Below are 55,974 nucleotides of genomic sequence, written 5' to 3'. Positions count from 1 at the left end.
CCGACCTTGGCAAGGTCGTGCTCTACCAACTGAGCTATTCCCGCATCGTCTTGGTGACGGGCGCCATTCTATAGCATCGCGGCGCCGTGTCAACTCCTTGATTCAAAAAAGTTTATTTCTCTTTCGGGGTGGTCGACAGATGCGGCCACGCGGCCAGCAGGTAGTGCACCATGGACCACAGGGTCAGCGCCGCAGAGATGATCAGCAGCACGTAGCCGAGAATCACCCAGAAGGTCATCAGCGGCGGATTCGCCAGGAGAATGACCAGCGCCAGCATCTGCGCCGCGGTCTTCCACTTGCCCAGGTTGGACACCGCCACCTGAGCCCTCGCCCCCAGTTCGGCCATCCACTCGCGCAAGGCGGAAACCACGATCTCGCGGCCGATGATGATCACCGCCGGCAGGGTCAGCCACAGGTTGGCGTGCTCTTCCACCAGCAGGACCAGCGCAACCGCCACCATCAGCTTGTCCGCGACCGGGTCGAGGAAGGCGCCGAACGGCGTGCTCTGGCCGAGGCGCCGGGCGAGGTAGCCGTCCAGCCAGTCGGTGGCGGCGGCCAGGGCGAACACGGCACTGGCGGTCAGGTAGCTCCAGGACGTCGGCAGATAGAACAGCAGAATGAAGATCGGAATGAGCAGGACGCGCAGTAACGTGAGCAGATTGGGGATATTCATCGGACCATCTAGGCTGCGAGGTGAGCCGGCATTCTACTCGCTGTGCAGGACGGCATAAATCTGCTCGGCAAGCTTTTTACTGATACCGGGGGCTTTGGCCAGTTCATCGATACTCGCCCGCGACAATTCCTGCAACCCGCCGAAATACTTGAGCAGGTCGCGCCGACGTTTCGGGCCGACGCCAGGGACGTCCTCCAGCGTCGACGTCCGCCGTGCCTTGCCGCGCCGCGCACGGTGGCCGGTGATGGCGAAACGGTGCGCTTCGTCACGTATCTGCTGGATCAGGTGCAGCGCCGGCGAATCGGCCGGCAGGGTGAACTCGTGGGAGGCATCGTTCAGGTAGAGGGTTTCCAGCCCCGGCTTGCGGGTCACGCCCTTGGCCACGCCGAGCAGGATCAGACCGGCGACCGCCAGTTCCTGGAGCACCTCCTGGGCCATGGCCAATTGCCCCTTGCCGCCATCCACCAGGAGAATGTCGGGCATCTTCCCCTCGCCGTCCTTCAGGCGACTGAAGCGGCGGGTCAGCGCCTGGTGCATGGCCGCGTAGTCGTCGCCGGCCGTGACGCCTTCGATGTTGTAGCGGCGATAGTCCGACTTCAGCGGCCCTTCCGGGCCGAACACCACGCAGGAAGCCACGGTGGCCTCGCCGCTGGAGTGACTGATATCGAAGCACTCCAGGCGTTGCGGCGGCTCCGCCAGGTCGAGCGCCTCGGCAAGGGCTTCGAAGCGTGCCGCCACATGCTGGCGGTTGGCCAGGCGTGCGCCCAGAGCCTGTTCGGCGTTGGTCACCGCCAGTTGCTGCCAGCGGGCGCGGGTACCACGCACCCGGTAGCTGATCTCCAGTTCGCGGCCTCGCGCTTCGGCGATCGCCGAAACCAGCACCGGGAAATCCTCGTGCGTCACGTTGACGATCAACTCCGCCGGCAGGTCGCGCTCCTGGTGGCTGAGATAGTACTGGCCAAGGAACGCCAGCAGCACTTCGCCCACCTCCTCCTCGATCGCGACCTGCGGGAAGAAGTTCTTGCTGCCCAGCACCCGCCCGCCGCGTACGCTGATCAGGTGTACGCAAGCGCCGCCAGGGGTGACGATGGCGGCGACGATGTCGACGTCGCCGTTGCCACCTTCCATGCTCTGCTGGTCCTGGACCCGCCGCAGGATCGCCACCTGGTCGCGCAACTCCGCCGCCTTCTCGAAGTCCAGGCGCATCGCCGCCTGCTCCATGCCGACGTTCAGCTCGTCGGCCAGCGCGTTGCTCCTTCCTTCGAGGAACATCACCGAGTGGCGCACGTCCTCGGCGTACTCCTCAGGACTGACCAGTCCCACGCAGGGCCCCTTGCAGCGCTTGATCTGGTATTGCAGGCAGGGCCGCGTACGGTTGCGGAAATAGCTGTCCTCGCACTGACGGACGAGAAACGCCTTCTGCAGCAGGTTGAGGCTCTCGCGGATCGCTCCCGCGCTCGGATAAGGACCGAAGTAACGCCCCTTGCGCTTCTTCGCGCCGCGGTGCAGGGACAGCCGCGGATACTCATCCTCGCTGGAGAGGAACACGAAGGGATAGGACTTGTCGTCCCGCAGCAGGATGTTGTAGGGCGGCCGCCACTCCTTGATCAGCGTCTGCTCCAGCAGCAACGCCTCGGTTTCATTGGCGGTGATGGTGGTTTCCACCTGGGCGATGCGCGCCACCAGCGCAGCGGTCTTCGGCGCCAGGCCGGACTTGCGGAAATAGCTGGCCAGGCGCTTCTTCAGGCTCTTCGCCTTGCCCACGTAGAGAAGCTTGGCGTCCGCATCGAACATGCGGTAGACGCCCGGACGATTGCTGCAGGTAGCGAGGAAAGCGCTCGCGTCGAAAACGGCGCTCATCTAGCTGGCGGCATCGACCATGCCGTGGCGGACGGCGAGCAGCGCCAGTTCCACGTCGCTGGTGATCGAGAGCTTCTCGAAGATGCGGTAGCGATAGGTATTCACGGTCTTCGGCGACAGGCACAGCTTGTCGGAGATGCTCTGCACCTTGTGGCAGTTGGCGATCATCAGGGCGATCTGGATCTCGCGCTCGGACAGCGAATCGAAGGGGGAATCGTGCTGCTGCGGCTGGAAGGACTTCAGCGCCAGTTGCTGGGCGATCTGCGGGCTGATATAGCGCTGGCCGGCGAAGACCTGGCGAATCGCCTGGACCATTTCCTCCAGCCCCGCGCCCTTGGTCATGTAGCCGGCGGCGCCGGCCTGCATGAGGCGGGTGGGGAACGGATCCTCTTCGCAGACGGTGACTACCACGACCTTGATGTCGGGCTGGCTGCGCAGCAGCTTGCGGGTCGCCTCCAGGCCGCCGATACCGGGCATCTTCACGTCCATCAGGACGACATCCGGCTTCAGCTCGCGGGCCAGTTTCAGACAGTCTTCACCGCAGTCGGCCTGGCCGACCACTTGCAAGCCTTCGATGTCGGCCAGCATGCGGGTAATACCGGTGCGTACCAGATCGTGGTCGTCGACCACCAGCACCTTAATCACGCTGCACCTCGTCGCGCATTAGCAGACAACCGCCCACACGGGCCCCCAGGAGATTTCGGCAACCTTAACAGAAAGCCATCCCATGACCTAGCTTGGCGCAAAGGCGTCATAAATCAAGCGTCATGGAAACATCATTCGACGACATCGAACGGGCGCTGCGAAGTATACCGCCAGCCCCCTGCGAGCGGCAGACCGGATCGCAGCAAAAACCGGCGAACCTGTGGAGAGCCCAGCGACGCCGGGCCTGGTAAAGCGCAAGCGCCCTGGTCGCCCGGGACGTCTCCATAGCGACCATCGCCGAAGTCGAAAACAGGCGACCAAGACGCCACTGGCACCGGCGGCTACTGCGCGGCCATCTCACCGACACCGGTGAAAAGACGCTGGTGGAGGCGCCTGCGACTGGCATTCGGCACCAGGCGAACGAGGGTATTCCTCAGCCAGACGCTCCAAGGCGATTCCCATTGACCAAGGCGGCCGACGATCCAGGATTGCTTCCTGATGAACTCGATCCGCGCCTCGCGTTGCTGCTGGAACAGGATCAGCGTCTCGGCGCGCGGCGCCAGGCACCACAGGCGCGCCAGCAAGAAGGCGTCCTCCAGGGCCATGGCCGCGCCCTGCCCCAGGTTCGGCGTCATGGCGTGTGCGGCGTCGCCGATCAGCACTACCCGTCCGCGGCACCAGGAGGCGCCGGCCAACTCCTCGAGGTCGTTGTGCACCAGCGTGGTGGCGCTCGGTATGAGCCGGGCGATGCTCGCGCCGATGCCGTCGAAGTCCGCGTAGTGGGCGGCCAGCCGTTGCGGGGTGACGAAGCCCTCCTCGTCCTCGGGCTCCTCCCGGCGCACCTTCAGGGTCGCGTAGACATACATCTCGCGCGGGCTGATCTGGATGAAGCCGAGGCGCTTGCCGTGCCCCCAGACCTCTCCCGCCAGCTCGGCGTCCTCCAGCCGATGGGGAACGACCAGGCGCCAGCAGGTTTCGCCGGAATGACGCAAGGTCGCCTCCGGCCAGACATAACGTCGCACGCTCGAACGAATGCCATCCGCACCGACCACCAGCGAACAGTCGTGGACAGTGCCGTCGCTCAGGGTCACGCGTTCGTGGTCGAGTCCGTCGAGGATCTGCACGATGGAGACCCCGACCCGAATGCGCGACTCATCCAGCCCCTCCAGTAGCGCCGCATGCAGCTCGTGGCGCTGCAACGCCAGGCCGCCGCGGGAACTCCCACCCAGACTGGAAGGCATCGACATCAGCATCGAACCGTCGTGGGCGTATACGTTGATGCCGGCCAACGGCATGCCACGGCGGAACAGCCGGTCGAGATCCAGGGTGCTGGACAACGCCGTCAACGCATTGCTCGCCAGGGTGATACCGGTACCGATGGGCCTGATCTCGCTGGCCCGCTCGACCAGCAGCCAGTCGATGCCTGCCTTGGTGAATTCGCGCGCCAGCGCCAGGCCGGCGATCCCGGCCCCCTGGATAAGAACGGTCATCCGTTGCTCCTTAGCAGCGGCATCCGTCGCGACTTCGCGCGGTCGCGACAGGCCTGCCCGAGACGATGAAAATGTCCATCCTAGCCGCCCCGGACAGCCCACCGACCCTATCAGAAGATCGAGTTGACCCTGCTCGCCGACACCTCGCCGCTCGCTTTTCCTGTCCTCCAGGCCACCGGAAGTCCGGCGCGCCGGGAAGGCAAGCGTGGCCCGGGCACGGCACGCGTGGCCGGAAATCCCCGCTAGCAGCCGCCCGCCGCGGCGCTACGGTTTTCCTTGGCCAGCAGCCTCCCGAGCGCCGGCAAACGGCGATGGCGCTTGAAGCTCACGGCGATCGGCCCGCGCCACCATCGCCCACGACGATCATCCAGGCGCAGCCACCCCGGCGAGAGTGGCCGGGACGGCAGCGTTCGGCCGGGCCACGGCGAGCATGCACGACCGATCGGCACGGCGTCGCGGAGGCGCGGCTATACGCAGACCCCGCTCCTGTCAACCCCTTACGCAAGGTAGTGATTGCCGGAAGCCCAGCGTACGAAAATCAACCGAAACGACATCCGCATGGAATAACGAAGCCCTGACGCCTTCAGGGCGATAGCATCGCGTGCAAGAGGTAACCGATGAGCCCGTCCGAAAACATCCAGTACGATTTCGAGTGGCGACCACTCAACAACTACCTCGCCGTGCAACGCATCACGCCTCCGGACATGCGCCAGGGTTCGGCTGCCGAGCCGCGCCTGCCCAGCGAAGCGCTCTACGAGTGGATCGTGCTGAACGGGCGCTCCCCCCTGGAAGGCCTGAGCCTGGGGGAGCACTACCGCCTTTCCGACTATGGCGTCGCCGGGCTGGCGCTGCAGAGTGCCGGCACCGTGGGCGAAGCCTTGCAACTGATCAAGACCAACATGCTGCTGTTCCGCAAGGACATCCGCGGGATCGCGGTGAGACGTTCCAGTTGCGACACCGTGGATGTGGATATCGACCTGCAGGACAAGCCGGACTGGCCGCAGTCGGCCCGGTTGTACCACGCCAACGTCCTGGCGTCGGCCGCCTACGCGGTGTTCCGCGACCTGCTGCTGGGCGATCTGGAACTGGTCCGCCTGCGCCTCCCGGAAAGGAACGGCGACGTGCGGGCATACGAGGAGTATTTCCGGGTGCCGGTGTATTTCGCCGGCGAAGGCATCACCTTCACCCTCCCCGAGGAATTGCTCGAGGCCGAGATCGCCACTGCCAACTCCGCCGTGTTCCAGGCCTCGCTGGCGCTCGGCAGCAAGGCTTTCAACACCCGCGTCACCCGCGAGATGGGCGGCTACCGCCAACGCATCGTGGCACTGCTGGAGGTGCTGCAGGACCGCTACCCGAGCATCGCCTGGGTCGCCCGGCAGTTGAAGGTCACCGAGCGGACGCTGCGCCGACGGCTCGCCGACGAGGGCACCAACTACCGGGAAGTGCTCGACCTGGTCCGCCACGACAGGGCGCGCCAACTGCTGCGGGACGAGCGACTGCGCATCGAGGAAGTCGCCGAGAGGCTGGGCTACATGGATACCTCCAGTTTTCGCCACGCCTTCCGCCGCTGGACGGGACAGTGCGCCAACGACTATCGCCAGGCCCGCCTCGCCGGCAAGACCGCGCGGCGCCAGGGCGAACGCTAGCCGGCATGATTCCCCTCAGGGCAATTTCTGCGGATAGGGGCGAAAGGCGAACAGGCTGCACGCAGCCAGGGAAAAAGCCGCGAGCAGCACCCATTCGGCCGTCCCGTAGCCTTCGGCGCGGTCGTACAGCCAGCCCAGCAGGTAAGCGCCGAGACTGATCGACAGGGCGAAGGTGAACGGCTGGATCGAACCGTAGATCACACCGAAGCTGCGCAGGCCGAAGTAGCGCATCAACAGGTACTTGGTGGTGCCGCTTTCCCCTCCTCCGCCCAGGCCGACCAGGAACACCGCCAGCCATAGACCGCTCGGTGTGTCGCCCACCAGGAACCAGGCCATGCCGAGCACCGCCGCCAGGGCGAAGGGCAACGCCACCCGCGGCGTCGCCACGCGGTCGAGAAGCCAGCCCATCAGCGGCTGCGACAGCATCATGCCGACCCACAACGCCGACAGCGCGGTGCCCGCCTCGCCCCGGGACAAACCGCGCTCCACCAGCATCGGCACACCATGGGTCATGATCCCGGACATCACGAACACCGCCAGCACCTGGTTGCCCAGCACCAGCCAGAAACTGGCGCTGCGCCAGGCCTGGGGCGCCGTCGATCCGCTCAGCGCGGTTTCCGCTACGGCCGTGCCGGCGGCCACGCCAGCGCCCGGCGCTGGCTCGCGGAACAGCCAGGCCAGCAGCGGCAGCGCCAGGCCCAGTTCGAGCACGCCGTAGACCAGGAAAGCGCCGCGCCAGCCCCACGCTTCGAGGCTCTGGTGGCCGACCAGCAGGCCCAGCGGCCCGCCCACCCCGAAGCCCAGGCCGAGCAGGCCGTAGGCCACGCCCAGGCGGTGGCGGAACCAGAGTCCGAGGATACGTCCGTAAGGCAGGTTGCCTGGCGCCAGCAGGCCGATCAGCAGGAACAGCGCGTAGAGTTGCCAGACGGCATTCACCGCCGCCAGGCCGAGCAGCGGCAGCGACAGGGCCGCGGTCAGCCCGAGCATTGTCCGCCGCGCGCCCCAACGGTCGATCAGCCAGCCCTTGAGCGGGCTAGTGATGGCGACCGCCAGTCCGAACAGCGTCACCAGCAACGACACCTCGGCGCGGTCCCAGGCGTACTCGGCGCTCATCGGTGCGATGAACAGACTGAAGGTGTTCAGCAGGATGCCGGTGGGCCCGAGCATGATCGCCACCACCGACGCCAGCAACACGCCGCCGCTGGTCGCGGAAAATTCTCGTTGCGCCACGCCTGGCCCTCTAGAAGCGGTAGGCCGCGCGCAGGTAGTAGAAGGCGCCGTTGAAGCCGATCTGCGAGGCATAGGTGTCGTAGCGCAGCACGTCGCCATAGGTGGTGTTCTGCGCGGGCAGCTTGTCCGGACGGACGTCGAACAGGTTGTCGGCGCCGGCGGTCAGCGTCAGGTCGGCGCTGAGCCGGTAGCGCGCGGCGATGTCGGTGATGTACTTCGGGTCGTTGACGAAATGGTTGAATTTCTCCGTCGACCAGGCGTCCGGCCCTACCGTGTAGTCGAGTTCCGAGCTGGTCCGGCCGTAGCGCGTCAGGCGCAGGCTGACCTCCCAGTCCTGGCGGCTCCAGGTGCCGCCGAGGGAAACCTGGCTGCGCGGGGTGGAGCTGGTGATCCAGGCGACCTGCTGGGCATTGAGCAGCGGCTCGCCGTTGGCGCCTCGATGGTTCTTGCGCAAGGTGGTGCGGTTGAAGTTGGCCGACAGTTCCCAGTCGACCTGCCCGTACTCGCCAAGCGCGACGAGGTAGTGACCGGTGATGTCGACACCGCGGGTGCGGGTGTCGGCACCGTTGGCCAGGTAATGGGTACTGACCGTACTGGCGCTGGCCGGCAACGAGATCCCCGCCGCAGCTAGGGCATCGATGGCTTCCTGGCCGGAATAGGTGGCGCTGTCGACAATGCGGTCGCGGATGCTGATCTGGTAGGCGTCGATGTTCAGCCCGACGTTTTCCCAAGGGTTGAGTACCAGGCCAAGGTTGAAGCTGGTCGACTTCTCCGGTTGCAGTTCGTCGGCGCCGAGCATCTTCGCTGCCGGCGAGTTGGCCGCCAGCAGGCCGAGGGCGATGGTCGGACCGACGCTGAGGCCGGTGTAGTGCTCCTGGACCAGGGACGGCGCGCGGAACCCGCTGCTTACGCTGGCGCGCAGCGCCACCCGCGGATCGAACTGGTAACGGGTGGCGAACTTGCCGTTGGTGGTGCTGCCGAAGTCGCTGAATTTCTCGTGGCGCACCGCCAAGTCGACCTCCCAGGCTGGGGTCAGGGAGGTACCCAGGTCCAGGTAGGACGCCCAGGCGTGCCGCGACCATTGCCCCTCGCTGAGCGGCGAGAGGCCAGCCAGGGATTCCGCCCCGCCGCTGTAGTAGGACGCCGGGTCGCCGGCGTCGATGCGGTAGCTTTCCCGCCGGTATTCCGCACCCAGCGACAACGCCAGCGGAGCAGCGAGGAAATCCAGTTGGAATTCCCGCCCCAGGTCCAGGTTGCTGGTCCATTGGCTGTTGCGGTAGCGCGCCAGGTCGAAGCTTCTCGGGCTGTTGCCGGTTTCACGATAGATCGCCGCGTTCACCGACTGGGTCATGCCGATATCGGGACGGTCGGCGCCGTAGCCACTGCTCAGGTCCCAGTGCCAGGCATCCAGCAGACGCTCGCCGCGCACCCCGGCGAGGAACGCATAGTCGTCCTCGTCGCTGTTCGGGCGCGGCGTGAAGCCGTCCGGATACAGCGTCGGCGCCACCGAAGCCAGGCGATAGTTGGCCGCCGAGGAGGCCTTGCGCCGAGTATAGGTGCCGAAGCCGTACACCTCGATATCGTCGCCCAACCCGAAACCGGAGTTGAGCGCCAACGATTGCCGGTGGAACGCGGGATCGCCCATGGAAATGTTGTCGCGCCGACCGGTGCGCTCATCGATGCCGCTGCGCATCGTGCGCTCCTGCTCGCGATATTCGGCGGTGAGGTTGACGAAGCCGCTATCGCCGAAGGCCAGTCCGATGTTCCCCCCGCCGCCATGGGTGAAGCCGTCGCCGTCGCCGGTCTGCCCGACGTCAGCGGCCGCCGACCCGCCGTGGTCGGCGGACTTGAGGATGACGTTGATCACCCCGGCGATGGCGTCCGAACCATACTGTGCCGAAGCACCGTCGCGCAGCACCTCGACCCGCTCGATGGCGTTGATCGGGATGGTGTCCAGATCGACGCCGGTGGAGCCCTTCTCCAGCCCCCCGCTGATATTGAGATTGGCCGTTTCGTGGCGACGCTTGCCGTTCACCAGCACCAGCACATGGTTGGGGCTCAGCCCGCGCAGCGACTGCGTGTGGGTCAACGCCGAGGCGTTGAACGGCTGGGCCTGGCGGGTCAGCGAGGGCAGCAGTTTGACCAGTGCATCGCGCAGGTCGACCGCGCCGCTGCTACGTAGCTGGGTAGCGCTGACCACGTCGATCGGGCTCAGGCTGTCCTGCGCCTTCACATCGCTCTTGCGCGTGCCGGTGACCACCACGGTGGACAAGGTCGGTGCCGCCGCCGCACCTCGCGTCTCCTGCACAGGCGCCTGTCCGCCGCGCAGGACGAAGGCACCGCTTTCGTCCTGCGCGTATGCCAGCCCGCTGCCGGCCAGGGCACGCCGCAAGGCGTCCTCGACACTGAGCCGGCCGCGGATATCCGGTCCGCGCAACCCCGCCACCAGGCGCTGGTCGAAGGCGATAGGCACGTGTCCCTGGCGCACGATGTTCAACAACACCTCGGCCAGTTCGCCGGGCGCTATGTCGAATACCCGAGGCGCCGTGGCCGCGTCGCGCGGCCCACCGTCGGCGGCCTGCACCTCGCCCTGCAGCGCGCAGGCGAGCCCCACCGCACAGAGCACGGGGGTCAACGAACGAGAGGAAAGACGTACATCGGGCATGGTCGAATCGTCCTGGATGGAATTCGCCCATGAGTGCAATCCGACGCCGGCTTTTTCAGCGTCGGGCAATATGAATTTCGCATAACCTTATGCGCCCGGGTTCCTCCGCAGGCGGCGCACTAGCGTGCGTCGGCGAGCCGCGGCGCGGGCGGGTTGATCAACAGCGCGAATATCTCGGAGTGGGACTTCACGTTCAGCTTCGCGTAGATGTGCCGGCGATGCACCTTGATGGTGGCGATCGACAGCGTCAGCCGATCCGCTATTTCCTTGTTCGAGTATCCATCCAGCATCAGCCGGATGACATCCGACTCCCGCGCGGTCAGCGGCGATATCAACCCTCTCCAGGGCTGGACTTCCACCTCCGCCGCTGCGATCGGTTTCGCCTCCTCCCTGACCGCATCCTCGAAGTGGATGCGTTTTTTCATCAGCGCGATGACCCACGGGCGAAGCAGCTCGAACAGCGCGATCTGCTCGGCACCGAAGCGGCTCTCGCTGCCCAACGACAGGCATAGGGTTCTTTCACCATCCAGCGGGACGTTATATTGAACTTCGTCCGTCACCACATAATGCGCAAAGTACGCATTGTAATACTCGGTCGTTTCGAAATCTTCGGAGACGATATCCGCAAGATGAAAAAGCCCGCCGCGCCGACAGTTTCTGGATACCTGGTAGAAAGGATCTTGCAGATAGAGTCCGGTTATATATCGACTGATCAGCGGGTCCGGCTCGATTTCTTCTATCTCCTCTTCCATGAAGGAAAGAATCAAGGGGCTGGAGTCGCTGAATATCAGGGCCGCCCAGTTGTCGACGGGGGCGAACTGGCCGAGGGTCTGCGCCAGGATCCGCCAGAAGAACGGCCGGTCCAGCGCTTCGAGCAACTTTCCCAGTGACTCGTGCCAGGCGCCGCCGTGCAATGCGATATCCACACAACTACTCCTCTGGGATTAGTCACTCGGCGTTATGTCATGAAGAGTTCCAATGTGCATAATATCGATGCCTTCGAAGATAGCCACAGGTCAGAACTACCAGTTCTGGTAGGTGCAAAATCCAACTTGTTTCGTTTCGGAAAGGAAATCCAATGAAAAAAGTTTGTGCACTGGCGTTATCGATCCTGACGACGATCGGTGCGACAGCGGCGGACAGTGCATGGGCTGCGCAAACCAGCGTCCATCTTTACAACTGGTATGACTTCATCGCCCCGGAAACGCCCAAGGCTTTCCAGAAGGAAACCGGCACCCGTGTCGTCCTCGACACCTTCGACAGCGCCGAGACCGCGCAGGGCAAACTGATGGTCGGCCGCTCCGGCTACGACGTGGTGGTGATCACCTCCAACATCCTGCCCGGACTGATCAAGGCAGGCGTCCTCCAGGAACTCGACCGCGATCGGCTCCCCCACTGGAAGAACCTCGACGCGGACATCCTCGGGAAGCTTCAGGCCAACGATCCCGGCAATCGCTATGCCGTACCTTATCTCTGGGGAACCACCGGGATCGCCTACGACGTGGACAAGGTCCGCAAGCTGCTCGGCCCCGACGCGCCGGTCGACTCCTGGGACCTGGTCTTCAAGGAGGAGAATATCTCCCGCCTCAGCCAGTGCGGCGTGGCCACGCTGGACTCCTCCACCGAGCTGGTTTCCATCGCCCTCAACTACCTGGGCCTGCCGCACAACAGCCAGAATCCCGAGGATTACCAGAAAGCCCAGGAACTGTTGCTGAAGGTTCGCCCCTACATTCGCTATTTCGACTCCTCCAGAGTCGACACCGACCTCTCCAACGGCAACGTCTGCGTGGTGGTCGGCTGGCAGGGCACGGCCTACATGGCCCAGGTCAACAACGAACAGGCCGGTAACGGTCGCCATATCGCCTACAGCATTCCCCGGGAAGGCTCGCTGGTCTGGGCCGAGAACATGGTGCTGCTCAAGGATGCACCGCATCCGCAGCAGGGTTATGCGCTGATCGACTACCTGCTGCGTCCGGAGGTCATCGCCAGGACCTCCAACTACGTGGGCTATCCGAATGGCAACCAGGCGGCGCTGCCGCTGGTGGAGCGGAAGCTGCGGGAAAACCCGGCGGTTTACCTGAGCAAGGAAACCATGGCGACCCTCTTCCCGCTGGAAACCCTGCCACTGAAGGTCGAGAGAATCCGTACCCGGGTCTGGAGCCGGGTCAAGACCGGGAGCTGACACCCGCCCGAGACGCCCCCTGGAAGCGCGGGAGCGCCCGGAGCCAGAAAAATCCAGCGAGGTCCGCCAGGACCGGCGTTCGCGTCTTTCACCGGGCGAGGCTCTGCCTCGTCCGTCAGGATGCGGCTTGCCGGCTGACCTGCGACCGATAGAGATACCTCTCCCCCTGGGCGGGAAAGCCCCGGGCATGCCTGATGGAGAAAACCATGCTTATCCATTTCTGCCCCAGGCTGCTGACGCCTGCGGGGTTCGACCTGCCGTGCGAGCTGATCGACATCCGCATCAAGGAGTTCGACCTGCACCTGCTTGGCGGGCGCGACGTGGTGGCGCGTCACCCCCTCCCCGACAAGCGCTACCACGTGGCCTGCCGCAAGTCCGGCTGCAAGGCGGTGAATGGCCTGCTGGTGGACGTGGAAAAGCACGTTCCGCTGTTCACCGTGGACACCCGCTGGAGCATCGACGCCGAAGTGGTCCTGCGCCACCGCGTCGAGTACGTGGTGCTCGACGCCGAGCACGATGCGGTGAGCGACTACATGCTGCTGTGGTGCGACGAGGTGCCCAACTACTTCCTCGGCCAGAGCACCCCGGCCATGCAGGTTCCGTTGATGGAACTGATGCGCGGCAATGCGTTGCAGACCGAGCGGCAGGATGTGTTCCGCCTGCCAACGCTGAGGTCCGAACGCCTGCGCCAGGGCAACGCCGATGCCAACCAGCATCTTCCGAGCCGTGAGCAGGCGTTCCACGTCAAGGCCGAGCAGATCAGCTATGGGCTGGCCTGAAGGACGCGCGCCAGCGGCAAGCTACGCTGGCCGCCGGTGCCGCGCATCACAGGGCAGCCGCGCCGCTCAGTGCCGCGGCTGCCATACCTCCACGGCGCGCGTATCCACCGGTTTGGGTAGCAGTCCCTGGGCGTGGAAGGCGTCGGCGATGCGCTGTTGCTCGTCGAGACCATCTGCGCTCACCGGTTGTACGTCGTAGCTGCGCCGCGCATTCGCCTGCTCGACGGTAGCGGCATCGAGATTGCCCCACAGCGGCCCCAGCACCTTGGCCGCGTCGGCCGGGTGGCTCTTGAGCCAGCGCCCGGTGCGCTGCAGTTCGGCGAAGACCTGCTGGAGCACTTCAGGATGTTTCCTGGCGTAGTCGCTGGAGGCGAGGTAGTAGCGCTGGTAGCTGGCCAGGCCCTGGCCGTCGGCCAGTACCCGCGCGCGTTGCTGGCGCTGGGCGCTTGCCACGTAGGGGTCCCAGGTCACCCAGGCGTCGACCTTGCCGTTCTCGAAGGCGGCGCGGCCGTCGGCTGGCGTCAGGTAGGCTGGCTGGATGTCGGAGAACTCAAGCCCGGCGCTGGCCAGCGCGGCGATCAGCAGGTAGTGGCTGCCGGCGGCCTTGGTCACGGCGATGCGCTTGCCCTTCAGCTCGGCCAGGGACTTCAGCGGCGAATGTTCGCCGACCAGTATCGCCTGCGCCGCGGGCGAAGTAGGTCAGGCGAGCACCCGCCGCCTGGGCGAACACCGGCACGGTGTCGGCGACGTCGGCGGAGAGATCGACGTTGCCGACATTGAGCGATTCGAGCAACGGCAGGCCGCTGGGGAACTCATGCCAGGACACCCGGATGCCCTGCCTAGCCAACTCGCGCTCGAAGGTGCCCTGGCTGCGGATCAGGGTCAGCAGAGTCGAGGATTTCTGGAAGCCGATGCGCAGGACCTCCTCGGCCTGTGCGCCACCAATGCCCGACAGGACGACGGAAGCGGCAAACACGATGGCCAAGCGACGCAGGAACGGACGAGACATGCGATGACTCCTGGGATAGGTGCGAGCGCCCGCAGGGACGGGAGTTCCAGCTGCCGGCGACGGAACGGATAGATTATTGGAATAAAAAACAATCGATAAATAACTTATAGTTATCAATTAATACCCAGGCAGCGCCTACCGGATATCCGCATCCGACGCCTGCCTGACCGCAAAGCCGCTGGCGAAGGTCGGCCGCACATCGAGGCGCTGCGGAATCAATCCATGGGCCTGGTAGAAATCGGCGGTCTCCTGCTGCTGGCCGAGCGTTCGCTCATCCAGCGCCTGCCAACGCAAGCGCCGGCGTTCGAACTGCAAGCGCGCGGCGTCCTCGGGGAAGCCGATGATCTGCGCCAGGCTTCGCGAATACTCGTCCAGGTGCAGGTACGCCCAGCGCTGGGCGCTGGCCAGGCGTTGCAGGTAGTCCTGCAGCACGGCGCGTTTCGCCGGGTCGGCCAGTGCGCTATCGGTAGCAGCGAGGAAGCTGTTGCCAGCCCACAGGCCGCGACCGTCGACCAGTACCCGAGCCTTGTCGGCGGTCTCCGCGAACGCGGTGTAGGGCTCCCAGGTCGCCCAGGCATCCACGGAACCATTGGCGAGGGCCATTTTCGCGTCCACCGGGCCGAGGAAGCGGAATTCGACGTCCTTCTCGCCCAGCCCGACCGAGGCCAAGGCCTTGAGCGCGACGAAGTGGCCGATGGAACCGCGCCCGGTGGCAATGCGCTGACCTTTCAGGTCGTTGGCCGAGCGCAGCGGCGAATCCCCTCTCACCAGCACGGCGGTACCGTAGGGATCGGATTTGTCGACGGCGATGGCCTTCAGCCGGGCACCGGCGGCCAGGGCGAAGAGCAATGGCGCGTCGCCGATGATGCCGGCATCCACCGCACCGGCATTGAGTGCTTCGGCGAGGGGGGCGGCGGCGGGGAATTCGAACCAGCGGATGTCGTAGGTCAGGTCGTCCAGCGCGCCGGCAGCCTCCAACTGGGCGCGCATGTTGCCCTTCTGGTCGGCCAGGCGCAGGGTCACGCGCTCGTCGGCACAGGCCTGGCCGACGAGCAGGCAGAGAAGCAGGAACAGGCTCAGGGTCTGACGCATTCCGTAACTCCTCAACGCTGGCCGACGCGGAGGTCGGCGGGCAACTGGCGGGCCACTTCGGCGGCACCGGCGGACAGGCTGAAGTCGAACGCCGGGGCGACCTCCAGCGACTTCGGCAGCACGCCTTCGGCATGGAAGAAATCGGCGGCGGTCTGCAGGGTGGCGGCAACCTCCGGACCGAAGACCACAGGACTGATGCGCGCCTCGCCAACCCAGCGCCGAGTGACTTCGCGCGGCATGTTCAGATCCTTGGCCAGGGCCTCGGCGAACGCCTCCGGATGCCTCAGGGCCCAGGCCTGGGCACGCGCCAGGCGGGTCAGCAGGTCGCTGATCGCGGCCTTCTTGCGGGCGATCGCAGCGTCGCTGGCCAGGGCATAGGAGTAGCCGGTCATGATCCCGGCACCGTTGTCGATGACCCGCGCCTGATCGAGCAGCACGGCGCTGGAGGTATAGGGCTCCCAGGGCACCCAGGCGTCTACCGAGCCACGCACCAGGGCGGCACGGCCGTCCACCGGACCAAGGAAGGAAAAGCTTACGTCCTGCGGTCCGAGGCCGGCGCGACGCAACGCGCCAAGGGCGAGGAAATGCCCCCAGCCGCCGCGATTGACGGCAATGCGCTTGCCCTTGAGGCCGGCCACCGAACGGATCGGCGAGTCCTTGCCGACCACCAGCGCCACGGTCGCCGGGTTGAAGTGCCAGGCGCCCACCGCCTTGAGCGGCGCGCCGGCAGCGTAGACGAAGAGGAACGGGATGTCGCCGGTAAAGCCTATGTCCAGGGCCCCGGCGTTGAGCGCCTCGAGCACCGGTGCACCGGAGGGGAACGCCGACATTTCCAGCTTGTACGGCAGGTCGTCGAGCTCGCCGGACGCGCGCAGGGCGGCGTAGCGGTCGCCCTTCACATCGCCCAGGCGCAGGCTGATGAGGTCGGCGGCGCTGGCGGCTCCAGCCAGCAGGGTCGCGGCCAGCAGGCCGGCAAGCACACACAGGGGTCGTTTCATGGGCAATCTCCAGGCAGCTCCGCACGGAGCCGGGGCTATCCTGGGCTATCCGTTCCGCCGGTGCGGTCGCCGACAAGGCCAGGGTCGAGAATCGTGGGAGGTACGTTTCAAAGACTCAGCGCCGCCCTCCCCGCCGCGCTCCAGACGCTATCTTTCTGTGGCGTGTGGACACGTCCGCAAAGCACGTCGCGGTAGTGCCGCTGTAGCGGATTGTGCCGGCTGAGGCCGTGGTTGCCGCTCAGTTCCAGGGCCTTCTCGACCACCGCCAACGCGTTGTCGATGACCGCGACCTTGAGCAGCCCGGAGTCGCTGGCGGGCAACTGTCCGCAGCACGCGGCATCGAGCAGCAGGCGGTTCTGCAGGAGCAGGCCGTCGATCCCGCCGAGCGCCTCCTGCATCCTCGGCAGGCTCGCCAACGGCGCGCCGAGACTGGCCGGCACGCGCTCGCGCAGCCAGCCGACGAGCCACTCGCGGGCGCTCCCGGCGATACCGTCGTAGAGAGCGCCAAGCAACACCGCGCTAGCCTGGGCGAAGTCGCGCAGCACGGCCTGGTCCGGCGCCGGAGGCTGGTCGTGGGGATGCAGGCCGATGGCGTTTTCCAGAGGCACCGCCACCTCTTCGAAGAGCACCTCGTGGCTGCCGCTGGCGCGCATGCCCAGATGGTCCCAGCTCTCCACGATACGGATGCCTGGGCTGTCGCGGCGCACCAGCCAGGTACCCACGCGGGGGATCGGCTCGTCGCTGCGCGCCCATACCGCCAGCCAGGTCAGGCCGGGAATGCCGGTGGTGTAGAGCTTGTGCCCAGACAGCTGCCAGCCGTCGCCGACACGCCGCGCCAGCGTACCCGGCAGACCGCCGCGTGACGGCGAACCCAGCTCGGGCTCCACGCGCAGGCTATTGATCAACGCCCCCTGCTCCAGCACCTCGCGCGCCACGCGCCGCTTGAGCGCGCCGGGCCAATCGGGGTTATCGGCCAGGCGCCGCAAATGCAGGTACTGCATGCACAGCACCAGGGCCGTGGAGGGTTCGCCGCGAGCCACCGCGCCGATTACCCGGCGCAGCTCGCCGAGGCTGGCGCCGGGACCGCCGAGCGCAGGCGGCAAGGCCAGGGCGAGCAGCCCGTGGTGTCGCAGCAGGGCCAGGTTGGCATGGGGAAAATCTCCGCTGCGGTCATGGGCATCGGCGCTTTCCGCCAGTTGCCGGGTCAGTTCTGGCAGCCGTTCATCGAACGCCGCCGAGGGAGTCTGCAGGACGGCCATGGGATCAGGCCGTGGCGCGCCGGCGCTCGCGCTCGGCGACTTTGGCGCGGGTCAGCGGGATCAGCTCGCGGCCATATTCCACGGCATCGGCGAGGGGATCGAAACCGCGAATGAGGATATTGCGCACGCCCAGGTCGTAGTAGGCGAGCAGGGCGTCGGCCACCTGTTCCGCGGTACCGACCAGGGCGGTGGAGTTGTGCCCACCACCGACCAGCCTGGCGATTCCGGTCCAAAGGCGCTCGTCGAGGCGCTCGCCCTGCTCCACCGCCTTGAGCAGACGCTGGGCGCCGACGCTCTGCGGCTTGCCCTTGGGGAAGCCGGCCTCGCCCAGGCGCGCGCTGGCGCTTGCGCGTATCGCCTCGGCCTTGGCCCAGGCCTCGTCCTCCGTGCGCCCGAGGATGGGCCGGAACGACAGGCTGAATTCCACTTCGCGACCATTCGAGCGCGCCTGTTCGCGCACAGCGGAGATGGTTTCGGCGGCCTGTGCCAGGGGTTCGCCCCAGAGCATGAACACATCGGCCTGCTTGCCGGCGACCTTCAGCGCGGCTTCCGAGGAGCCGCCGAAATACACCGGAATGTGCGGTTTCTGCTGCGGACGGATGGCCGAGAAGGCGTGCTCCACGCGGTAGTGCGCGCCGTGGAAATCGAAGGGTTCGGTGCTGGTCCAGGTGCGCTTGAGCAGTTCGATGAATTCGTCGCTGCGGGCATAGCGCTGGTCGTGGTCGAGATAATCGCCGTCCTTGCGCTGGTCGGCGTCGCTGCCGCCGCTGATGATATGCACCGCCAGGCGCCCGTCGAGGAGGTGTTCGAGGGTCGCCAGCTTGCGCGCGGCCAGGGTCGGGGCGACGAAACCGGGGCGGTGCGCCAGCAGCAGACCGATCCGGGAAGTGGCCAGGCCAGCGGCGGCGGCCACCAGGAATCCATCCGGCTGGTCCGACCAGTAGCCGACCAGGATTCGATCGAAGCCGGCCTCTTCGTGGGCGCGTGCGAAAGCGGCGATGTAAGGCTTGTCGAGGATAGGTCCGACCGGCGCGAGGGTCTCCGAGGCCAGGCGATGGCCGATCATGCCGAGAAACTGGATGCTCATGGTCCGTACTCAGTGGAAGGCTTCGTTGAAGGACGTGTCGATCACCGTGGAAGTGTCGAACGGCTTGGGCAAGGCACCGGTCTGCAGCAGGAAATCCGCGGTCTCCTGGTAGTCGGTGGCGGCCTGGGCGTCTACCGGGCCGACGCTCATGCCGGCCTGGCCGATCCAATGGCGGGAGACTGCCCGGTCGAGATTGGCCTTCTGCGCCCAGAGGTCGGCGTACTGCTCCTTGTGTGCCTCGACCCAGGCCCGTGCCTTGCGCAGGCGGCCGAGGAAGTCGGCGATCTGCGCGCGCCTGGGCTCGATGGAAGCAGCGTTGGCGGCGATGCTGGACAGCCCCGGCATCAGGTCGCGGGCGGTGAGAATCGGCCGTGCGCCGGAAACCACGATCTGCTGCGAGATATACGGCTCCCACACCGGAAAGGCATCGATGCTGCCGCGCGGCAAGGCGGCGGCGGCGTCGATCGGCATCAGCTTGACGAACTCCACGTAGTCCTTCGGCAAGCCGGCTTTCTCCAGCGCGCGCAAGGTCAGTTGCTGGCTCCAGGCACCGGGCCAGTAGGCGACTTTCCTGCCCTTGAGATCGGCAATGCTGCGCACCGGAGAATCCTTCGGCACCAGCAGGGCTATGGTATCGAGGTTCTGCCGCGAGACGCCGACCAGCTTCACCGGCGCACCCTTGGCGGCGAGGAAGATGAAGCCCGAGTCGCCGAGGAAACCCAGGTCCAGCGCTCCGGCCTGCAACCCCTCGGCCACCGGCGCGGCGGACTGGAAATGCTTCCATTCGACCTGGTAAGGCGCGCCTTCGAGAACTCCCGAGGCCTCCATTGAAGCCCGCACGTTGTAGTAGTTCTGGTCGCCCACACGCAACGTCGGCAGGTCTGCGGCCTGGGCCAGGGAGGCACCGAGCAGAAGCGTGGCGAAGCTGGTTAGCAGGTATTGCTTGAGTTTCATCGGAGCTCCTCAACCGGCGTGCCGCAACAGCGGCAGGCGGGCGATATGGTCATGTATGGCGGGAATCAGGCCCTGGCCGTAGCGCACGGCGTCGCCGAGCGGATCGAAGCCTCGAATCAGGAAGGTCGAGACGCCCAGCCGGTAGTACTCGCCAAGCGCAGCGGCAACCTGCTCGGGGGTGCCTACCAGGGCGGTGGAGTTCCAGCGCGCCCCGGTCAGCCGGGCCACGCCGGTCCACAAACGGCTGTCGAGCACCTCGCCCTGCTCGGCGGCGGCCAGCAGGCGCTGCGAACCGACGTTCTGCGGCTGGTGGTCGCGCAGCGGCAGACCGAGGCGCGCACGGTTCTCGCGGACCTGTTCGAGCACCTCGGCGGCACGCTTCCAGGCGGCCTCCTCGGTATCCGCGACGATCGGCCGGAATGACACCGAGAAGCGCGGATCGCGTCCCTGGGCCTTGGCGGCGGCGCGCACTCGGCGGATATGCCCGTCGACCGCGGCCAGCGGCTCGCCCCAGAGCATGTAGGTGTCGGCGTGCCTGGCGGCGACCTCGATGGCTGCGTCGGAGGAGCCACTGAAATAGATCGGTATGTGCGGCGACTGGCGCGGGCGCACCGCTGGCGAGGCGCCCTGGAAACGATAGAACTCGCCGTCGAAATCCACCGGTCCCGTGGCGGTCCAGATAGCACGCAGGGCTTGCAGGTATTCGTCGGTACGGGCGTAGCGGCGGTCATGGTCGAGGTAGTCGCCATCGCGCGCGAGGTCCTCGTCGTTACCACCACTGACTACGTTCAGGGCCAGGCGGCCCTCGCTGAACTGATCCAGGGTGGCCAGTTGGCGTGCCGCCAGCGGCGCTGCGATCACCCCCGGGCGATAGGCCAGGAGAACGCCAAGGCGCCGGGTGGCAGCGGCGACGAAGGAACTGACCACCGCGCCCTCGGCGGCATTGCTGAAATACCCCACCAGCACCCGGTCGAAGCCGGCGTCCTCATGGGCCTGGGCGAAACGCCGGACGAAACCGGCGTCCACAGCCTCCCCCAACGGCTGGTCCACCTCGGAACTCGGTGTGGCGGTGATCATGCCGAGAATTTCCACGCTCACGCTGTTGCCCTCGCCTGGGCCGCTCGACTGATAAGGTTGGCGGCTGTCGTTATAAGAAAAACATCTGCATGGGTGCTTTTCTTAGAAGCTACAGGCTGAAACTACATGATGGAAATTCATTTTTGTCATATCTTAATATGCTAAACACGCATATTTAGCTTTTCCGTCTTTGCGTTTCCCAAGGCGGACACTATGCGTAGCCGCCCTCGCTCCCTCTTCCCTCTGAAGCGAAAAGGGGCTCGCAGGGGAATGTTGATCCCGACTGCAGCCCCTTCTCATTCACGCTCCCGTCTCCCGGGGATCTCCCGGCGCCGCTACTCAACCGGCTTGCATATCCAACCCCTCGGCCACCGCCCTGCCGAACAGCCGTGCCGGCGTCTCCAGATTGCCCAGCAGGCGCGGACGCACCAGCCAGAGCTGGATCAGCGGCTGGAAATCCTCCAATTGCAGCACCTGCAACTGATCGCGGTAGCGGCTACGCGCCAGGGCCGGCGCCGGCACCAGGCCGAGACCCCGGCCCGCGGCGACCAGGCCCAGTTGCAGCTCGCTGCCGAAAGTCTCGAGGTTCAGTTGCAGGCCCAGGCCCTGATCGGCCAGGGCCCGTTGCAGGCCGGCACGGAAGCCGCAGCCATCGGGGTTGAGCACCCAGCCATGGTGGTAGCAATCGAGCAGGCGTCGCGCCTGGATGGCACTGTCGCGGGCGACCACCACGCAGAGTTCCATGCGCCCTAGGGGCGTGGCGCCGAGTTCTTCGGGGAACACCTTGCTTGGCGGAAACAACACCACTGCCGCGTCCAGTTCGGCATTCTCCAGGCGCGCCAGCAAATGGCTGCCCCAGCCAGTGCCGACCTGCGCGCGCAGCTCCGGGTACTCGTCGGCCAGCCGCCGAAGGGCATCCAGCAACACCACCTCGCCGATACTCTGCGGCACGCCCAGGCGCAGCACGCCACTTGGTGTGGCGTCGCCGGCCACCAGTTCGCGCAGGCCATCCACCTCGCGCAGCACCCGCCGGCACTGTTCGTAGACCCGCAGTCCGCTGGCGGTGGGTTTGAGCGGCTTGGTATTGCGGTCCAGCAATGCCACTCCGAGGGACTCCTCCAGGCTCTGTACCCGCCGGGTGATCGCAGACTGGGTCAGGCCCAGGCTCTCGGCGGCCTGGCTCAGGGAAGCGTTGCGGATCACCGCGACGAAGGCGTCGATGTCATCGATTTTCATGGGGCCGGCACCAATTGCATTTCTCGCATATTAGCTTAGATTCAAAATGCATTTCAGGAATAAAAAAGCGTTTGCTACCGTACCGCCAGAACTTCCCGGAGTGAATCCCCGCATGTCATCCATCCTGCGCCTCGACCGCCTGCGCCAGTTCATCGGCGAGCTGGCGACACTGCTCGACAGCCGTCCCGACGAATCCACCCTGCTCACCCAAGCCCCCCCCCTGCTGGCCGAGCTGGTGCGCCAGGACGACTGGCTGCCGGAAGACTGCGCCCGCCCCGATCCACAGCGCTACCAACAGTACCTGCTGCATGTCGACTCACGGCAGCGCTTCTCGGTGGTCAGCTTCGTCTGGGGGCCGGGCCAGATCACACCGGTACACGATCATCGGGTCTGGGGCCTGATCGGCATGCTCCGCGGGGCCGAATACTCGCAGCCGTACGCCTTCGATGCGGGGGGGCGTCCGCATCCCAGCGGAGCCCGTCGACGCCTGGAGCCCGGCGAGGTCGAAGCGCTGTCGCCACGCATTGGCGACGTGCACCAGGTGAGCAACGCCTTCAGCGACCGCACATCCATCAGTATCCACGTCTACGGCGCCAATATCGGTGCGGTACGGCGTGCCGTGTTCAGCGCCGAAGGTGAGGAAAAACCCTTCATTTCCGGCTATTCCAACAGCCGCTTGCCCAATATCTGGGACCTGTCGAAAGAGAACCACGCATGAGCCAGATCGCCGTACGCACCTTCCACGATATCCGCGCCGCTCTCCTCGCCCGCCGGGAGCTGGCGCTGCTCGACGTGCGCGAAGAGGACCCGTTCGCCCAGGCCCATCCCCTGTTCGCCGTCAACCTGCCGCTGTCCAGGCTGGAACTGGAGATCCATGCCCGGGTGCCGCGCCGCGACACGCCGATTACCGTCTACGACGACGGCGAAGGCCTGGCGCCGGTCGCCGCGCAACGCCTCCTCGACCTCGGCTACAGCGACGTGGCCTTGCTCGATGGCGGCCTGTCCGGTTGGCGCAACGCCGGCGGCGAGCTGTTCAGGGATGTGAACGTGCCGAGCAAGGCCTTCGGCGAACTGGTGGAGGCCGAGCGCCACACGCCATCGCTGGCCGCGGAGGAAGTACAGACTTTGCTCGACGCCAGGGCCGACGCGGTGATCCTGGATGCCCGTCGTTTCGACGAATACCAGACCATGAGTATCCCCGGCGGCATCAGCGTGCCCGGCGCCGAACTGGTGCTGCGCGTCGCCGAACTGGCGCCGGACCCGCGCACCCGGGTGATAGTCAACTGTGCCGGGCGCACTCGTAGCATCATCGGTACCCAGTCGCTGCTCAACGCCGGCATCCCCAACCCGGTGGCGGCATTACGCAACGGCACCATCGGCTGGACGCTGGCCGGTCAGCAACTGGAACACGGCCAGACGCGACGCTTCGGTGCGATCTCGCAGGACACTCGCAAGGCCGCCGCCCAGCGCGCCCGTGCCGTCGCCGACCGCGCCGGCGTCGAACGCCTCGACCTGGCCGGTCTGGCCCAATGGCAGGACGAGCACGACCGCACCACCTACCTGCTCGACGTACGCACGCCCGAGGAATACGAAGCCGGTCACCTGCCTGGCTCCCGCTCCACGCCCGGTGGCCAGCTGGTTCAGGAAACCGACCATGTCGCCAGCGTGCGCGGCGCGCGCCTGGTACTGGTGGACGACGATGGCGTACGCGCCAACATGAGCGCCTCCTGGCTGGCCCAGATGGGCTGGCAGGTCGCGGTACTGGACGGACTCTCCGACGCCGACTTCAGCGAGAGGGGCGCCTGGAGCGCGCCGCTGCCGGGGCAACCCCGGGCCGACACCATCGACCCGACCACCCTCGCCGCCTGGCTGGGCGAACCGGGCACCCGGGTGCTCGACTTCACCGCCAGCGCCAACTATGCGAAACGCCACATCCCCGGCGCCGCCTGGGTATTGCGCAGCCAGTTGAAGCAGGCACTGGAACGGCTGGGCACGGCCGAGCGCTACGTACTCACCTGCGGCAGCAGCCTGCTGGCGCGCTTCGCCGTGGCGGAAGTCCAGGCACTCAGCGGCAAGCCGGTGTTCCTTCTCGACGGCGGCACCAACGCCTGGGTCGCCGCGGGCCTGCCGACGGAAGACGGCGAAAGCCTGTTGGCGTCGCCGCGCATCGACCGCTACCGCCGCCCCTACGAAGGTACCGACAATCCGCGCGAAGCGATGCAGGGCTACCTGGACTGGGAGTTCGGCCTGGTGGAACAACTCGGTCGCGACGGAACCCACGGCTTCTTCGTGATCTGAAGCCATTACCCGACGAAATCGGAGAGTCATCGAATCGACGCCGGGCAGGCTGCGGAAACGATCCGGAAGTGCGGAAGAGCGGCGCCCCGAAAATGCAAAAGCCCCGCTCAGCGGGGCTTTTCAGTACGCGGATATGGCGGAGGCGGTGAGATTCGAACTCACGGAAGAGTCTCCCCTTCGACGGTTTTCAAGACCGTTGCCTTAAACCACTCGGCCACACCTCCGCATCGCGGGGCGCCATAGTACCGGATAGCAACACACTGTCAAACTCTATCGATTGGCCCTGGCAGAGGCTTTGCTATCATGCCCATCAGTACGTCATGGACCCGTTCCCGTTAAGGAGTACCCACACCATGCAAGAACAGCAATATCAGCTGAACTCCGCCGTCGCGGAACAGCGTGAAGTCAGCGGCGTTCTGCGCAATACCTACGGCCTGCTGGCACTCACCCTGGCCTTCAGCGGCCTGGTGGCCTACGTTTCGCAGCAGATGCGCCTGCCCTATCCGAACGTGTTCGTGGTGCTGATCGGCTTCTACGGCCTGTTCTTCCTTACCGTGAAGCTGCGCAACAGCGCCTGGGGCCTGGTCAGCACCTTCGCCCTGACCGGCTTCATGGGCTACACGCTCGGCCCGATCCTCAACATGTACCTCGGCCTGCCCAACGGCGGCAGCGTCATCACTTCGGCGTTCGCCATGACCGCCCTGGTGTTCTTCGGCCTGTCCGCCTATGTGCTGACCACCCGCAAGGACATGAGCTTCCTGTCCGGCTTCATCACCGCCGGCTTCTTCGTCCTGCTGGGCGCCGTGCTGGTATCGCTGTTCTTCCAGATCAGTGGCCTGCAACTGGCGATCAGCGCCGGCTTCGTCCTGTTCTCCTCGGCGATGATCCTCTACCAGACCAGCGCGATCATCCACGGCGGCGAACGCAACTACATCATGGCCACCATCAGCCTGTACGTGTCGATCTACAACCTGTTCATCAGCCTGTTGCAGATCTTCGGCATCGCCGGCGGCGACGACTGATAGAAAGCGCCTCCGGAAAAGCCCGTCCCCGCGACGGGCTTTTTCATTTGCGGACCGGCAAAACACAGGCATTGGTTTATCATTCGAAGAAATCCTTCGCGTATCGCAGCATGAAATTCGCCATCGCCCTATTCGCCCCCCCCCACTCCCCCGCCGCCCGCCGCGCGCTGCGCTTCAGCGAAGCCGCGCTGGCCGGCGGGCACGAAATCGTCCGCCTGTTCCTCTACCAGGACGGCGTGCACAGCGCCTCGGCCAACGTCGTGAGCGGCCAGGACGAGTTCGACCTGCCCGCCGCCTGGCGCGAGTTGGTCGAGCGCAACGGCCTGGACGCCGTGGTCTGCATCGCCGCCGCCCTTCGCCGCGGCGTGCTGAACGCCGAGGAAGCCGAACGCTACGGCCGTCCCGGCGCCAACCTTGGCGCACCATGGGAACTGTCCGGACTCGGCCAGTTGCACGAGGCGGCGCAAACCGCGGACCGCCTGGTCTGCTTCGGAGGCGACCGATGAGCCAGTCGCTGCTGATCATCAGCCGCCAGTCGCCCTGGTCCGGCCCGAGCGCCCGCGAGGCGCTGGACATAGCCCTGGCCGGCGGCGCCTTCGATCTACCGGTCGGCATGCTGTTCCTCGACGACGGCGCGTTCCAGCTGGCTCCCGGCCAGCATCCTGCGCACCTGCAGCAGAAGGACCTGCAGGCCAACCTGCAGGCCCTGCCGATGTTCGGCGTGGACGACCTCTACGTCTCGGCCCGCAGCCTGCGCGAGCGTGGCCTGGCGGAAGAGCGCCTGGCCCTCGCGGTCGAGGTGCTCGACGACCAGGCCCTGCGCGACCTGCTGCAACGCTACGACCAGGTGATTACCCTCTGATGGCCACGACCCTCCACGTACTGTCCCGCTCGCCGTTCAATGACGGCCGCCTGGGCAGTTGCCTGTACCTGCTCAACCCCGGCGACGGCCTGCTGCTCTGCGGCGACGCCGTGCACGCCTTGCTGGCCGGCAGCCACGCCTGCCAGGCCCTGGAACTGATGCCGGCGGAAATCGAACTGTTCGCCCTGCTGGAAGACCTCCAGGCGCGCGGTATCGAGGACGTCCCCGCTCGCCTGGTGGCGGTGGACTACCCCGGCTTCGTCGAACTCGCCACCCGCTTCGACAAGGTCAACAGTTGGCTATGACGCTCCTTACGCTGGAAGGCCGGGAAATCCGGCTGGACAAGGACGGCTACCTCGCCGCCCTCGACGATTGGTCGGAGCCGGTGGCGGAAGCCCTGGCCGCCCGCGAGGAGCTGGCCCTGACCGCCGAGCACTGGGAGATTCTCCAACTGCTCCGCGAGTTCTATGCGGAGTTCCAGCTGTCTCCGGCCAACCGCCCGCTGATCAAGTACGTCGCCCAGCGACTGGGGCCGGACAAGGGCAACAGCCTGCACCTCAACCACCTGTTCAAGGGCGCCCCGGCCAAGCTTGGCGCGAAGCTGGCCGGCCTGCCGAAACCGAGCAACTGTCTATGACTCTCTCGACTCCCGCCGAACATCCGTTCGCCCAGTTCGTCCGCATCCTCGGCAAAGGCAAGCGCGGAGCGCGCAGCCTGACCCGGGAGGAAGCCCGCGAGGCCCTCGGCATGATCCTCGACGGCAGGGTCGAGGACACCCAGCTGGGCGCCTTCCTCATGCTCCTGCGGCACAAGGAGGAAAGCAGCGAGGAACTGGCCGGTTTCACCGAGGCGGTGCGCGAGCGCCTGCAAGTCCCGTCCTTGCGCGTCGACCTCGACTGGCCCAGTTACGCCGGCAAGAAGCGCCACCTGCCCTGGTACCTGCTGGCCGCCAAGTGCCTGGCCGGCCATGGCGTGCGCATCCTCATGCACGGCGGCGGCGCGCATACCGCCGGACGCCTGTACAGCGAACAGTTGCTGGCGGCGCTGGAGATCCCGCTCTGCCACGACTGGCTGCAGGTAGAACAGGCCCTGGAGCGCGGCCACCTGGCGTTCATTCCGCTCGGCGCCTGGATGCCGGTGCTGCAACGTATGATCGATCTGCGCAATACCCTCGGTCTGCGCTCGCCGATCCATTCGCTGGTTCGCCTGCTCAACCCCCTGAATGCGGATTGCATCCTGCAGAGCATCTTCCACCCCGGTTACCAGGAAACCCACCGCGAGGCCAGCCGCCTGCTCGGCGACCGGGCCATCGTCATCAAGGGCGAAGGCGGCGAGATCGAAGTCAACCCGGACGTCGTCGCCCACCTGTATGGTTGCGACCAGGGCGAAGCCTGGGACGAGGAATGGCCGGCATTGTCGACGCACCGGCACATGAAGCCGGAACAGCTCGACCCGGGTTTCCTTCGGGCCGTCTGGGACGGCCGCGAAGGCGACGCCTATGGCCACCTGGCGGTGCTCTCCAGCATGGCCCTGGCGCTACGGGCCCTTGGCAAGAATCGCGAAGAAGCCTTCAAGGAAGCCGCACACTACTGGGCGACCCGAAACGAATCGATCTGATCGATACGAATAGCCCTTTATTTATATAAATTTATCGATCAACCGACACTAGACTGTTCCTCCAACGACGTATGGAGGAACCCGCTCATGGGACAGTTGATCGATGGCCGCTGGCACGACCAGTGGTATGACACACAGAAAGACGGCCGCTTCCAGCGCGAAAACGCCCAGCGCCGCCATTGGCTGGGCGAGCCGGCGTTCCCCGCCGAGGGCGGGCGCTACCATCTCTATGTCTCGCTGGCCTGCCCCTGGGCCCATCGGACCCTGATCGTGCGCAAGCTGAAGGGGCTGGAGTCGCTGGTGGATGTTTCGGTGGTCAGTTGGCTGATGCGCGAGAACGGCTGGACCTTCGACCCCGCCCACGGCTCCACTGGCGATCGCCTCGACGGCCTGGCCTTTCTGCACCAGCGCTATACCCGCGACGACCCGCACTACAGCGGCCGGGTCACGGTGCCGCTGCTGTGGGACAAGCAGGCGCAGAAGATCGTCAACAACGAATCAGCCGATATCGTCCGCATCTTCAACAGCGCCTTCGACGCCATCGGCGCCAACGCGCTGGACTTCTACCCGGAGCCGCTGCGCGAGGAGATCGAACGCCTCAACGGACGCATCTATCCGGCGGTCAACAACGGCGTGTACCGTGCCGGCTTCGCCACTCGCCAGGACGCCTACGAGGAGGCCTTCGTCCAGTTGTTCGAGGAGCTGGACTACCTGGAAGGCTTGCTCGGCGAACGCCGCTACCTGGCCGGCGAATACCTGACCGAGGCCGATATCCGCCTGTTCACCACCCTGGTGCGCTTCGATGCGGTGTACCACGGACACTTCAAATGCAACCTGCGGCGCATCGAAGACTACCCGAATCTCTCCGGCTGGCTGCGCGAGCTGTACCAACGCCCGGGCATCGGCGAGACAGTGGACTTCGAACATATCAAGGGGCACTACTACGCCAGCCACCGTACCATCAACCCGACCGGGATAGTACCGCTGGGCCCGCGCCTCGACCTGGCGCGCGCGCCAGGCCGGGAACGACTTCCCGGCAAGGGCATCTGGGGAGAAGGCTGAAGGCTCAGGCGTCCTCGCGGGCGCCTTCGAACCAGGCCAGCTTGTCGCGCAGTTGCACGACTTCGCCGACGATCACCAGGGTCGGCGCATGCACTTCGTGCTCGGCCACCAGCTGCGGCAGGTTTTCCAGGGTTCCGGTGAATACCCGCTGCTGGACGGTGGTCCCCTGCTGGATCAGCGCCGCCGGGGTCTGCGCGGAGCGACCGTGGGCGACCAGTTGCTCGCAGATCACCGGCAATCCCACCAGGCCCATGTAGAACACCAGGGTCTGGCCAGGCGCTACCAGGTCCTGCCACGGCAGGTCGGTGGTGCCGTCCTTCAGGTGACCGGTGACGAAACGAACCGATTGCGCATGGTCGCGATGAGTCAGCGGAATCCCGGCGTAGGCCGCGCAGCCGCTGGCCGCAGTGATTCCCGGCACGACCTGGAAAGGTATGCCGTGGGCAGCCAGTTCGTCGATTTCCTCACCGCCGCGGCCGAAGATGAACGGGTCGCCGCCCTTCAGGCGCAGCACGCGCTTGCCCTGGCTGGCCAGCTCCACCAGCAGGCGGTTGATCCGATCCTGCGGCACCGCATGTTCGGCGCGGCGCTTGCCGACGTACAGACGTTCGGCATCGCGGCGGCATAATTCGAGGATCGAAGGCGCCACCAGGCGATCGTAGAGCACCACGTCGGCCTGCTGCATCAGGCGCAGGGCACGGAACGTCAGCAGGTCCGGATCCCCCGGCCCGGCCCCGACCAGATATACCTCGCCCGTGGCTATGTGCGCGAGGCCACCGGCCAGGCGCTCTTCCAGGAGACGCTCGGCTTCCGCCGGGCGGCCGGCCAGGACACGTTCGGCGATCTCGCCCTGGAACAGGTTTTCCCAGAACACCCGGCGCTGCTGCAGGTCGGGTAGCAATTCCTTGACCCGGTGGCGGAAGCGGCTGGCGAGTCCGGCCAGTTGCCCGTAGGTCGAGGGAATCCAGGTTTCCAGCTTGGCCCGGATCAGCCGCGCCAGCACGGGTGCGTCGCCGCCGCTGGAGACCGCCACCACCAGCGGCGAACGGTCGACGATAGCCGGGAAGATCACGCTGCACAGGGCCGGCGCGTCCACCACGTTGACCGGTATCCCGCGCGCATTGGCCGCTCGCGACACCTCGGCGTTCAGCGGTTCGTCGTCGGTGGCGGCGATGATCAGGGCGCAGCCGGGCTGGTCGCCGTCCTGGTAGTCGCGTTCGAGCAGCTCGCCGCCGCCCTGCTCCACCAGATGCCGCAGTTCGATGTGGATCTGCGGCGCGACCACGCGCAGGCGCGCGCCGGCGTCGGCCAGCAGGCGCGCCTTGCGCAGGGCGACTTCGCCGCCGCCGACCACCAGCGCGAGGCGCCCTTGCAAGGAGTGGAACAGCGGCAGGAAATCCATGTCAGTCGATCACCTCGATGCCAGCCATGTAGGGCTTGAGGACTTCCGGCACACGGATCGAGCCGTCCGCCTGCTGGTAGTTCTCCAGCACCGCCACCAGGGTGCGGCCGACGGCCAGGCCGGAGCCGTTGAGGGTGTGCACCAGCTCGGGCTTGCCGGTTTCCGGATTGCGGTAGCGGGCCTGCATGCGCCGGGCCTGGAAGTCGCCGCAGTTGGAGCAGGAGGAAATCTCGCGGTACTTGTCCTGGCTGGGAACCCAGACTTCCAGGTCGTAGGTCTTGGTCGCACCGAAGCCCATGTCGCCGGTGCACAGCGCCAGCACCCGATACGGCAGCTCGAGCAGTTGCAGGACGCGCTCGGCGTTGGCGGTCAGGCCTTCCAGCGCCTCGTAGGAGGTGGCCGGATCGACGATCTGCACCATCTCCACCTTGTCGAACTGGTGCTGGCGGATCATGCCGCGGGTATCGCGCCCGGAGGCACCAGCCTCGCTGCGGAAGCACGGGGTATGGGCGACGAACTTCAGCGGCAACTGCTTGGCATCGAGGATCTGCCCGGAGACGATGTTGGTCAGCGAAACCTCGGCGGTCGGGATCAGGTAGAGGTCGGCTTCGCCGTCGCGGCCGATCTTGAACAGGTCCTCCTCGAACTTCGGCAACTGGCCGGTGCCTTGCAGCGCCGGAGCCTGGACGAGATAGGGGGTGTAGGCCTCCTCGTAGCCATGCTCGGCGGTATGCAGGTTGATCATGAACTGCGCCAGGGCGCGATGCAGGCGGGCGATCGGGCCGCGCATGAGGGCGAAGCGCGCGCCGGAAAGCTTGGCGGCGGTCTCGAAATCCAGCCAGCCGTGCCGTTCACCGAGGGCGACATGGTCCTTGACCTCGAAATCGAAGGTCTTCGGCGTGCCCCAGCGACGCACTTCGACGTTGGCGTCCTCGTCGGCACCGACCGGCACCGACTCGTGCGGCAGGTTGGGAATGCCCAGCAGCATGGCATCCAGTTCGCCCTGGATGGCGTCCAACTGGCGCTTGCCTTCCTCCAGTTCGGAGCCCATGCGGTCGACATCGGCCAGCAGCGGCGCGATGTCCTCGCCACGCTGCTTGGCCTGGCCGATCGCCTTGGAGCGCGCGTTGCGCTCGGCCTGCAACTGCTCGGTACGGGTCTGTACCGACTTGCGCTGCTCTTCCAGCGCTTCGATGCGCGCGACATCCAGTTGGAAGCCACGGGTGGCCAGGCGGGCAGCCACTTCTTGCGGCTGGGTGCGTACCAGTTTGGGATCGAGCATGCTCTTTTCTCGTCTCGTGTCGGTTATCGGCGGCTCGTGGCCCGGTTGGCGCTTCGCCGGCCCCGGCGACGTCATCGACGCCGTCACGGAAGCCTGGCTAGCTCCGCCGAGCCCATACCGCTCAGGATTTTCTGCGTTGGCGGGGGCTGGTGCGATCCAGCTCGGCCAGGTGTTCCAGCTTGTCGCGGATCTTCAGTTCCAGGCCCCTCGGCACCGGTTGATAGTAACGCCGCGGCTCCAGATCCTCGGGGAAATAATCCTCTCCGGCGGCATAGGCATCCGGCTCGTCGTGGGCGTAGCGGTATTCCTCGCCGTAGCCGAGGCTCTTCATCAATTTGGTCGGCGCGTTGCGCAAGTGCAATGGCACTTCCCGCGAGCCGCTTTCGGCGACGTCGCGCATCGCCGCGTTGAACGCGCTGTACACCGCATTGCTCTTCGGCGCACAGGCCAGGTAGACGATGGCCTGGGCCACCGCCAGCTCGCCTTCGGGGCTGCCCAGGCGCTCCTGCACGTCCCAGGCCGACAGGCATAGGCCGAGTGCGCGAGGATCGGCGTTGCCAACCTCCTCGCTGGCCATGCGCACCACCCGCCGGGCGATGTACAGGGGATCGCAGCCGCCGTCGAGCATGCGCGCGAACCAATAGAGTGCCGCGTCGGGATTGGAGCCACGCACCGACTTGTGCAGCGCGCTGATCTGGTCGTAGAACGCCTCGCCGCCCTTGTCGAAACGCCGGCGGGTATCGCCGAGCAGATTCTGCAGCAGTTCGGGACTGATCTCGCTGCCGTCCTCGGCGAGGTCGGCAGCGTTCTCCAGCAGGTTCAGCAGGCGCCGCCCATCGCCGTCGGCGGCGGCCAGGAGAACCTGGAAGCTCTCCTCCGGCAGGCTCAGGTTGCGCTTGCCGAGGCCCTTGTCCTCGTTCAGCGCGCGGCCCACCAGCTTGCGCAGGGCGGCTTCGTCGAGGCTCTTGAGGACATACACGCGAGCCCGCGAGAGCAGCGCGTTGTTCAACTCGAAGGACGGGTTCTCGGTGGTCGCGCCAATGAAGATCAGCGTGCCGTCTTCCACATAGGGCAGGAAGGCATCCTGCTGGCTCTTGTTGAAGCGGTGCACCTCGTCGACGAACAGGATGGTCCGGCGCCCATATTGCGCGGCGTGCTGCTTGGCCACCTCGACCGCCTGGCGGATCTCCTTGACCCCGGACAGCACCGCGGAAATGGTCTCGAAATGGGCATCCGACACCTGCGCCAGCAGCCGCGCCAGGGTGGTCTTGCCGACTCCCGGCGGGCCCCAGAAGATCATCGAGTGCAGCGCGCCCTGCTCCAGCGCCTCGCGCAAGGGCTTGCCGCGGGCCAGCAGGTGTTCCTGCCCCACGTACTCGTCCAGGTTTGCGGGCCTCAGCCGTGCCGCCAGGGGCTGCGCGACGGGCTCGCTGCGGAACAGATCCACGGCTTGCGCTTACTCCTGGATCACGTCGACGCCCGGCGGAACGTCGAAGGTGAATTGCTTGGCATCCAGCGCCTCGTTCATCTTCACGTCGAAGAACAGGATGTTGGTGCGCTGGCCGACGCCATCGATCATCTGCATGTCGTTCACCTTGCCGCTGCGGAACGACAGGCGCAAGGTGTCGAAGAGGGTGTCCTTGGTCTTCGGCTTGAGCACGAAATCGACTACGTTGCCGCCTTCCTTGTAGGTGATGGCGAAGCTTTCGCTGATCTTCGAGATGTCGCCGGAGAGCAGCAGCGCCGGCGTCTGGGTCAGGCGCTGATCGAGCTTCTGGATGGTCACCTGCTCCAGGTCCGGGTCGTACAGCCAGACCTTCTCGCCGTTGGAAATGAGCAATTGCTCGTTCGGCGCATCGGTATGCCAGCGGAACAGTCCCGGCCGCTTCAGGCTCAGTTGGCCGGCGGTTTCCTGCAGGCGCGTGCCGCTACCGTCCAGGGTCAGCTGGGAAAAACGCGCGGTCAGGGTCTGGGCCTTGTTCAGCAGGCCGGTCAGGCGCTGGACGGCGGCGCTGTCGTCGGCATGGGCCAGCGAAGCGCCCATGGCCAGGGCGGCAACGAACAACGTGCGGATCAGTCGCATCGGAATCCTCTAAAACCTGTCGGGTTCAATCACGAACCGGCGCCGGCGCGATGACTTCGCGGGAGCCGTTGGTATTCATCGGGGTGACCACGCCGGCCATCTCCATCGCCTCGATCATCCGCGCGGCGCGGTTGTAGCCGATCTTCAGCTTGCGTTGCACGGCGGAGATCGATGCCCGGCGACTCTCGGTGACGAAACGTACCGCCTCGTCGTAGAGCGGGTCGTCCTCGCTGCCTTCGCCGGAGCCGTCGCCGCCATCGAAGGAACCGCCACCGCCGCCGCCTTCGTCGACGCCAGCGAGGATGTCCTCGATGTAGTCGGGCGCGCCGCGCAGCTTCCAGGCCTCGACCACCCGGTGCACCTCGTCGTCGGAAACGAAGGCGCCGTGTACGCGAATCGGCAGGCCTGTGCCCGGCGGCAGGTAGAGCATGTCGCCGTGGCCGAGCAGTTGCTCGGCACCACCCTGGTCGAGGATGGTGCGCGAGTCGATCTTGCTGGAGACCTGGAAGGCGATCCGGGTCGGGATGTTGGCCTTGATCAGGCCGGTGATCACGTCCACCGACGGCCGCTGGGTCGCCAGGATCAGGTGGATACCGGCCGCCCGCGCCTTCTGCGCGATACGGGCGATAAGCTCCTCGACCTTCTTGCCGACGATCATCATCATGTCGGCGAATTCGTCGACCACCACCACGATGGTCGGCAGGGTGCTCAGCTGCGGCGGCTCGTCGTCCGGGCTTTCGCGACGGAACAGCGGGTCGGTCAGCGGCGTGCCGGCCTCCTCGGCGTCCTTCACCTTGCGGTTGAAGCCAGCCAGGTTGCGCACGCCCATGGCCGCCATCAGGCGGTAGCGCCGCTCCATCTCCGCCACGCTCCAGCGCAGGGCGTTGGCGGCTTCCTTCATGTCGGTGACCACCGGACAGAGCAGGTGCGGGATCCCTTCGTAGATCGACAGTTCGAGCATCTTCGGGTCGATCATGATCAGTCGCGCCTCGCTCGGCGTGGACTTGAACAGGATCGACAGGAGCATGGCGTTGACCCCCACCGACTTACCGGAGCCGGTGGTACCGGCCACCAGCAGGTGCGGCATCTTCGCCAGGTCGGTGATGATCGGCCGACCGCCGATGTCGTGGCCCAGGGCCAGCGGCACGGTGGACTTGTGCTCGTCGTACTCCGGCGACGACAGCACTTCGGAGAAGCGCACCATCTGCCGGTCTTCATTGGGAATCTCGATGCCGACGGTGGTCTTGCCGGGAATCACTTCCACCACCCGCACGCTGATCACCGCTAACGAGCGCGCCAGGTCCTTGGCCAGGTTGGAAATGCGGCTGACCTTGACCCCCGCCGCGGGCTGGATCTCGAAACGGGTGATCACGGGGCCCGGATGCACCGAATCCACGCTGACCTCGACGCCGAACTCCTTCAGCTTGATCTCCAGCAGGCGCGACATCGCCTCCAGCGACTCGGGCGAGTAGCTCTTCTGCTTCACTTCCGCCGGGTCGAGCAGCGACAGCGGCGGCAGGGTGCCCTCCACCGCCGTATCGACGAACAGCGGCGCCTGCTTCTCTTTCAGCACGCGCTTGCTCGGCTCCGGGGCCTTCGGCGGCGGTGGCGGATCGATCTTCGGCGGCGGGCGCTTCTCCCGCTCGCTCATGTGCTTGGCCAGGGCCTCTTCGCGTTCCAGCAGGCGCTCCTTGGCCTTGGACTGTTCGCGGCGGTCCGGCACGCTCGGCGCCACCACCTCGGCGACACGCTCGTCGACCTCGCGCAGTTGCGCGACCAGTTGCTTGCGCTCGGCGCGCGCGCCCATCCAGCGATTGAAGGCGTTCTGGATCAGTTCGAAGAAGTCCAGGGTGATCTTGCCGGTGACATCCATCACCTTGAACCAGGAGAGGTCGGCGAACACCGTCAGGCCGAAGAGGAACAGGGCGAAGAACACCAGCGTGCTGCCCTGCACGTTCAGCGCATCCACCGCGACGCGGCCCAGGCTCTGGCCGATGGCGCCGCCGGCCGAGGCGCTGGCCGGCATGTGGCCGCTGGCGTGGAAATGGATGTAGGCCAGTGCCGAGCCGGCCAGGATCAGGAAGATCAGCCCGACCAGGCGCCAGGAAAACAGCCAGGTGTTCCATTCCCACGGCAGGTTGCGGCGGCGGAATACCTGCCAGGTCTTGATGCCCAGCAACAGCGGAAAGAGGTAGGCGAAGTAGCCGAGCGTCATGAACAGGATATCGGCGGATACCGCACCGAGCCGACCGGCGGCATTCTGCACCTGGTCAACCTGGCTCGAGTGACTCCAGCTCGGATCGGCCGGGTCATAGGTGAGCAGAGCCATCCACAAGTAGAGGCAGAGCGCGCCCAGCGCGATCAGGACCCCTTCCTTCAGGCGGGAATGCAGTTGCTGACGCCATGCGGCGGCATGGCTCGCGGTGGTCGAATCCTTCAAATCGCTATTTTTCCTGCGCACGGCTGGTGCTTTAGAAGCTGTCTTGGTCAAAACGCGCCTATTGTACGGCTTTAGGGAAACTCTGAAAAATCACACCCGAAATCAGCGGCAATCCGTGCGTGGCTGATCCCGGCCCCGGGGTTTTGCCGGCCTTTTGCGGATAGGTGTAGCATAGCCGGCAGAACTCTTCAGGCGGCTCCATTGGAGCACGCATTTTCTTATGTGACAAAGGCTTATGGAGTCTTTTTATGAGTGAAGTCAAGCATTCGCGCCTCATCATCCTGGGCTCCGGTCCGGCCGGCTATACCGCCGCCGTGTACGCCGCACGCGCCAATCTCAAGCCAGTGGTGATCACCGGCATCCAGCCAGGCGGCCAGCTGACCACCACCACCGAAGTCGACAACTGGCCGGGCGACGTCGAAGGCCTTACCGGCCCGGCGCTGATGACCCGCATGCAGCAGCACGCCGAGCGTTTCGACACCGAGATCGTCTACGACCACATCCACACCGCCGAGTTGCAACAGCGCCCCTTCACACTGAAGGGCGATAGTGGCACTTATACCTGCGATGCATTGATCATTGCCACCGGTGCCTCCGCGCAATACCTGGGCATGTCGTCGGAAGAAGCCTTCATGGGCAAGGGCGTTTCCGCCTGCGCCACCTGCGACGGCTTCTTCTACCGCAACCAGGTGGTCTGCGTGGTCGGCGGCGGCAATACCGCCGTCGAGGAAGCGCTGTACCTGGCCAACATCGCCAAGGAAGTCCACCTGATCCACCGTCGCGACAAGCTGCGTTCGGAGAAAATCCTCCAGGACAAGCTGTTCGACAAGGCCGAGAACGGCAACGTGCGCCTGCACTGGAACACCACCCTGGACGAGGTGCTGGGCGACGCCAGCGGCGTCACCGGCGTACGCCTGAAGAGCACCATCGACGGCAGCACCAGCGAACTGTCGCTGGCCGGCGTGTTCATCGCCATCGGCCACAAGCCGAACACCGACCTGTTCCAGGGCCAACTGGAAATGCGCGACGGCTACCTGCGGATCCACGGCGGCAGCGAAGGCAACGCCACCCAGACCAGCATCGAAGGCGTGTTCGCCGCCGGCGACGTGGCCGACCACGTCTACCGCCAGGCCATCACTTCCGCCGGCGCCGGCTGCATGGCCGCGCTGGATGCCGAAAAATACCTCGACGACCATTGATCGGACCCGGGGGAGGCCCGCCCTCCCCTACCCCGCCATGCTGACCTGGCTTTCCCGCACCGACTTCGACTTTCCGCCCCTCGACAAGGCCCTGCAGGAGCCCAACGGGCTGCTCGCGGCCGGAGGCGACCTCAATCCGCAACGCCTGGTCGCAGCCTATCGCCACGGCTGCTTCCCCTGGTACCAGGATGGCCAGCCGATCCTCTGGTGGTCGCCCGACCCGCGCACCGTCCTGTTCCCCGACGAACTGCACGTTTCCCGCAGCCTGGCCAAGTGCCTGCGCCAGCAACGCTTCGAAGTCACCTTCAACCGTGACTTCCGGGCGGTGATCCAGGCTTGTGCCGCGCCGCGCGACTACGCCGACGGCACCTGGATCACCACGCCGATGCAACTGGCCTACCAGGAGCTGCACCTGCGCGGAATTGCCCACTCCGTGGAAGTCTGGCAGGAGCGACAACTGGTCGGCGGCCTCTACGGCCTGGCCATGGGCAGGCTGTTCTTCGGCGAATCGATGTTCAGCCGCGCCGACAACGCTTCCAAGGTCGGCTTCGTCACGCTGGTCCGCCATCTGCGCGACGCCGGCTTCGTCCTCATCGACTGCCAGATGCCGACCCGCCACCTGCACAGCCTGGGCGCCCGCGCCATCGGCCGGGGGGAATTCGCCGACTACCTGCAACGCTATCGCGACCAGCCTCCTACCGGCGACCTGGATTTTTAGGCGAGTTTCCGTGCCTGGCATAAACTTGCTTATGGGTCCCTGCTGGAGTTCACCATGACCGAACTCGCCCGACTGAAGTTCTACGCGACGCAACCGCACCCGTGCAGCTACCTGCCCGAGGAGCAGGCAACCACCCTGTTCCTCGATCCCAGCCAGCCCATGGACACGCAGCTGTACGCCTCGCTGTCGGAAGTCGGCTTCCGCCGTAGCGGCGACCATCTCTATCGTCCGCACTGCCAGCATTGCACCGCCTGCATCGCCGCGCGCATACCGGTCGCCGACTTCAGCCCGAACCGCCAGCAGCGGCGCATCCTCAAGCGCAATGCGGAACTGCAGGTGATCCGCAAGCGACCGAGCTTCAACGAGGAGTACTACGACCTCTATCGGCGCTACATCGAGCAACGCCACGCCGACGGCGACATGTATCCGCCCAGCCGCGACCAGTTCGCCACCTTCCTGGTCCGCGACCTGCCCTTCTGCTGCTTCTTCGAGTTCCGCCTGCATGGCCGCCTGCTGGCCATAGCCGTGACGGACGTGCTGCCGAACGGACTCTCGGCCGTCTATACCTTCTACGATCCCGACGAAGAGCAGCGCAGCCTGGGACGCTACGCGATCCTCTGGCAGATCGCCGAGACCGAACGCCTGGGCCTGCAGGCCGTCTACCTGGGCTACTGGATCAAGAATTGCCGCAAGATGAACTACAAGACCCAGTACCGCCCCATCGAACTGTTCGTCAACCAGCGCTGGGTCGCCCTCACCTGATAGCCGTGTGGCGCTATTGTCGATTTTCTGGCACAATGCACGCCGCTTTTCACGGCCCACCTCTCATTGAAAGGGCCACCCATAGATACCGAGGGCTCTACTGCATGTCGAAAGAAGACAGCTTCGAAATGGAAGGTACTGTCGTCGACACCCTGCCCAACACCATGTTCCGTGTGGAGTTGGAAAATGGGCACGTCGTCACCGCGCACATCTCCGGCAAAATGCGCAAGAACTACATCCGCATCCTCACCGGCGACAAGGTCCGCGTGGAACTGACGCCCTACGACCTGAGCAAGGGCCGCATCACCTACCGCGCCCGCTGAGTCGACACGAGCCGCTGCGGCTCGCCGATTGCAAAAGAAAACGCCCGGCATCTGCCGGGCGTTTTCGTTGCCGCGCTCGGATCAGGCGGGCTCCGCCGCCGTGATCTCGAACTCGAAGGCCAGCTCGTCGCCCTTCAGGTCGACATGCACCAGGCCGCCATGCTCGGCCAGCTCGCCGAACAGGATCTCCTCGGCCAACGGCCGCTTGATCTTGTCCTGGATAAGCCGCGCCATCGGTCGCGCACCCATCTGCACGTCGTAGCCCTTCTCCGCCAGCCAGCCGCGCGCCGCATCGCTGACCTCGAGCTGGACGCGCTTGTCCTCCAACTGCGCCTGCAGCTCGGTGAGGAACTTGTCGACCACGCTCTTGATCGTCTCGGTGCTCAGGCGACCGAACTGGATGATGGTATCCAGGCGGTTGCGGAACTCCGGGGTGAAGCTCTTCTTGATCACTTCCATCGCATCGGTGGTGTGATCCTGCTGGTTGAAGCCGATCGACGCGCGCGCCGCCACTTCCGCGCCGGCGTTGGTGGTCATGATCAGGATGATGTTGCGGAAGTCCGCCTTGCGCCCGTTGTTGTCGGTCAGGGTGCCGTGGTCCATCACCTGCAGCAGCAGGTTGAAGACCTCCGGATGAGCCTTCTCGATCTCGTCGAGCAGCAACACGCAGTGCGGGGTCTTGGTGATCGCCTCGGTGAGCAGGCCGCCCTGGTCGAAGCCGACGTAGCCCGGAGGCGCACCGATCAGCCGCGACACGGTATGCCGCTCCATGTACTCGGACATGTCGAAGCGCACCAGTTCCACGCCCAAGGCCTTCGCCAACTGCCGCGCCACCTCGGTCTTGCCCACGCCGGTGGGACCGGCGAAGAGGAACGAGCCGACCGGCTTGTCCGGCGCCTTGAGCCCGGCCCGGGACAGCTTGATCGCCGTGGACAGCGACTCGATGGCGTCGTCCTGGCCGAACACGGTCAGCTTGAGGTCGCGCTCGAGGTTCCGCAGCAACTCCTTGTCGGAGGTGGTGACGTGTTTCGGCGGGATCCGCGCGATCTTCGCCACGATATCCTCGACCTGCGCCACCTCGATGCGCTTCACGCGCTTCTCTTCCGGCTGCAGGCGCTGGTAGGCGCCCGCCTCGTCGATGACGTCGATGGCCTTGTCCGGCATGTGCCGGTCGTTGATGTAGCGCGCCGCCAGCTCGGCCGCGGCGCGCAGCGCCTCGTCGCTGTACTCGATGTGGTGATGCTGCTCGAAGCGCCCCTTGAGGCCCTTGAGGATGCCATAGGTATCTTCCACCGACGGCTCGGTCACGTCGACCTTCTGGAAGCGCCGCGCCAAGGCCCGGTCCTTCTCGAAGATGCCGCGGAACTCCTGGAAGGTGGTCGAGCCGATGCAGCGGATCTCGCCCGAGGACAAGACCGGCTTGAGCAGGTTGGAGGCGTCCATTACCCCGCCGGATGCCGCACCGGCGCCGATGATGGTATGGATCTCGTCGATGAACAGCACCGCGTGCGGGCGCTTGCGCAACTCGTTGAGCAAGGCCTTGAAGCGCTTCTCGAAGTCGCCGCGGTACTTGGTACCCGCGAGCAAGGCACCCAGGTCGAGGGAGTAGACCACGCTGTCGGCCAGCAGGTCCGGCACCTGGCCATCGACGATGCGCTTGGCCAGGCCTTCGGCGATGGCCGTCTTGCCGACCCCCGCCTCGCCTACCAGCAGCGGGTTGTTCTTGCGCCGGCGGGCAAGGATCTGCGCCACCCGCTCGACTTCATGCTCGCGCCCCACCAGCGGGTCGATCCGCCCCTGGCGAGCCAGTTCGTTGAGGTTGCTGGCATAGGCGTCCAGCGGATGGTTGGACGTGGCCGACTCGCCACCTTCCTCATCCTGCATATCCTGCTCCCCATCCTGCGGATGTTCGGCATGCCCGGGCACCTTGGAGATGCCGTGGGCGATGTAGTTCACCACATCGATACGCGCGATGCTCTGCTGCTTGAGCAGGAACACCGCCTGGCTTTCCTGTTCGCTGAAGATCGCCACCAGGACATTGGCCCCGGTCACTTCGCGCTTGCCGGAACTCTGCACGTGGAACACCGCACGCTGCAGGACGCGCTGGAAGCCCAGCGTCGGCTGGGTTTCGCGCTCGTCGTCGTGCTGCGGGATCAGCGGCGTGGTGGAATCGATGAATTCCTGCAGGTCGCGCCGCAGCTTGTCCAGGTTGGCACCGCACGCACGCAATACCGTTGCCGCCGCCTCATTGTCCAGCAAGGCCAGCAGCAGGTGCTCAACCGTCATGAATTCATGGCGTTTGGCCCTCGCCTCCTTGAAGGCGAGATTGAGGGTGACTTCGAGCTCTCGATTCAACATGGCTTCACCTCGCTCCCAAACATCCGATCAACTGTCTTTCTCTATCTCGCAGAGCAATGGATGCTGGCTCTCCCGTGCATACTGATTGACCTGCATCGCCTTGGTTTCGGCCACGTCCCGGGTAAACAAGCCGCAGACCGCCTTACCCTGAGTATGTACCGTCAACATGATCTTGGTGGCTTTTTCCCGGTCCATGTTGAAGAACACTTCCAGCACTTCAACAACAAAGTCCATCGGCGTGTAATCGTCGTTGAACAGTACCACCTTATACAACGGTGGCGGCTGTAATACAGGCTTCGACTCCTGTACCGCGAGCCCCGCCCCTTCGTCCTCGTGTTCATGAGGCTCGGGATGGTCCTGATTGAATGTTAGTCGAATCTGGCTAGGTGCATGCATGAGGAAAAAAAGCTTTGCCTTTCTGGAAAGTTATGGACCGACATGATGTTGATCCGTTTCTCAGGCGTATGGTTCAGCGCCTTGACTAACTGCAAAAGGGTGTTACAAACAATGGAATACCCCTACAGGGTATCAGGGGTTCCGCACCCGTCTCGACCCAGGTCGGACGCGGGATCGTAGTGGATGATACTCCAGCGTTGGAGTCCTTTGCAGAGGGATATGAGCATGCTCAGCGGTAAGGTCAAGTGGTTCAACAACGCCAAGGGCTACGGGTTCATCCTGGCCGAGGGCCGAGATGAGGACCTGTTCGCCCATTACTCGGCCATTCAGATGGACGGTTACAAGACACTCAAGGCGGGCCAGCCGGTCAATTTCGAGATCATCCAGGGACCGAAGGGACTGCATGCCATCAACATCAGCCCCGCCACCGCGACAACCGCCGCACCCTCCGCCCCCGCCCCGCAGGAAGAGCCGCAGGCGACGCCCATCGAAGCCTGACCCCAGCGCGGATGCGGAAATGAAAAAGGCCGGTGCGAACCGGCCTTTTTCTCGTTCGGGCGCTAGCCCTTCCTACATCTTGGCAATCATCGCGTCGCCGAACTCCGAGCAGGACAGCAGGGTCGCGCCGTCCATCAGGCGTTCGAAGTCATAGGTCACGGTCTTGGCGGCGATCGCCCCGTTGGTGCCCTTGATGATCAGGTCGGCCGCCTCGGTCCAGCCCATGTGGCGCAGCATCATCTCCGCGGAGAGGATCAGCGAACCCGGGTTGACCTTGTCCTGGCCGGCGTACTTCGGCGCGGTGCCGTGGGTCGCCTCGAACATGGCCACCGAATCGGACAGGTTGGCGCCGGGCGCGATGCCGATGCCGCCGACCTCGGCTGCCAGGGCGTCGGAGAGATAGTCGCCGTTCAGGTTCAGGGTGGCGATCACGTCGTACTCGGCGGGGCGCAGCAGGATCTGCTGCAACATGGCGTCGGCGATCACGTCCTTGACCACGACGTTCTTGCCGGTCTTCGGATTCTTGAACTGCATCCACGGACCGCCGTCCAGCAGCTCGGCGCCGAATTCATCGCGCGCGACTTCGTAGCCCCAATCCTTGAAGGCACCCTCGGTGAACTTCATGATGTTGCCCTTGTGCACCAGGGTCACCGAACTGCGGTCGTTGTCGACGGCGTATTGCAGGGCCTTGCGCACCAGGCGCTTGGTGCCTTCCTGGGAAACCGGCTTGATGCCGATGCCGCAGTTCTCGGTGAAGCGGATCTTCTTGACGCCCATTTCCTCGGTGAGGAACTTGATGACCTTCTCCGCCTCCGGCGAACCGGCCTTCCACTCGACGCCGGCATAGATGTCCTCGGAGTTCTCGCGGAAGATCACCATGTCTACGTCGCCGGGCTTCTTCACCGGGCTGGGCACGCCTTCGAACCAGCGTACCGGGCGCTGGCAGACGTAGAGATCGAGTTGCTGGCGCAGGGCCACGTTCAGGGAGCGGATGCCGCCACCGACCGGGGTGGTCAGCGGGCCCTTGATGGAAACCACGTAGTCGCGCACGGCGTCCAGGGTTTCCTGGGGCAGCCAGGTGTCCTGGTCATAGACCTGGGTGGCCTTCTCGCCGGCGTAGACTTCCATCCAGGCGATCTTGCGCTCGCCCTTGTATGCTTTTTCCACTGCAGCGTCGACAACCTTGATCATGACCGGGCTGATATCGACGCCGATGCCATCACCCTCGATGAACGGGATGATCGGGTTCTTCGGTACGCTCAAGGACATGTCGGCATTCACAGTGATTTTGTCACCGGTCGCCGGCACCTGGATCTTTTGGTATCCCATGCTGAACTCCGTGTTGTGGTTAAAACCCTGTTGCAGCCTTCTAGGGTAGCCCAGTTGTCCGCCCGGAAACCACATCTTCCTTAGTCTAAACAGGCGAGCGCATCAGCCCGGCGAGAGGGTGGTATACTGCGCGCCATGACTTCGCAGTCATCGAGGTCCGAGCAGTCTGGGACCAGACCCTCTCCCCTCGCAGCGTCGGGTTCGCCACCATGAACCCGCCGTACAACGCTCTACTGGCGCCCCTATATCCCGCGGCATATCTCGATTTCGATTCAACCCGATGTTGAGCGAAGGCATCGCGTCCACCAACGCGTATCGAGACTCTGTGCGCGCCCAGCAAAAAAGAGAGTTACCGTAGATGTCCATCCGCTCGAAGATCACCTACACCTTCACCGACGAAGCACCCGCGCTCGCCACCTACTCGCTCCTCCCCATCGTCAAGGCCTTTGCCGCGTCCGCCGGCATCGACGTCGAGACCAGCGACATCTCTCTTGCAGGACGCATCCTGGCCAACTTCGCCGACCGCCTCGACGCCGACCAGCGTATCGAAGACGACCTCGCCCGCCTGGCGGTCCTGGCCACCTCGCCCGACGCCAATATCATCAAGCTGCCCAACATCAGCGCCTCGGTGCCCCAGCTGAAAGGCGCGATCGCCGAGCTGCAGGGCCTGGGCTACAAGGTTCCCGACTTCCCGGAAGACCCGCAGACCGACGAAGAGAAAGAGGTTCGCGCACGCTACGCGAAGATCCTCGGCAGCGCCGTGAACCCGGTCCTGCGCGAAGGCAACTCCGACCGTCGCGCGCCTGCCGCGGTGAAGGCCTACGCCCGCAAGCACCCGCACTCCATGGGCAAGTGGAGCATGGCCTCGCGCTCCCACGCCGACTACATGCGCGGCGGCGACTTCTTCTCCAGCGAACAGTCCATCACCATGGCCAAGGCCGGTGACGTGCGCATCGAGTTCGTCGGCAAGGACGGCAAGGTCGAGGTCAAGAAGCAACTGAGCCTGCAGGAAGGCGAAGTGCTCGACAGCATGTTCATGAGCTGCGGCAAGCTGCGCGACTTCTTCGAGAAGACCCTGCAGGACTGCAAGGAAACCGGCGTCATGTGGTCCCTGCACGTCAAGGCGACCATGATGAAGATTTCCCACCCGATCGTCTTCGGACATGCGGTGAGCGTCTACTACAAGGACGTCTTCGACAAGTGGGGCCAACTCTTCGAAGAGCTCGGCGTGAACCCGAACAACGGTATCTCCAGCGTCTACGACAAGATCAAGTCGCTGCCCGCCTCCCAGCAGGAAGAGATCCTCCACGACATCCACGAGGTGTACAGCCACCGCCCGGAAATGGCGATGGTCGACTCCGTGAAAGGCATCACCAACCTGCACATTCCGAGCGACGTCATCGTCGACGCCTCGATGCCGGCGATGATCCGCAACTCTGGCCAGATGTGGGGCAAGGACGGCAAGCAGAAAGACACCAAGGCGGTAATGCCGGAAAGCACCTACGCCCGCATCTACCAGGAGATGATCAACTTCTGCAAGACCAACGGCGCCTTCGACCCGACCACCATGGGCAGCGTGCCGAACGTCGGCCTGATGGCGCAGAAGGCCGAGGAATACGGCTCCCACGACAAGACCTTCGAAATGACCGCCGACGGCACCATGCGCGTGGTCCTGGCCGACGGCAGCGTGCTGATGCAGCACGACGTGGAGACCGGCGACATCTGGCGCGCCTGCCAGACCAAGGACGCACCGATCCGCGACTGGGTCAAGCTGGCCGTCACCCGCGCACGCCAGTCCGATACCCCGGCGATCTTCTGGCTGGACCCGGAGCGCGCCCACGACCGCGAACTGCGCAAGAAGGTCGAGCTGTACCTCAAGGACCACGACCTGACCGGTCTCGACATCAGCATCATGGGCTACAACGAGGCCATTCGCGTCAGCATGGAACGCCTGATCCGCGGCAAGGACACCATCTCGGTGACCGGCAACGTCCTGCGCGACTACCTGACCGACCTGTTCCCGATCATGGAACTGGGCACCTCGGCCAAGATGCTCTCCATCGTTCCGCTGATGGCGGGCGGCGGCATGTACGAAACCGGCGCCGGCGGCTCGGCACCCAAGCACGTCCAGCAACTGGTGGAAGAGAACTACCTGCGCTGGGACTCCCTGGGCGAGTTCCTGGCCCTGGCCGTGTCCCTGGAGGAAACCGGGATCAAGACCGGCAACGCCAAGGCCAAGCTGCTCGGCAAGGCGCTGGACGAAGCCACCGGCAAGCTGCTGGACAACAACAAGTCGCCGTCGCGCAAGGTCGGCGACATCGACAACCGCGGCAGCCACTTCTACCTGGCGATGTACTGGGCCCAGGCCCTGGCCGCCCAGGACGAAGACGCCGAACTGAAAGCGCACTTCGCACCGCTGGCCAAGGCCCTGACCGAGCAGGAAGCGACCATCGTCGCCGAACTCAATGCGGTCCAGGGCAAGCCGGCCGAGATCGGCGGCTACTATCGCTCCAACCCGGAGCTGACCAGCAAGGTGATGCGCCCCAGCGCCACCTTCAACGCGGCGATCGACAGCCTGGCCTGATGGCGTCACGCTGACGAAGCAGAAACCCCGGGCCTACGCTCGGGGTTTCTTTTTATCGAGGCCTTTTCCGTACCGAGGAGACATCCATGAGCTGGCATCCCCATGTCACCGTAGCGACCATCGTCGAGAACCAGGGCCGCTTCCTGCTGGTCGAGGAACAGGCCGACGGCCGCGAGGTGCTGAACCAGCCCGCCGGGCACCTGGAGCCCGCCGAAAGCCTGCTCGAGGCCGCCCTGCGCGAAACCCTCGAGGAAACCGGCTGGGAGGTCGAGCTGAGCGCCGTCACCGGCATCTACCTGTACACCGCCCCGTCCAACGGCGTCACCTACCAGCGCGTATGCTTCGCCGCCCGCCCCGTGCGCCACCACCCCGAGCGCGCCCTCGACGACGGCATCATCGGCCCGCGCTGGCTGACCCGCGACGAACTGGCCGCCCAGCCGCAGCGCTGGCGCAGCCACCTGGTGCTGCGCTGCATCGACGACTACCTGGCCGGCGGCCGCTATCCCCTGGCGCTGATCCGCGACACCCACGTGTCGCCCTCCCTGCCCCAGGCCTGATAGAATCCGCGTTTTACGAATTCGCCCGTGACGCCTGATCGCTATGTCTGAATCCGCCCCCACCCCACGCCGCGAGCGCGTGATCGTCGGCATGTCCGGCGGCGTCGACTCGTCCGTCTCCGCCCTGCTCCTGTTGCAGCAGGGCTATCAGGTCGAAGGCCTGTTCATGAAGAACTGGGACGAGGACGACGGCACCGAATATTGTACCGCCCGCGAGGACCTGGCCGACGCCCAGGCCGTCTGCGACCGGATCGGCATCAAGCTGCACACGGCGAACTTCGCCGCGGAATACTGGGATAACGTGTTCGAGCACTTCCTTGCCGAGTACAAGGCCGGCCGTACGCCGAACCCGGACATCCTCTGCAACCGCGAAATCAAGTTCAAGGCGTTCCTCGACTACGCGCTGATGCTCGGCGCGGACCTGATCGCCACCGGCCACTATGTGCGGCGCCGCGACCGCGACGGGCGCACCGAGCTGCTCAAGGGCCTGGACCCGAACAAGGATCAGAGCTACTTCCTGCACGCGGTGGGCGGCGAGCAGATCGCCCGCAGCCTGTTCCCCGTCGGCGAACTGGAGAAGCCGGAAGTCCGCGCCATCGCCGAGAAGCATGGCCTCGCCACGGCGAAGAAGAAGGACTCCACGGGCATCTGCTTCATTGGCGAGCGACGCTTCACCGATTTCCTCAAGCAGTACCTGCCGGCCCAGCCGGGCGACATCGAGACCACCGAAGGCAAGGTCATCGGTCGCCACAGCGGCCTGATGTACCACACCATCGGCCAGCGCCAGGGCCTCGGCATCGGCGGCCTCAAGGAGGCCGGCGACGATCCCTGGTACGTGCTCGGCAAGGACCTGCAACGCAACGTGCTGCTGGTCGGCCAGGGCAACGACCACCCGCTGCTGTTCTCCCGCGCCCTGCTGGCCTCGCGAATCTACTGGGTCAACCCGGTCGAACTGGAGCGGCCGCGCCGCCTGCGGGCCAAGGTGCGCTACCGGCAGAGCGACCAGGACTGCGTCCTGGAGAAAACCGCCGAAGGCTACCGCGCGGTGTTCGACGAACCGCAGCGCGCAGTGACCCCGGGGCAATCGGTGGTGTTCTACGACGGCGACGTCTGCCTCGGCGGCGGCGTGATCGAAACGGCGGAAGCCTGGGATTTCGGAGGACGCCCGTGAGCGATCCGCGACAGCAACTGATCGCCCTCGGCGCCGTCTTCGAATCCGCAGCCCTGGTCGACAAGCTGGCACGCACCGGGCAGATCAGCGAAGCCCCGCTGGGCTGCATGCTCGGCAGCCTGCTGGCGCGCAACCCGGCCAGCACCCTGGACGTCTACGGTGGCGACAGCCTCAACCTGCGCGACGGCTTCAAGGCCCTGGCCAGCGCCCTGGAGCGCAAGCCCGGCAGCCTGCAGCGCGAACCGCTGCGCTACGCCCTGGCGATGCTGACCCTGGAACGGCAACTGGACAAGCGCGGCGACATGCTCGACCTGATCGGCCAGCGCCTCGACCAGGTCGAACAGCAGGTCCAGCACTTCGGCCTGGTCCACGAGAACGTCATCGCCTCGTTCGCCAGCATCTACCAGGACACCCTCAGCACCTTCCGCCAGCGCATCCAGGTACACGGCGACATGCGCCACCTGCAGGTCAGCAGCAACGCCGCGCGGATCCGCGCCCTGCTGCTCGCCGGCATCCGCTCGGCGCGGCTCTGGCGGCAACTGGGCGGCAGCCGCTGGCAGATGGTGTTCAGCCGGCGCCGGCTGCTCAACGAACTCTATCCCCTGCTGCGCGGCTAGCCATGGCCATGGCCGGGAGCCAGCCGCAACGGCGCAACAGCCCGACCCAGGGCGCCGCCATGCTGGCTCTTTCGGCGCTGTTCTTCGCCCTGATGGGCGGCCTGATCCGCGAGGCTTCCAGCACCGTCAACAACGAAACCGTGGTGTTCTTCCGCAACCTCGTCGGCGTGCTGTTCTTCCTGCCCCTGGCGCTGACTCGCGGCATCGGCCCGCTGCGCACCCGCCGCCCGCTATCGCACCTGCTGCGCACCACCTACGGCCTGGGCGGCATGTACTGCTACTTCTACGCCCTCGCCCACCTGCCGCTGACCGACGCCATGCTGTTCAGCTATGCCGCGCCGGTGTTCACGCCGCTGATCGCACACCTGTGGATCAAGGAGCCGCTGACCCGCCGCATGATGGTCGCCACCCTGGTCGGCTTCCTCGGCGTGCTGCTGGTGGCCAGGCCCAGCGGCGCGGTAGTGGCGCCGATCGCCCTGGTCGGCATCGCTTCCAGCCTGATGGCCGCCTGTGCCTTCGTCTCGATCCGCGAAATGAGCGACAGCGAGCCGGCCTATCGCATCGTCTTCTACTTCGCCCTGTTCGGCACCCTGTTCTCCGCCGTACCGCTGGCCTGGGCCTGGCAGCCGCTGAACGGCCGGGAACTGCTCCTGCTGCTCGGCGCCGGACTGTTCGCCAGCCTCGGCCAACTGACCATGTCGCAGGCCTATGCCCTGGCCTCCCCGGGAGTGATCGGACCGATCGCCTACATGGCCATCGTTTTCGCCGGGGTGATCGCCTGGCTGCGCTGGGAGGAACTGCCCAGCCACACGTCGCTGCTCGGCGCCGCCCTGATCTTCGCCGCCAGTCTGATCCCCCTGCTGGGCAACCGCCCCGCCGAAAGGCCCCGCTGAATGCCCCACCGGGGCGCACCTTTCATGTATGATATGCGCCCCTTTTTCGTTGACTTCCAGCCACGAGAACGTCTCATGCAGCTTTCCTCGCTCACCGCGGTATCCCCCGTCGATGGCCGCTATGCCGGCAAAACCAGCAGCCTGCGTCCGATCTTCAGCGAATACGGCCTGATCCGTTTCCGCGTCATGGTGGAAGTCCGCTGGCTGCAGCGCCTCGCCGCCCACGCCGGGATTCCCGAGGTCGCGCCGTTCTCCGCCGAAGCCAACGCCCTGCTCGACAGCCTGGCCAGCGACTTCCAGCTGGAACACGCCGAACGCATCAAGGAAATCGAGCGCACCACCAACCACGACGTGAAAGCCGTGGAGTACCTGCTCAAGGAACAGGCCGCCAAGCTCCCGGAGCTGGCCGCGGTCAGCGAGTTCATCCACTTCGCCTGCACCTCCGAGGACATCAACAACCTGTCCCACGCCCTGATGCTCCGCGAGGGTCGCGACAGCGTGCTGCTGCCGCTGATGCGCCAGATCGCCGAGGCCATCCGCGAACTGGCGGTGAAATTCGCCGACGTGCCGATGCTCTCCCGCACCCACGGCCAGCCTGCCTCGCCGACCACCCTGGGCAAGGAACTGGCCAACGTCGTCTACCGCCTGGAGCGGCAGATCAAGCAGGTCGCCGGGATCGAGTTGCTGGGCAAGATCAACGGTGCCGTGGGCAACTACAACGCCCACCTGTCCGCCTATCCCGAAGTCGACTGGGAAGCCAACGCCCGCCAGTTCATCGAAGGCGACCTCGGCCTGACCTTCAACCCCTACACCACCCAGATCGAGCCGCACGACTACATCGCCGAGCTGTTCGATGCGATCGCCCGCTTCAACACCATCCTCATCGACTTCGACCGCGACGTCTGGGGCTACATCTCCCTCGGCTACTTCAAGCAGAAGACCGTGGCCGGCGAGATCGGCTCCTCGACCATGCCGCACAAGGTCAACCCGATCGACTTCGAGAACTCCGAGGGTAACCTCGGCATCGCCAACGCGCTGTTCCAGCACCTGGCCAGCAAGCTGCCGATCTCGCGCTGGCAGCGCGACCTGACCGACTCCACCGTGCTGCGCAACCTCGGCGTCGGCATCGCCCACAGCGTCATCGCCTACGAGGCCAGCCTGAAGGGCATCGGCAAGCTGGAGCTGAACGCCCAGCGCATCGCCGAGGACCTGGACGCCTGCTGGGAAGTCCTCGCCGAGCCGGTGCAGACCGTGATGCGTCGCTATGGCGTGGAAAACCCCTACGAAAAGCTGAAGGAACTGACCCGCGGCAAAGGCATCAGCGCCGAAGCCTTGCAGACTTTCATCGAAGAGCTGGCGATTCCCGCCGAGGCCAAGGTCGAGCTGAAGAAGCTGACCCCGGCCGGCTACGTCGGCAATGCCGCCGCCCAGGCCAAGCGCATCTGAGCACGCAACCCTTTTGCACGCCCGGCTGCGCCGGGCGTTTTTGTTTCAAGGACTTAACCATGAATGCTGATACTCCCCTGCAACTTCTGGGCGGACTGACCGCTGCCGAATTCCTCCGCGACTACTGGCAGCGCAAACCGCTGCTGGTCCGCCAGGCAATCCCGGACTTCGAAAGCCCGCTGTCCGCCGACGAACTGGCCGGGCTGTCGCTGGAGGAATCGGTGGAATCGCGCATCGTCCTCGAACACGGGAAAACCCCGTGGGAAATGCGCCGTGGCCCGTTCCAGGAGGAGGACTACCAGCACCTGCCGGAACAGGACTGGACCCTGCTGGTGCAGGCGGTCGACCAGTTCGTCCCGGAAGTCGCCCAACTGCTGGAGCAATTCCGCTTCCTGCCCAGCTGGCGGATCGACGACGTGATGATCAGCTACGCCGCTCCCGGCGGCGGCGTCGGTCCGCACTTCGACAACTACGACGTATTCCTGCTTCAGGGCCACGGACGCCGGCGCTGGAAAGTCGGACAGATGTGCAGCAGCGACAGCCCGCTGCGCGAGCACGCCGACCTGCGCATCCTCGCCGACTTCGAACAGAGCGACGAGTGGGTCCTGGAGCCCGGCGACATGCTCTACCTGCCCCCGCGCCTCGCCCACTACGGCATTGCCGAAGACGAGTGCATGACCTACTCGATCGGCTTCCGCGCGCCCAGCGCCGCCGAAGTGCTGACCCATTTCACCGACTTCCTCGGCCAGTTCCTCTCCGACGAGGAGCGCTACACCGATGCCGGCCTGCAACCGGTAGGCGACGATCCGCACCAGATCCAGCGCGACGCTCTGGAGCGCCTGCAGGGCCTGATCCAGGAGCACATGAGCGACGAGCGCCTGCTGCTGACCTGGTTCGGCCAGTTCATGACCGAGCCGCGCTATCCTGAACTGGTTGCCGGCGAGGATATCCCCGAAGAGGAGCTGTTCGGCGCCCTCGAGGATGGCGCGCTGCTGGTGCGCAACCCCAGCGCCCGCCTGGCCTGGAGCGAGATCGACATCGGCCTGGTGCTGTTCGCCAGCGGCCAGAGCGTACTCCTGCCCAGCCAGCTCAAGGAACTGCTGAAGCTGGTCTGCTCGGCCGATGCGTTGCATCTGGAAAACCTCGGCCAATGGCTGGCCGACGACGATGCGCGTAAGCTGTTGGCGGAGTTGGTCAAACAGGGCAGTTTGGAGTTTGCAGATGAATAAGATCCGCGTACGCGTAGCCGACTGGCAGAAGGACAATGCCGAGCTGCGCCGCATCCGCGAAGCGGTCTTCATTGCCGAACAGTCGGTTCCGCCGGAACTGGAGTGGGACGCCGAAGACGACGAAGCCGTGCATTTTCTCGCCTATGAAGGCGAATACGCGATCGGCACCGCGCGCCTGCTGGGCGACGGGCACATCGGCAGGGTCTCGGTACTCAAGGACTGGCGCGGCCTGAAGGTCGGCGACGCGCTGATGCGCGCGGCCATCGAGGAAGCCGAGCGACGCGGCCTGAAGCGCCAACTGCTGACCGCGCAGGTCTACGCCATTCCCTTCTACGAGCGACTGGGCTTCAAGGTCGATAGCGGCGAATTCCTCGATGCCGGCCTGCCCCATGTCGACATGGTTCGCGACAGCGACTGAGGCCCGATGAGCGACACCCCGGAGACCTCGCCGGCCGACCTGCCGGCCATCGAATTCAGCTCTCCGGGGCGCTTTGCGGTACGCAACCCGGCAAGCTCCGCACCACCCGCGGAACGCTGGGAACCAGCGCCATTCCGCCTCGGCGAACATGAGCCGCTGGAGCGCTTCGAGCATCCGCAGGAAGCCCGCGCCCATGCCCTGGCCCTCCTGCAGCAGGCCCGCCGCTCGCTCTGCCTGCACAGTCCCGACCTGGAAAGCTGGCTCTATCACCACAGCAGCATCCAGGAAGCCTGCACCCGTTTTCTCCTGGCCAATCCACGCAATCGCCTGCGTATCCTCGTTGGCGACAGCGCCCAGGCCGTGCGCAACGGCCACCGCCTGATCAACCTTTCGCGCCGCCTGTCGAGCAACTGCCTGATCCGCCGCCTCAACCCGGACTACCCTAAAGAGGACGACGCCTTCCTCCTGGCCGACGACCAGGGCCTGCTGCTGCGCCCGAAACCGGCGCAACCGGCGGGCTACGCCTGCTACCGTGCCGCCGGGCGGGTGCGTCAACTCCAGGCCCGCTTCGAGCAGGCCTGGGACACCAGCCTTTCCGACCCGGACCTGCGGAGCTTCCTCCTGTGACCCTGTTGCGCACCACCCTGCTCTCCTCGCTGTTGGCGACAGTCGTTCTCGGCGCCTCGGCCGCCCCGCGCACCGAAGTGATCCCGCTCAACTACCGCACCGCCGACGACGTGATGGCGGTGGCCCAGTCGGTCATCGGCAGCGAAGGCAAGGTCACCGCCTATGGCAACCAGCTGATCGTCAATGCCGAGCCGGCGAAGATCCGCGAGTTGCAATCGGTCCTGCAGCAGATCGACTCGCGCCCGCATCGCCTGCTGATCACCGTGGATACCAGCGAGAACCTGCAACAGGACAGCCGCGGCTATTCGGTGGATGGTTCGGCCAGCGCCGGCAACATCGAGATCCAGAGCGGCCGCGGCGAGGTCAACGGCAAGGATCGCGTCCGCATCATCCGTCGCTCCACCGACAGCCGTTCCGGCGGCAGCCAGCAGGTCCAGGCCACCGAGGGCTACCCGGCGCTGATCCAGGTCGGCCAGAGCGTCCCCATCACCAGCACCGCCACCGGTCCCTACGGGCAGATCTACAGCCAGACCGAATACCGCAACGTCAACCGCGGCTTCTACGTCACCGCGACGCTGACCGGCAACCTGGTGCACGTCACCATCAGCTCCAGCAATGACCGCCTCAGCCAGAGCCATCCCGGCGTCATCGATACCCAGAGCACCGACACCCGGGTCAGCGGCAAGCTCGGCGAGTGGATCACCCTGGGCGGTGTCAGCGAACAGAACCAGGCCGACCAGCACGGCTTCGTGCGTCGCTACTCGACCCAGGGACGCGACGACACCAGCCTGCGCCTGAAAGTCGAAACCCTCGACTGACCGACGGCGCTCTTTCCAGCGCGAATTGCCTCCCGCTCCGGCAAAGCCGCGGGGCGCGGGCTCTTGCGGGCATTTTCGATGCAAACGGAAACATCTCGACCAGACAAGACCATCCGGTCACTCTTAGACCTTCGTGTAGTAGTCTTGAAAAAACACTACAAAACGTTTGACGACGGATTTTTTCCAGAGCATGATGGCCCCGCTCCCGCTAATCAGGGGCTCTGAAACGACGAGCTCCCGGTGCCTGCGCCGATACGCCCTCGGCCTCCACCGTGTTGATCTGCCCACAAGGCGGCTTGACGAGATTGCGACTGGAACGAAGTTGTCCTGAGGGACGGGGAAGCGTTTACGTATCAGCCAGATCGAAAGACTCGACAGCGAGTCGCCCACCGGCAACCACGAGCCGAACGGCACTTGATCCAGTCGAGAAGCACGGTCCGCGAACTGTTCGTCTCCACCCCCCTCCTCGGCGTCATTCTTCGCCACGGTCATTCTCTCGCCATGCAGCGGTGAGCCACCCGCAAGACAACCTTCACCAGCAGGTTTTGAGTGGGTCAGTCGGTGCTCAACCAATACATTTCTTGAAGGATTGACCATGTCCGCATATCAGAACGAGATCAAGGCAGTTGCCGCGCTGAAAGAGAAGAACGGCAGCAGCTGGAGCGCGATCAACCCCGAGTACGCAGCTCGCATGCGTATCCAGAACCGCTTCAAGACCGGCCTGGATATCGCCAAGTACACCGCGGCCATCATGCGCAAGGACATGGCCGAATACGATGCGGACTCCTCCGTCTACACCCAGTCGCTGGGTTGCTGGCACGGCTTCATCGGGCAGCAGAAGCTGATCTCGATCAAGAAGCACCTGAAGACCACCAACAAGCGCTACCTCTACCTGTCCGGTTGGATGGTCGCCGCGCTGCGCTCCGACTTCGGCCCGCTGCCGGACCAGTCCATGCACGAGAAAACTGCGGTTTCCGGCCTGATCGAAGAGCTGTACACCTTCCTGCGCCAGGCTGACGCCCGCGAGCTGGACCTGCTGTTCACCGGCCTGGACGCTGCCCGCGCCGCTGGCGACAAGGCCAAGGAAGCCGAGCTGCTGGCCCAGATCGACAACTTCGAAACCCACGTGGTGCCGATCATCGCCGACATCGACGCCGGCTTCGGCAACGCCGAGGCGACCTACCTGCTGGCCAAGAAGATGATCGAAGCCGGCGCCTGCTGCATCCAGATCGAGAACCAGGTGTCCGACGAGAAGCAGTGCGGCCACCAGGACGGCAAGGTCACCGTTCCGCACATCGACTTCCTCGCCAAGATCAATGCCGTACGCTACGCCTTCCTCGAGCTGGGCGTGGACGATGGCGTGATCGTCGCCCGTACCGACTCCCTGGGCGCCGGCCTGACCAAGCAGATCGCCGTGACCAACGAGCCGGGCGACCTGGGCGACCTGTACAACTCCTTCCTGGATTGCGAAGAAATTTCCGAGGCCGAGCTGGGCAACGGCGACGTCGTGATCAAGCGCGAAGGCAAGCTGCTGCGTCCGAAGCGCCTGGCTTCCAACCTGTTCCAGTTCCGCAAGGGCACCGGCGAAGATCGCTGCGTCCTGGACTGCATCACGTCGCTGCAGAACGGCGCCGACCTGCTCTGGATCGAAACCGAGAAGCCGCACGTCGGCCAGATCAAGGCAATGGTCGATCGCATCCGCGAAGTGATTCCGAACGCCAAGCTGGTCTACAACAACAGCCCGTCCTTCAACTGGACCCTGAACTTCCGCCAGCAGGTGTTCGATGCGTTCGTCGCCGAAGGCAAGGACGTTTCCGCCTACGACCGCAACAAGCTGATGAGCGTCGAGTACGACGACACCGAGCTGGCCAAGGTCGCCGACGAGAAGATCCGCACCTTCCAGCGCGATGGCTCGGCCCACGCCGGCATCTTCCACCACCTGATCACCCTGCCGACCTACCACACCGCCGCGCTGTCCACCGACAACCTGGCCAAGGGCTACTTCGCCGACGAAGGCATGCTGGCCTACGTGAAGGGCGTGCAGCGCCAGGAACTGCGCCAGGGCATCGCCTGCGTCAAGC

50 protein-coding genes, 1 tRNA gene and 1 pseudogene (1 of these 52 cut by a window edge) are annotated in these 55,974 nt (G+C 65.4%); 28 read left to right on the top strand and 24 right to left on the bottom strand.

What is annotated here, in order from left to right:
* Positions 1-112: 112 nt before the first annotated feature.
* The 4 genes from pgsA to pqsH form a co-directional block, all read right to left on the bottom strand.
* A complete protein-coding gene (pgsA, locus tag LT948_RS28640) occupies positions 113-673 on the bottom strand; it encodes a CDP-diacylglycerol--glycerol-3-phosphate 3-phosphatidyltransferase (protein WP_003090349.1) in 561 nt (186 codons plus the stop codon).
* A 33-nt stretch (positions 674-706) separates the two neighbouring features.
* Positions 707-2,533, bottom strand: coding sequence for an excinuclease ABC subunit UvrC (gene uvrC / locus LT948_RS28635; protein WP_003090350.1), 1,827 nt, complete (start codon positions 2,531-2,533; stop codon positions 707-709).
* The gene (gene gacA, locus LT948_RS28630) at positions 2,534-3,178 is read right to left on the bottom strand and encodes a response regulator transcription factor GacA (RefSeq protein WP_003090351.1); all 645 of its coding nucleotides are present in this window, start codon (positions 3,176-3,178) and stop codon (positions 2,534-2,536) included.
* A 341-nt stretch (positions 3,179-3,519) separates the two neighbouring features.
* On the bottom strand, positions 3,520-4,668 hold the full coding sequence (pqsH, locus tag LT948_RS28625) for a 2-heptyl-3-hydroxy-4(1H)-quinolone synthase (protein WP_003119987.1): 1,149 nt from the start codon (positions 4,666-4,668) through the stop codon (positions 3,520-3,522).
* A 617-nt stretch (positions 4,669-5,285) separates the two neighbouring features.
* Here pqsH and LT948_RS28620 point away from each other — a divergent pair.
* Positions 5,286-6,314: an AraC family transcriptional regulator gene (locus LT948_RS28620; RefSeq protein ID WP_023091687.1), complete on the top strand. Its 1,029-nt coding sequence runs from the start codon at positions 5,286-5,288 to the stop codon at positions 6,312-6,314.
* 15 nt (positions 6,315-6,329) lie between these two features.
* On the opposite strand, the gene LT948_RS28615 is transcribed toward LT948_RS28620, so the two are convergent.
* The 3 genes from LT948_RS28615 to vqsR form a co-directional block, all read right to left on the bottom strand.
* Positions 6,330-7,544 (bottom strand): MFS transporter, encoded by a 1,215-nt coding sequence (locus LT948_RS28615; protein ID WP_003130955.1) that lies wholly within the window; start codon positions 7,542-7,544, stop codon positions 6,330-6,332.
* A gap of 10 nt (positions 7,545-7,554) precedes the next feature.
* Positions 7,555-10,209 carry a TonB-dependent receptor gene (locus tag LT948_RS28610; protein WP_023091686.1) on the bottom strand — a complete coding sequence of 885 codons (2,655 nt, stop codon included), beginning with the start codon at positions 10,207-10,209 and terminating at the stop codon, positions 7,555-7,557.
* A gap of 119 nt (positions 10,210-10,328) precedes the next feature.
* A complete protein-coding gene (gene vqsR, locus LT948_RS28605; protein ID WP_003130951.1) occupies positions 10,329-11,135 on the bottom strand; it encodes a transcriptional regulator VqsR in 807 nt (268 codons plus the stop codon).
* Positions 11,136-11,287: 152 nt separating this feature from the next.
* Here vqsR and LT948_RS28600 point away from each other — a divergent pair, with 152 nt between their 5' ends.
* A complete protein-coding gene (locus tag LT948_RS28600; RefSeq protein WP_003090368.1) occupies positions 11,288-12,391 on the top strand; it encodes a polyamine ABC transporter substrate-binding protein in 1,104 nt (367 codons plus the stop codon).
* Positions 12,392-12,597: 206 nt separating this feature from the next.
* Complete coding sequence (gene qteE, locus LT948_RS28595) at positions 12,598-13,170, top strand: quorum threshold expression protein QteE (protein ID WP_003090369.1); 573 nt, start codon at positions 12,598-12,600, stop codon at positions 13,168-13,170.
* A 66-nt stretch (positions 13,171-13,236) separates the two neighbouring features.
* Here the strand turns inward: qteE and LT948_RS28590 are convergent.
* The 8 genes and pseudogenes from LT948_RS28590 to LT948_RS28555 form a co-directional block, all read right to left on the bottom strand.
* A pseudogene (locus LT948_RS28590) lies at positions 13,237-14,179 on the bottom strand (aliphatic sulfonate ABC transporter substrate-binding protein).
* Between the two features lie 135 nt (positions 14,180-14,314).
* Positions 14,315-15,271: an ABC transporter substrate-binding protein gene (locus LT948_RS28585; protein ID WP_003097601.1), complete on the bottom strand. Its 957-nt coding sequence runs from the start codon at positions 15,269-15,271 to the stop codon at positions 14,315-14,317.
* Between the two features lie 11 nt (positions 15,272-15,282).
* The gene (locus tag LT948_RS28580) at positions 15,283-16,269 is read right to left on the bottom strand and encodes an aliphatic sulfonate ABC transporter substrate-binding protein (protein ID WP_003113358.1); all 987 of its coding nucleotides are present in this window, start codon (positions 16,267-16,269) and stop codon (positions 15,283-15,285) included.
* A gap of 107 nt (positions 16,270-16,376) precedes the next feature.
* Complete coding sequence (locus LT948_RS28575) at positions 16,377-17,528, bottom strand: acyl-CoA dehydrogenase (RefSeq protein WP_003162150.1); 1,152 nt, start codon at positions 17,526-17,528, stop codon at positions 16,377-16,379.
* A 4-nt stretch (positions 17,529-17,532) separates the two neighbouring features.
* Positions 17,533-18,615 (bottom strand): LLM class flavin-dependent oxidoreductase, encoded by a 1,083-nt coding sequence (locus tag LT948_RS28570; protein WP_033996147.1) that lies wholly within the window; start codon positions 18,613-18,615, stop codon positions 17,533-17,535.
* A 9-nt stretch (positions 18,616-18,624) separates the two neighbouring features.
* Positions 18,625-19,569: an ABC transporter substrate-binding protein gene (locus LT948_RS28565; protein ID WP_003130939.1), complete on the bottom strand. Its 945-nt coding sequence runs from the start codon at positions 19,567-19,569 to the stop codon at positions 18,625-18,627.
* 9 nt (positions 19,570-19,578) lie between these two features.
* Positions 19,579-20,646 carry an LLM class flavin-dependent oxidoreductase gene (locus LT948_RS28560; RefSeq protein WP_003130938.1) on the bottom strand — a complete coding sequence of 356 codons (1,068 nt, stop codon included), beginning with the start codon at positions 20,644-20,646 and terminating at the stop codon, positions 19,579-19,581.
* A gap of 339 nt (positions 20,647-20,985) precedes the next feature.
* Complete coding sequence (locus LT948_RS28555) at positions 20,986-21,882, bottom strand: LysR family transcriptional regulator (protein WP_003090383.1); 897 nt, start codon at positions 21,880-21,882, stop codon at positions 20,986-20,988.
* Positions 21,883-21,994: 112 nt separating this feature from the next.
* Here LT948_RS28555 and LT948_RS28550 point away from each other — a divergent pair, with 112 nt between their 5' ends.
* Entirely contained in the window at positions 21,995-22,600 is a 606-nt protein-coding gene (locus LT948_RS28550; RefSeq protein ID WP_033996146.1) for a 3-mercaptopropionate dioxygenase, read from the top strand.
* Positions 22,597-24,180, top strand: coding sequence for a rhodanese-related sulfurtransferase (locus LT948_RS28545; protein WP_023091682.1), 1,584 nt, complete (start codon positions 22,597-22,599; stop codon positions 24,178-24,180). The genes LT948_RS28550 and LT948_RS28545 overlap by 4 nt, the downstream gene beginning before the upstream one ends.
* A 134-nt stretch (positions 24,181-24,314) precedes the next feature.
* Here the strand turns inward: LT948_RS28545 and LT948_RS28540 are convergent.
* A tRNA-Ser gene (locus tag LT948_RS28540) sits at positions 24,315-24,404 on the bottom strand.
* Positions 24,405-24,533: 129 nt separating this feature from the next.
* On the opposite strand from LT948_RS28540, the gene LT948_RS28535 reads away from it, so the two are divergent.
* The 7 genes from LT948_RS28535 to LT948_RS28505 all read left to right on the top strand — a co-directional run bounded on the left by LT948_RS28535 (position 24,534) and on the right by LT948_RS28505 (position 28,743).
* Complete coding sequence (locus LT948_RS28535; protein ID WP_003090386.1) at positions 24,534-25,202, top strand: Bax inhibitor-1/YccA family protein; 669 nt, start codon at positions 24,534-24,536, stop codon at positions 25,200-25,202.
* 110 nt (positions 25,203-25,312) lie between these two features.
* Positions 25,313-25,708 (top strand): sulfurtransferase complex subunit TusD, encoded by a 396-nt coding sequence (tusD, locus tag LT948_RS28530; RefSeq protein WP_019485635.1) that lies wholly within the window; start codon positions 25,313-25,315, stop codon positions 25,706-25,708.
* Positions 25,705-26,064 (top strand): sulfurtransferase complex subunit TusC, encoded by a 360-nt coding sequence (tusC, locus tag LT948_RS28525; protein ID WP_003090389.1) that lies wholly within the window; start codon positions 25,705-25,707, stop codon positions 26,062-26,064. The genes tusD and tusC overlap by 4 nt, the downstream gene beginning before the upstream one ends.
* Positions 26,064-26,369 carry a sulfurtransferase complex subunit TusB gene (tusB, locus tag LT948_RS28520; protein WP_003090391.1) on the top strand — a complete coding sequence of 102 codons (306 nt, stop codon included), beginning with the start codon at positions 26,064-26,066 and terminating at the stop codon, positions 26,367-26,369. Before tusC ends, tusB begins: the two co-directional genes overlap by 1 nt.
* Complete coding sequence (locus LT948_RS28515; protein WP_003090393.1) at positions 26,366-26,701, top strand: TusE/DsrC/DsvC family sulfur relay protein; 336 nt, start codon at positions 26,366-26,368, stop codon at positions 26,699-26,701. The genes tusB and LT948_RS28515 overlap by 4 nt, the downstream gene beginning before the upstream one ends.
* Positions 26,698-27,681 carry a glycosyl transferase family protein gene (locus LT948_RS28510; protein ID WP_003108776.1) on the top strand — a complete coding sequence of 328 codons (984 nt, stop codon included), beginning with the start codon at positions 26,698-26,700 and terminating at the stop codon, positions 27,679-27,681. The genes LT948_RS28515 and LT948_RS28510 overlap by 4 nt, the downstream gene beginning before the upstream one ends.
* 87 nt (positions 27,682-27,768) lie before the next feature.
* Complete coding sequence (locus LT948_RS28505) at positions 27,769-28,743, top strand: glutathione S-transferase family protein (RefSeq protein WP_003097628.1); 975 nt, start codon at positions 27,769-27,771, stop codon at positions 28,741-28,743.
* A gap of 4 nt (positions 28,744-28,747) precedes the next feature.
* Here LT948_RS28505 and cysG read toward each other — a convergent pair whose 3' ends face one another.
* The 5 genes from cysG to ftsK form a co-directional block, all read right to left on the bottom strand.
* The gene (gene cysG / locus LT948_RS28500; RefSeq protein WP_023109951.1) at positions 28,748-30,145 is read right to left on the bottom strand and encodes a siroheme synthase CysG; all 1,398 of its coding nucleotides are present in this window, start codon (positions 30,143-30,145) and stop codon (positions 28,748-28,750) included.
* A gap of 1 nt (position 30,146) precedes the next feature.
* Positions 30,147-31,427 (bottom strand): serine--tRNA ligase, encoded by a 1,281-nt coding sequence (gene serS, locus LT948_RS28495; protein WP_033995839.1) that lies wholly within the window; start codon positions 31,425-31,427, stop codon positions 30,147-30,149.
* Positions 31,428-31,548: 121 nt separating this feature from the next.
* Positions 31,549-32,874 carry a replication-associated recombination protein A gene (locus tag LT948_RS28490; RefSeq protein WP_023104458.1) on the bottom strand — a complete coding sequence of 442 codons (1,326 nt, stop codon included), beginning with the start codon at positions 32,872-32,874 and terminating at the stop codon, positions 31,549-31,551.
* A gap of 9 nt (positions 32,875-32,883) precedes the next feature.
* Positions 32,884-33,510 (bottom strand): outer membrane lipoprotein chaperone LolA, encoded by a 627-nt coding sequence (gene lolA / locus LT948_RS28485; protein ID WP_003090414.1) that lies wholly within the window; start codon positions 33,508-33,510, stop codon positions 32,884-32,886.
* A 25-nt stretch (positions 33,511-33,535) separates the two neighbouring features.
* Entirely contained in the window at positions 33,536-35,971 is a 2,436-nt protein-coding gene (gene ftsK, locus LT948_RS28480; protein ID WP_003131123.1) for a DNA translocase FtsK, read from the bottom strand.
* 227 nt (positions 35,972-36,198) lie between these two features.
* On the opposite strand from ftsK, the gene trxB reads away from it, so the two are divergent.
* The 4 genes from trxB to infA all read left to right on the top strand — a co-directional run bounded on the left by trxB (position 36,199) and on the right by infA (position 38,952).
* A complete protein-coding gene (gene trxB, locus LT948_RS28475) occupies positions 36,199-37,149 on the top strand; it encodes a thioredoxin-disulfide reductase (RefSeq protein WP_003090421.1) in 951 nt (316 codons plus the stop codon).
* A 37-nt stretch (positions 37,150-37,186) separates the two neighbouring features.
* On the top strand, positions 37,187-37,867 hold the full coding sequence (gene aat / locus LT948_RS28470; RefSeq protein ID WP_003090423.1) for a leucyl/phenylalanyl-tRNA--protein transferase: 681 nt from the start codon (positions 37,187-37,189) through the stop codon (positions 37,865-37,867).
* Positions 37,868-37,921: 54 nt separating this feature from the next.
* The gene (locus tag LT948_RS28465) at positions 37,922-38,629 is read left to right on the top strand and encodes an arginyltransferase (protein ID WP_003108766.1); all 708 of its coding nucleotides are present in this window, start codon (positions 37,922-37,924) and stop codon (positions 38,627-38,629) included.
* Positions 38,630-38,733: 104 nt separating this feature from the next.
* On the top strand, positions 38,734-38,952 hold the full coding sequence (gene infA, locus LT948_RS28460) for a translation initiation factor IF-1 (protein WP_002553999.1): 219 nt from the start codon (positions 38,734-38,736) through the stop codon (positions 38,950-38,952).
* Between the two features lie 81 nt (positions 38,953-39,033).
* On the opposite strand, the gene clpA is transcribed toward infA, so the two are convergent.
* Together clpA and clpS are read right to left on the bottom strand one after the other, a co-directional pair.
* Entirely contained in the window at positions 39,034-41,310 is a 2,277-nt protein-coding gene (gene clpA, locus LT948_RS28455) for an ATP-dependent Clp protease ATP-binding subunit ClpA (protein WP_003090432.1), read from the bottom strand.
* A 27-nt stretch (positions 41,311-41,337) separates the two neighbouring features.
* Positions 41,338-41,706, bottom strand: coding sequence for an ATP-dependent Clp protease adapter ClpS (gene clpS / locus LT948_RS28450; protein WP_003097649.1), 369 nt, complete (start codon positions 41,704-41,706; stop codon positions 41,338-41,340).
* 225 nt (positions 41,707-41,931) lie between these two features.
* Between clpS and cspD the strand changes: the two genes are divergently transcribed.
* Entirely contained in the window at positions 41,932-42,204 is a 273-nt protein-coding gene (gene cspD, locus LT948_RS28445) for a cold shock domain-containing protein CspD (protein WP_003090435.1), read from the top strand.
* A gap of 72 nt (positions 42,205-42,276) precedes the next feature.
* Here the strand turns inward: cspD and icd are convergent, their stop codons facing one another.
* Positions 42,277-43,533 (bottom strand): NADP-dependent isocitrate dehydrogenase, encoded by a 1,257-nt coding sequence (gene icd / locus LT948_RS28440; protein WP_003090436.1) that lies wholly within the window; start codon positions 43,531-43,533, stop codon positions 42,277-42,279.
* Between the two features lie 358 nt (positions 43,534-43,891).
* Between icd and LT948_RS28435 the strand changes: the two genes are divergently transcribed.
* The 11 genes from LT948_RS28435 to LT948_RS28385 all read left to right on the top strand — a co-directional run.
* On the top strand, positions 43,892-46,117 hold the full coding sequence (locus LT948_RS28435; RefSeq protein ID WP_023091680.1) for an NADP-dependent isocitrate dehydrogenase: 2,226 nt from the start codon (positions 43,892-43,894) through the stop codon (positions 46,115-46,117).
* A gap of 86 nt (positions 46,118-46,203) precedes the next feature.
* A complete protein-coding gene (locus LT948_RS28430) occupies positions 46,204-46,674 on the top strand; it encodes an NUDIX hydrolase (RefSeq protein ID WP_033984729.1) in 471 nt (156 codons plus the stop codon).
* Positions 46,675-46,717: 43 nt separating this feature from the next.
* Positions 46,718-47,845 (top strand): tRNA 2-thiouridine(34) synthase MnmA, encoded by a 1,128-nt coding sequence (gene mnmA, locus LT948_RS28425; protein ID WP_003131114.1) that lies wholly within the window; start codon positions 46,718-46,720, stop codon positions 47,843-47,845.
* Positions 47,842-48,462: a high frequency lysogenization protein HflD gene (gene hflD / locus LT948_RS28420; protein ID WP_003090440.1), complete on the top strand. Its 621-nt coding sequence runs from the start codon at positions 47,842-47,844 to the stop codon at positions 48,460-48,462. The genes mnmA and hflD overlap by 4 nt, the downstream gene beginning before the upstream one ends.
* A 2-nt stretch (positions 48,463-48,464) precedes the next feature.
* Positions 48,465-49,355, top strand: coding sequence for a DMT family transporter (locus LT948_RS28415; protein WP_011666625.1), 891 nt, complete (start codon positions 48,465-48,467; stop codon positions 49,353-49,355).
* A gap of 75 nt (positions 49,356-49,430) precedes the next feature.
* On the top strand, positions 49,431-50,801 hold the full coding sequence (gene purB / locus LT948_RS28410) for an adenylosuccinate lyase (protein WP_003090442.1): 1,371 nt from the start codon (positions 49,431-49,433) through the stop codon (positions 50,799-50,801).
* Between the two features lie 59 nt (positions 50,802-50,860).
* A complete protein-coding gene (locus LT948_RS28405; protein ID WP_033995841.1) occupies positions 50,861-52,030 on the top strand; it encodes a ribosomal protein uL16 3-hydroxylase in 1,170 nt (389 codons plus the stop codon).
* Positions 52,023-52,448: a GNAT family N-acetyltransferase gene (locus tag LT948_RS28400; RefSeq protein WP_003090444.1), complete on the top strand. Its 426-nt coding sequence runs from the start codon at positions 52,023-52,025 to the stop codon at positions 52,446-52,448. The genes LT948_RS28405 and LT948_RS28400 overlap by 8 nt, the downstream gene beginning before the upstream one ends.
* A 6-nt stretch (positions 52,449-52,454) precedes the next feature.
* Positions 52,455-53,075 (top strand): DUF7931 domain-containing protein, encoded by a 621-nt coding sequence (locus tag LT948_RS28395; RefSeq protein WP_003108754.1) that lies wholly within the window; start codon positions 52,455-52,457, stop codon positions 53,073-53,075.
* Complete coding sequence (locus LT948_RS28390; RefSeq protein ID WP_003108752.1) at positions 53,072-53,893, top strand: secretin N-terminal domain-containing protein; 822 nt, start codon at positions 53,072-53,074, stop codon at positions 53,891-53,893. Before LT948_RS28395 ends, LT948_RS28390 begins: the two co-directional genes overlap by 4 nt.
* 595 nt (positions 53,894-54,488) lie before the next feature.
* Positions 54,489-55,974, top strand: partial view of an isocitrate lyase gene (locus tag LT948_RS28385; protein WP_003090447.1) — the 5' portion only. The gene runs 110 nt beyond the window's last position; only the first 1,486 of its 1,596 coding nucleotides appear in the window; the start codon lies at positions 54,489-54,491; its stop codon lies beyond the right edge, outside the window.

The sequence above is a fragment of the Pseudomonas sp. CP-1 genome, assembly GCF_021213715.1.
In the GTDB taxonomy this organism is placed as follows: domain Bacteria; phylum Pseudomonadota; class Gammaproteobacteria; order Pseudomonadales; family Pseudomonadaceae; genus Pseudomonas; species Pseudomonas aeruginosa.
Note: the sequence above shows the minus strand (reverse complement) of the source record. Positions and strands in the feature narration are given on the sequence as shown.

What these genes read in the sequence shown, in the direction of transcription:
- pgsA (WP_003090349.1), bottom strand. Translation starts at nt 673, where the DNA reads ATGAATATCCCCAATCTGCTCACGTTACTGCGCGTCCTGCTCATTCCG.
- uvrC (WP_003090350.1), bottom strand. Translation starts at nt 2,533, where the DNA reads ATGAGCGCCGTTTTCGACGCGAGCGCTTTCCTCGCTACCTGCAGCAAT.
- pqsH (WP_003119987.1), bottom strand. Translation starts at nt 4,668, where the DNA reads ATGACCGTTCTTATCCAGGGGGCCGGGATCGCCGGCCTGGCGCTGGCG.
- LT948_RS28620 (WP_023091687.1), top strand. Translation starts at nt 5,286, where the DNA reads ATGAGCCCGTCCGAAAACATCCAGTACGATTTCGAGTGGCGACCACTC.
- LT948_RS28610 (WP_023091686.1), bottom strand. Translation starts at nt 10,209, where the DNA reads ATGCCCGATGTACGTCTTTCCTCTCGTTCGTTGACCCCCGTGCTCTGT.
- LT948_RS28600 (WP_003090368.1), top strand. Translation starts at nt 11,288, where the DNA reads ATGAAAAAAGTTTGTGCACTGGCGTTATCGATCCTGACGACGATCGGT.
- qteE (WP_003090369.1), top strand. Translation starts at nt 12,598, where the DNA reads ATGCTTATCCATTTCTGCCCCAGGCTGCTGACGCCTGCGGGGTTCGAC.
- LT948_RS28585 (WP_003097601.1), bottom strand. Translation starts at nt 15,271, where the DNA reads ATGCGTCAGACCCTGAGCCTGTTCCTGCTTCTCTGCCTGCTCGTCGGC.
- LT948_RS28580 (WP_003113358.1), bottom strand. Translation starts at nt 16,269, where the DNA reads ATGAAACGACCCCTGTGTGTGCTTGCCGGCCTGCTGGCCGCGACCCTG.
- LT948_RS28575 (WP_003162150.1), bottom strand. Translation starts at nt 17,528, where the DNA reads ATGGCCGTCCTGCAGACTCCCTCGGCGGCGTTCGATGAACGGCTGCCA.
- LT948_RS28570 (WP_033996147.1), bottom strand. Translation starts at nt 18,615, where the DNA reads ATGAGCATCCAGTTTCTCGGCATGATCGGCCATCGCCTGGCCTCGGAG.
- LT948_RS28565 (WP_003130939.1), bottom strand. Translation starts at nt 19,569, where the DNA reads ATGAAACTCAAGCAATACCTGCTAACCAGCTTCGCCACGCTTCTGCTC.
- LT948_RS28560 (WP_003130938.1), bottom strand. Translation starts at nt 20,646, where the DNA reads ATGATCACCGCCACACCGAGTTCCGAGGTGGACCAGCCGTTGGGGGAG.
- LT948_RS28555 (WP_003090383.1), bottom strand. Translation starts at nt 21,882, where the DNA reads ATGAAAATCGATGACATCGACGCCTTCGTCGCGGTGATCCGCAACGCT.
- LT948_RS28550 (WP_033996146.1), top strand. Translation starts at nt 21,995, where the DNA reads ATGTCATCCATCCTGCGCCTCGACCGCCTGCGCCAGTTCATCGGCGAG.
- LT948_RS28545 (WP_023091682.1), top strand. Translation starts at nt 22,597, where the DNA reads ATGAGCCAGATCGCCGTACGCACCTTCCACGATATCCGCGCCGCTCTC.
- LT948_RS28535 (WP_003090386.1), top strand. Translation starts at nt 24,534, where the DNA reads ATGCAAGAACAGCAATATCAGCTGAACTCCGCCGTCGCGGAACAGCGT.
- tusD (WP_019485635.1), top strand. Translation starts at nt 25,313, where the DNA reads ATGAAATTCGCCATCGCCCTATTCGCCCCCCCCCACTCCCCCGCCGCC.
- tusC (WP_003090389.1), top strand. Translation starts at nt 25,705, where the DNA reads ATGAGCCAGTCGCTGCTGATCATCAGCCGCCAGTCGCCCTGGTCCGGC.
- tusB (WP_003090391.1), top strand. Translation starts at nt 26,064, where the DNA reads ATGGCCACGACCCTCCACGTACTGTCCCGCTCGCCGTTCAATGACGGC.
- LT948_RS28515 (WP_003090393.1), top strand. Translation starts at nt 26,366, where the DNA reads ATGACGCTCCTTACGCTGGAAGGCCGGGAAATCCGGCTGGACAAGGAC.
- LT948_RS28510 (WP_003108776.1), top strand. Translation starts at nt 26,698, where the DNA reads ATGACTCTCTCGACTCCCGCCGAACATCCGTTCGCCCAGTTCGTCCGC.
- LT948_RS28505 (WP_003097628.1), top strand. Translation starts at nt 27,769, where the DNA reads ATGGGACAGTTGATCGATGGCCGCTGGCACGACCAGTGGTATGACACA.
- cysG (WP_023109951.1), bottom strand. Translation starts at nt 30,145, where the DNA reads ATGGATTTCCTGCCGCTGTTCCACTCCTTGCAAGGGCGCCTCGCGCTG.
- serS (WP_033995839.1), bottom strand. Translation starts at nt 31,427, where the DNA reads ATGCTCGATCCCAAACTGGTACGCACCCAGCCGCAAGAAGTGGCTGCC.
- lolA (WP_003090414.1), bottom strand. Translation starts at nt 33,510, where the DNA reads ATGCGACTGATCCGCACGTTGTTCGTTGCCGCCCTGGCCATGGGCGCT.
- trxB (WP_003090421.1), top strand. Translation starts at nt 36,199, where the DNA reads ATGAGTGAAGTCAAGCATTCGCGCCTCATCATCCTGGGCTCCGGTCCG.
- aat (WP_003090423.1), top strand. Translation starts at nt 37,187, where the DNA reads ATGCTGACCTGGCTTTCCCGCACCGACTTCGACTTTCCGCCCCTCGAC.
- LT948_RS28465 (WP_003108766.1), top strand. Translation starts at nt 37,922, where the DNA reads ATGACCGAACTCGCCCGACTGAAGTTCTACGCGACGCAACCGCACCCG.
- infA (WP_002553999.1), top strand. Translation starts at nt 38,734, where the DNA reads ATGTCGAAAGAAGACAGCTTCGAAATGGAAGGTACTGTCGTCGACACC.
- clpA (WP_003090432.1), bottom strand. Translation starts at nt 41,310, where the DNA reads ATGTTGAATCGAGAGCTCGAAGTCACCCTCAATCTCGCCTTCAAGGAG.
- clpS (WP_003097649.1), bottom strand. Translation starts at nt 41,706, where the DNA reads ATGCATGCACCTAGCCAGATTCGACTAACATTCAATCAGGACCATCCC.
- cspD (WP_003090435.1), top strand. Translation starts at nt 41,932, where the DNA reads ATGCTCAGCGGTAAGGTCAAGTGGTTCAACAACGCCAAGGGCTACGGG.
- icd (WP_003090436.1), bottom strand. Translation starts at nt 43,533, where the DNA reads ATGGGATACCAAAAGATCCAGGTGCCGGCGACCGGTGACAAAATCACT.
- LT948_RS28435 (WP_023091680.1), top strand. Translation starts at nt 43,892, where the DNA reads ATGTCCATCCGCTCGAAGATCACCTACACCTTCACCGACGAAGCACCC.
- LT948_RS28430 (WP_033984729.1), top strand. Translation starts at nt 46,204, where the DNA reads ATGAGCTGGCATCCCCATGTCACCGTAGCGACCATCGTCGAGAACCAG.
- mnmA (WP_003131114.1), top strand. Translation starts at nt 46,718, where the DNA reads ATGTCTGAATCCGCCCCCACCCCACGCCGCGAGCGCGTGATCGTCGGC.
- LT948_RS28415 (WP_011666625.1), top strand. Translation starts at nt 48,465, where the DNA reads ATGGCCATGGCCGGGAGCCAGCCGCAACGGCGCAACAGCCCGACCCAG.
- purB (WP_003090442.1), top strand. Translation starts at nt 49,431, where the DNA reads ATGCAGCTTTCCTCGCTCACCGCGGTATCCCCCGTCGATGGCCGCTAT.
- LT948_RS28405 (WP_033995841.1), top strand. Translation starts at nt 50,861, where the DNA reads ATGAATGCTGATACTCCCCTGCAACTTCTGGGCGGACTGACCGCTGCC.
- LT948_RS28400 (WP_003090444.1), top strand. Translation starts at nt 52,023, where the DNA reads ATGAATAAGATCCGCGTACGCGTAGCCGACTGGCAGAAGGACAATGCC.
- LT948_RS28395 (WP_003108754.1), top strand. Translation starts at nt 52,455, where the DNA reads ATGAGCGACACCCCGGAGACCTCGCCGGCCGACCTGCCGGCCATCGAA.